Source organism: Lawsonella sp. (assembly GCF_011525565.1).
Classification (GTDB): domain Bacteria; phylum Actinomycetota; class Actinomycetes; order Mycobacteriales; family Mycobacteriaceae; genus Lawsonella; species Lawsonella clevelandensis_A.
This window is the reverse complement of the sequence record NZ_WVRS01000003.1, coordinates 1-57,671: the sequence shown is the minus strand read 5'-3', so window position 1 is coordinate 57,671 and position 57,671 is coordinate 1. Positions and strand designations below refer to the sequence as shown.

General features: G+C 52.9%; 47 protein-coding genes, 2 tRNA genes and 1 pseudogene (1 of these 50 running past the window's edge). 7 read left to right on the top strand and 43 right to left on the bottom strand.

All coding sequences use genetic code 11. The annotated features are described in order from the left end of the window. Window positions 1–211, bottom strand: the start of a protein-coding gene (locus tag QZV76_RS03120; RefSeq protein WP_290598335.1) for a glycine--tRNA ligase. Its footprint begins 1,175 nt before the window's first position; only the first 211 of its 1,386 coding nucleotides appear in the window; it begins with the start codon at window positions 209–211; its stop codon lies beyond the left edge, outside the window. A 246-nt stretch (window positions 212–457) separates the two neighbouring features. Between QZV76_RS03120 and QZV76_RS03115 the strand changes: the two genes are divergently transcribed. Next, on the top strand, window positions 458–826 hold the full coding sequence (locus QZV76_RS03115; RefSeq protein WP_290598334.1) for a metalloregulator ArsR/SmtB family transcription factor: 369 nt from the start codon (window positions 458–460) through the stop codon (window positions 824–826). A 3-nt stretch (window positions 827–829) separates the two neighbouring features. Here QZV76_RS03115 and QZV76_RS03110 read toward each other — a convergent pair whose 3' ends face one another. The 12 genes from QZV76_RS03110 to QZV76_RS03055 form a co-directional block, all read right to left on the bottom strand. Then, window positions 830–1,594: an isoprenyl transferase gene (locus QZV76_RS03110; protein WP_290598450.1), complete on the bottom strand. Its 765-nt coding sequence runs from the start codon at window positions 1,592–1,594 to the stop codon at window positions 830–832. Between the two features lie 155 nt (window positions 1,595–1,749). Beyond that, window positions 1,750–2,517 (bottom strand): DNA repair protein RecO, encoded by a 768-nt coding sequence (recO, locus tag QZV76_RS03105; RefSeq protein ID WP_290598333.1) that lies wholly within the window; start codon window positions 2,515–2,517, stop codon window positions 1,750–1,752. Window positions 2,518–2,519: 2 nt separating this feature from the next. After that, complete coding sequence (gene era / locus QZV76_RS03100) at window positions 2,520–3,461, bottom strand: GTPase Era (RefSeq protein ID WP_290598332.1); 942 nt, start codon at window positions 3,459–3,461, stop codon at window positions 2,520–2,522. Then, window positions 3,454–4,806, bottom strand: a complete 1,353-nt coding sequence (locus tag QZV76_RS03095; protein ID WP_290598331.1) for a hemolysin family protein — start codon at window positions 4,804–4,806, stop codon at window positions 3,454–3,456. Before QZV76_RS03095 ends, era begins: the two co-directional genes overlap by 8 nt. A 12-nt stretch (window positions 4,807–4,818) precedes the next feature. Then, a complete protein-coding gene (ybeY, locus tag QZV76_RS03090; protein ID WP_290598330.1) occupies window positions 4,819–5,298 on the bottom strand; it encodes an rRNA maturation RNase YbeY in 480 nt (159 codons plus the stop codon). Then, window positions 5,295–6,359, bottom strand: coding sequence for a PhoH family protein (locus tag QZV76_RS03085; protein ID WP_290598329.1), 1,065 nt, complete (start codon window positions 6,357–6,359; stop codon window positions 5,295–5,297). Before QZV76_RS03085 ends, ybeY begins: the two co-directional genes overlap by 4 nt. A 17-nt stretch (window positions 6,360–6,376) precedes the next feature. Continuing rightward, window positions 6,377–7,132, bottom strand: coding sequence for a 16S rRNA (uracil(1498)-N(3))-methyltransferase (locus tag QZV76_RS03080; protein WP_290598328.1), 756 nt, complete (start codon window positions 7,130–7,132; stop codon window positions 6,377–6,379). A gap of 31 nt (window positions 7,133–7,163) precedes the next feature. Then, the gene (gene dnaJ, locus QZV76_RS03075; RefSeq protein ID WP_290598327.1) at window positions 7,164–8,315 is read right to left on the bottom strand and encodes a molecular chaperone DnaJ; all 1,152 of its coding nucleotides are present in this window, start codon (window positions 8,313–8,315) and stop codon (window positions 7,164–7,166) included. A 48-nt stretch (window positions 8,316–8,363) separates the two neighbouring features. Further along, complete coding sequence (gene hrcA / locus QZV76_RS03070) at window positions 8,364–9,401, bottom strand: heat-inducible transcriptional repressor HrcA (protein WP_290598326.1); 1,038 nt, start codon at window positions 9,399–9,401, stop codon at window positions 8,364–8,366. A gap of 210 nt (window positions 9,402–9,611) precedes the next feature. Continuing rightward, a complete protein-coding gene (hemW, locus tag QZV76_RS03065) occupies window positions 9,612–10,889 on the bottom strand; it encodes a radical SAM family heme chaperone HemW (protein ID WP_290598325.1) in 1,278 nt (425 codons plus the stop codon). Then, window positions 10,886–11,173, bottom strand: coding sequence for a hypothetical protein (locus QZV76_RS03060; RefSeq protein ID WP_290598324.1), 288 nt, complete (start codon window positions 11,171–11,173; stop codon window positions 10,886–10,888). Before QZV76_RS03060 ends, hemW begins: the two co-directional genes overlap by 4 nt. 77 nt (window positions 11,174–11,250) lie before the next feature. Continuing rightward, window positions 11,251–13,338 carry a M3 family metallopeptidase gene (locus QZV76_RS03055; RefSeq protein ID WP_290598323.1) on the bottom strand — a complete coding sequence of 696 codons (2,088 nt, stop codon included), beginning with the start codon at window positions 13,336–13,338 and terminating at the stop codon, window positions 11,251–11,253. Between the two features lie 119 nt (window positions 13,339–13,457). Here QZV76_RS03055 and QZV76_RS03050 point away from each other — a divergent pair, with 119 nt between their 5' ends. Beyond that, window positions 13,458–15,023, top strand: coding sequence for a carboxylesterase family protein (locus tag QZV76_RS03050; protein WP_290598322.1), 1,566 nt, complete (start codon window positions 13,458–13,460; stop codon window positions 15,021–15,023). A 1-nt stretch (window position 15,024) separates the two neighbouring features. Here QZV76_RS03050 and lepA read toward each other — a convergent pair whose 3' ends face one another. After that, window positions 15,025–16,926, bottom strand: coding sequence for a translation elongation factor 4 (gene lepA, locus QZV76_RS03045; RefSeq protein ID WP_290598321.1), 1,902 nt, complete (start codon window positions 16,924–16,926; stop codon window positions 15,025–15,027). 107 nt (window positions 16,927–17,033) lie between these two features. Here lepA and QZV76_RS03040 point away from each other — a divergent pair, with 107 nt between their 5' ends. Further along, a complete protein-coding gene (locus tag QZV76_RS03040) occupies window positions 17,034–17,627 on the top strand; it encodes a type II toxin-antitoxin system PemK/MazF family toxin (protein WP_290598320.1) in 594 nt (197 codons plus the stop codon). Between the two features lie 220 nt (window positions 17,628–17,847). Next, window positions 17,848–18,108, top strand: coding sequence for a 30S ribosomal protein S20 (gene rpsT / locus QZV76_RS03035; RefSeq protein WP_290598319.1), 261 nt, complete (start codon window positions 17,848–17,850; stop codon window positions 18,106–18,108). A 246-nt stretch (window positions 18,109–18,354) separates the two neighbouring features. On the opposite strand, the gene holA is transcribed toward rpsT, so the two are convergent. From holA to QZV76_RS02910, 25 genes and pseudogenes are all read right to left on the bottom strand, one after another. Beyond that, window positions 18,355–19,311 (bottom strand): DNA polymerase III subunit delta, encoded by a 957-nt coding sequence (gene holA / locus QZV76_RS03030; protein ID WP_290598318.1) that lies wholly within the window; start codon window positions 19,309–19,311, stop codon window positions 18,355–18,357. Window positions 19,312–19,315: 4 nt separating this feature from the next. Then, window positions 19,316–21,190 (bottom strand): ComEC/Rec2 family competence protein, encoded by a 1,875-nt coding sequence (locus tag QZV76_RS03025; protein WP_290598317.1) that lies wholly within the window; start codon window positions 21,188–21,190, stop codon window positions 19,316–19,318. 184 nt (window positions 21,191–21,374) lie between these two features. Then, window positions 21,375–22,118: a ComEA family DNA-binding protein gene (locus QZV76_RS03020; RefSeq protein WP_290598316.1), complete on the bottom strand. Its 744-nt coding sequence runs from the start codon at window positions 22,116–22,118 to the stop codon at window positions 21,375–21,377. Window positions 22,119–22,250: 132 nt separating this feature from the next. Next, on the bottom strand, window positions 22,251–22,973 hold the full coding sequence (locus QZV76_RS03015; RefSeq protein WP_290598315.1) for a histidine phosphatase family protein: 723 nt from the start codon (window positions 22,971–22,973) through the stop codon (window positions 22,251–22,253). A gap of 10 nt (window positions 22,974–22,983) precedes the next feature. Then, a complete protein-coding gene (rsfS, locus tag QZV76_RS03010) occupies window positions 22,984–23,379 on the bottom strand; it encodes a ribosome silencing factor (RefSeq protein ID WP_290598314.1) in 396 nt (131 codons plus the stop codon). An 18-nt stretch (window positions 23,380–23,397) separates the two neighbouring features. Next, window positions 23,398–24,087: a nicotinate-nucleotide adenylyltransferase gene (gene nadD, locus QZV76_RS03005; protein WP_290598313.1), complete on the bottom strand. Its 690-nt coding sequence runs from the start codon at window positions 24,085–24,087 to the stop codon at window positions 23,398–23,400. A gap of 14 nt (window positions 24,088–24,101) precedes the next feature. Then, entirely contained in the window at window positions 24,102–25,352 is a 1,251-nt protein-coding gene (locus QZV76_RS03000; protein ID WP_290598312.1) for a glutamate-5-semialdehyde dehydrogenase, read from the bottom strand. A 69-nt stretch (window positions 25,353–25,421) separates the two neighbouring features. Next, on the bottom strand, window positions 25,422–26,702 hold the full coding sequence (locus tag QZV76_RS02995; protein ID WP_290598311.1) for a YibE/F family protein: 1,281 nt from the start codon (window positions 26,700–26,702) through the stop codon (window positions 25,422–25,424). 55 nt (window positions 26,703–26,757) lie between these two features. Continuing rightward, window positions 26,758–28,185 carry a metallophosphoesterase family protein gene (locus QZV76_RS02990; RefSeq protein WP_290598310.1) on the bottom strand — a complete coding sequence of 476 codons (1,428 nt, stop codon included), beginning with the start codon at window positions 28,183–28,185 and terminating at the stop codon, window positions 26,758–26,760. Between the two features lie 147 nt (window positions 28,186–28,332). Next, window positions 28,333–29,763, bottom strand: a complete 1,431-nt coding sequence (locus tag QZV76_RS02985; RefSeq protein ID WP_290598309.1) for a metallophosphoesterase — start codon at window positions 29,761–29,763, stop codon at window positions 28,333–28,335. A gap of 211 nt (window positions 29,764–29,974) precedes the next feature. Then, on the bottom strand, window positions 29,975–31,390 hold the full coding sequence (locus QZV76_RS02980; protein ID WP_290598308.1) for a metallophosphoesterase: 1,416 nt from the start codon (window positions 31,388–31,390) through the stop codon (window positions 29,975–29,977). Between the two features lie 129 nt (window positions 31,391–31,519). Continuing rightward, window positions 31,520–32,664: pseudogene (proB, locus tag QZV76_RS02975) on the bottom strand (glutamate 5-kinase). A 3-nt stretch (window positions 32,665–32,667) separates the two neighbouring features. Continuing rightward, window positions 32,668–34,143, bottom strand: a complete 1,476-nt coding sequence (obgE, locus tag QZV76_RS02970) for a GTPase ObgE (protein ID WP_290598307.1) — start codon at window positions 34,141–34,143, stop codon at window positions 32,668–32,670. A gap of 104 nt (window positions 34,144–34,247) precedes the next feature. Continuing rightward, complete coding sequence (gene rpmA / locus QZV76_RS02965; RefSeq protein WP_290598306.1) at window positions 34,248–34,505, bottom strand: 50S ribosomal protein L27; 258 nt, start codon at window positions 34,503–34,505, stop codon at window positions 34,248–34,250. Between the two features lie 27 nt (window positions 34,506–34,532). Beyond that, a complete protein-coding gene (gene rplU, locus QZV76_RS02960) occupies window positions 34,533–34,829 on the bottom strand; it encodes a 50S ribosomal protein L21 (protein WP_290598305.1) in 297 nt (98 codons plus the stop codon). A 190-nt stretch (window positions 34,830–35,019) separates the two neighbouring features. Continuing rightward, entirely contained in the window at window positions 35,020–38,187 is a 3,168-nt protein-coding gene (locus QZV76_RS02955) for a translation initiation factor IF-2 N-terminal domain-containing protein (RefSeq protein ID WP_290598304.1), read from the bottom strand. 337 nt (window positions 38,188–38,524) lie between these two features. After that, window positions 38,525–38,944 carry a nucleoside-diphosphate kinase gene (ndk, locus tag QZV76_RS02950; RefSeq protein WP_290598303.1) on the bottom strand — a complete coding sequence of 140 codons (420 nt, stop codon included), beginning with the start codon at window positions 38,942–38,944 and terminating at the stop codon, window positions 38,525–38,527. Between the two features lie 148 nt (window positions 38,945–39,092). After that, window positions 39,093–40,616, bottom strand: coding sequence for a folylpolyglutamate synthase/dihydrofolate synthase family protein (locus tag QZV76_RS02945; protein WP_290598449.1), 1,524 nt, complete (start codon window positions 40,614–40,616; stop codon window positions 39,093–39,095). A gap of 684 nt (window positions 40,617–41,300) precedes the next feature. After that, window positions 41,301–44,030 carry a valine--tRNA ligase gene (locus QZV76_RS02940; protein WP_290598302.1) on the bottom strand — a complete coding sequence of 910 codons (2,730 nt, stop codon included), beginning with the start codon at window positions 44,028–44,030 and terminating at the stop codon, window positions 41,301–41,303. A 194-nt stretch (window positions 44,031–44,224) separates the two neighbouring features. Continuing rightward, window positions 44,225–45,211, bottom strand: a complete 987-nt coding sequence (locus QZV76_RS02935; protein WP_290598301.1) for a malate dehydrogenase — start codon at window positions 45,209–45,211, stop codon at window positions 44,225–44,227. A 326-nt stretch (window positions 45,212–45,537) separates the two neighbouring features. After that, the gene (gene clpX / locus QZV76_RS02930; RefSeq protein ID WP_290598300.1) at window positions 45,538–46,812 is read right to left on the bottom strand and encodes an ATP-dependent Clp protease ATP-binding subunit ClpX; all 1,275 of its coding nucleotides are present in this window, start codon (window positions 46,810–46,812) and stop codon (window positions 45,538–45,540) included. A gap of 106 nt (window positions 46,813–46,918) precedes the next feature. Continuing rightward, entirely contained in the window at window positions 46,919–47,548 is a 630-nt protein-coding gene (locus QZV76_RS02925; protein WP_290598299.1) for an ATP-dependent Clp protease proteolytic subunit, read from the bottom strand. A gap of 17 nt (window positions 47,549–47,565) precedes the next feature. After that, the gene (locus QZV76_RS02920) at window positions 47,566–48,138 is read right to left on the bottom strand and encodes an ATP-dependent Clp protease proteolytic subunit (protein ID WP_290598298.1); all 573 of its coding nucleotides are present in this window, start codon (window positions 48,136–48,138) and stop codon (window positions 47,566–47,568) included. A gap of 112 nt (window positions 48,139–48,250) precedes the next feature. After that, the gene (gene tig, locus QZV76_RS02915) at window positions 48,251–49,612 is read right to left on the bottom strand and encodes a trigger factor (protein WP_290598297.1); all 1,362 of its coding nucleotides are present in this window, start codon (window positions 49,610–49,612) and stop codon (window positions 48,251–48,253) included. 47 nt (window positions 49,613–49,659) lie between these two features. Further along, a tRNA-Pro gene (locus tag QZV76_RS02910) sits at window positions 49,660–49,736 on the bottom strand. Between the two features lie 141 nt (window positions 49,737–49,877). Between QZV76_RS02910 and QZV76_RS02905 the strand changes: the two genes are divergently transcribed. Then, window positions 49,878–49,949 (top strand) — tRNA-Gly (locus tag QZV76_RS02905). A gap of 116 nt (window positions 49,950–50,065) precedes the next feature. Here QZV76_RS02905 and QZV76_RS02900 read toward each other — a convergent pair. Further along, window positions 50,066–50,569, bottom strand: coding sequence for a hypothetical protein (locus QZV76_RS02900; protein WP_290598296.1), 504 nt, complete (start codon window positions 50,567–50,569; stop codon window positions 50,066–50,068). A gap of 207 nt (window positions 50,570–50,776) precedes the next feature. Here QZV76_RS02900 and QZV76_RS02895 point away from each other — a divergent pair, with 207 nt between their 5' ends. Next, window positions 50,777–52,309 (top strand): aminopeptidase P family protein, encoded by a 1,533-nt coding sequence (locus QZV76_RS02895; protein WP_290598295.1) that lies wholly within the window; start codon window positions 50,777–50,779, stop codon window positions 52,307–52,309. Window positions 52,310–52,440: 131 nt separating this feature from the next. On the opposite strand, the gene QZV76_RS02890 is transcribed toward QZV76_RS02895, so the two are convergent. Both QZV76_RS02890 and QZV76_RS02885 read right to left on the bottom strand, forming a co-directional pair. Then, a complete protein-coding gene (locus tag QZV76_RS02890) occupies window positions 52,441–52,923 on the bottom strand; it encodes a ribose-5-phosphate isomerase (RefSeq protein ID WP_290598294.1) in 483 nt (160 codons plus the stop codon). A gap of 112 nt (window positions 52,924–53,035) precedes the next feature. After that, on the bottom strand, window positions 53,036–53,656 hold the full coding sequence (locus tag QZV76_RS02885; protein ID WP_290598293.1) for a DsbA family protein: 621 nt from the start codon (window positions 53,654–53,656) through the stop codon (window positions 53,036–53,038). A gap of 263 nt (window positions 53,657–53,919) precedes the next feature. Here QZV76_RS02885 and pepN point away from each other — a divergent pair, with 263 nt between their 5' ends. Continuing rightward, a complete protein-coding gene (pepN, locus tag QZV76_RS02880) occupies window positions 53,920–56,718 on the top strand; it encodes an aminopeptidase N (RefSeq protein ID WP_290598292.1) in 2,799 nt (932 codons plus the stop codon). A 39-nt stretch (window positions 56,719–56,757) separates the two neighbouring features. Here pepN and QZV76_RS02875 read toward each other — a convergent pair. Further along, the coding region (locus QZV76_RS02875) for a site-specific DNA-methyltransferase (RefSeq protein WP_290598291.1) at window positions 56,758–57,671 on the bottom strand (914 nt) is incomplete at its 5' end.

The window sequence follows — 57,671 nt, the reverse complement described above, 5'->3', positions numbered from 1 at the left end:
GGATGATGGAAGAGTCAAGACCGACAACATTGTCACGGCTTCGCACCATATTGTTCCACCACTGGCGTTTAATGTTGTCCTTCAGTTCCACACCAAGCGGACCGTAATCCCATGCGGAACGTGTACCACCGTAGATTTCGCCGCACGGGTATACAACTCCCCGGCGTTTGCATAGGTTAGCGACGGACTCTACAAGGTTATTTTTGGCCACGACTATGTACTCCTTTATGCATGCCAGCGGGAAGTCCCTGCTGACCACATACTAGCAGGCAAAGCCGTATAAACCCATTTAAACTTCCATTTAAACCACTGTTTAAAGCACAGTGCTGTAGGCAGTATGAGTTCTGCCATTTGTCACACTCAGTATGATGAGGGAAGGACGCCAGTTGACGTCCTGCTGTACAATTACTGCATTATTCATGCAGTACCCTTGCGGTAATTCAAGACGGGACACGACATGACAGAAGTATCGGAAGAGCATTGCGCCGACTCCGACGGGGTTGACAAGGATCTCGCAGAACTTCCCCCACAGAAGGTAATGGAAGCCGCCGGCACTCTTTTACAGTCGCTTACTGCCCCGGCCCGCATCGCCATTATTGTGCAATTACAACACCGTCCCTGCTGCGTACATGAATTAGTATCCGCACTGGATATGCCACAGCCGGCAGTTTCTCAACATTTGCGAGTCCTCAAAAATACTGGTGTGGTGAAATCCACACAGCGGGGTCGTGAGCATATCTACTCGTTAGTGGACGAGCACCTATCCGGCATTGTTAATGATGCCCTTTCCCACGCGGAAGAAATCGTCAACAAGCGTTTCCTCTAACCACTACTTGCCTGTGTTGCCGCCGAAACGGCGGTCACGTCGCGCGTACTCTTCAAGGGCTGCCCATAAATAGGTGCGGTCAAAATCAGGGAAAAGTACATCCTGGTAGACCATCTCCGCATAGGCACTCTCCCAGAGCAGGAAGTTACTTGTCCGTTTCTCACCAGAGGGCCGCAGGAAAAGATCCACATCCGGCATCTCTGGAACATACATCAACCGTGAAAGAGTGTCCTCGTTAATATCACGCGGATCTACTACCCCCTCTTTTACTGCCATCGCTAACCGATTAGCAGCATCGGTAATTTCTGCTCTTCCCCCATAATTGACACACATCACAAGGTTCATAGTGGTGTTATCGCGAGTAAGCTCCTCCGCAATCTCGAGTTCTTTAATAACGGAGGGCCACAAACGGGGACGCCGTCCAGCCCAGTGAATGCGCACTCCCATATCGTTGAGCTCATCTCGTTGCCACCGTAAAACGTTACGCGAGAAACTCATAAGGAAACGCACTTCCTCATAGCTACGGCTCCAATTCTCCGTGGAGAATGCATAAGCTGATAGCCACGGAATACCCGCATCAAGGCAGGCTCTGCATACTTCTGGCAGCACAGCTTCCCCACGACGATGCCCCTCTGTACGGCTCATACCGCGTTGCTGCGCCCAACGGCCATTCCCATCCATCACCAGCGCAATGTGGTGGGGAAGAAACTCGGCGGGAATAGCTGGCGGAGCAGATGTGAAATCATGCCCAGCGAAGCAGGGATCCATCTGCTCCCCACGCGTGTAGATACGAGTCTCTTCATCTGGTAGGAGATCTTCCGTCACCGGAACATCATCGACGAAGGTGTGTGCCCCCTCAACCTCCTGCAAACTACGATGCGATGGGCGGGAAAAGAATCCGGTGAGTTTGTCGTACCATACGCTCATCGCCAATGTCCCCTTTCTGCCTCTGCAGCCAGATCAAAGGCAGTAATTTTGCGTTCCGTATGCCATTGTAAATGCGAAACTATCAGCTGGTGAGCTTCCTCCTGTACTCTCCTCCCCAGTTTTTTGTCCCCGGCAATACTATCGGCACGATCCCATCGCGCATCCCGAAGAGAACGCAAATACTCCAGTACTCCCGCCATAGGGGTGGCACTTCCCGGCGGACGATGTTTCACGCACACCACCCCGCCGGCAGCTGGATGAAACGCTTGATGTGGTCCTTCTGCTCCACACACTGCGCATTTATCCAATTCGGGAGCCCACCCGGCTTCTGCCATGGCTCGCAATAAATACGTATCCACCATTTGTTGGGGGGATCGGCGGCCGTAGCTTAATGCCCCCATCACCCCCACTGTCAGGTCAAAAAGCTGCGGATTAGGCTGCTCCTCCTCGCCGAGAAGACGCTCTACTGCTTCTAGGACGGAGGCGGCAGCGGTATAACGCTCATAGTCTGCAACAATGCGCGCATTAAAGGTTTCCACTGTGACAGCTTCGGTAATGGTGTTGAGGTTGCGTCCCGGATAAATCTGCACGTCAATAAGTGTGAAAGGCTCTAGGCGCGCCCCGAAGCGGGAGCGTGTGCGGCGGACCCCCTTGGCAACGCACCGCAATAACCCATGTGCTCTAGTAAAGAGCACAATAATGCGATCTGCTTCACCCAGGTTATAGTGGCGAAGCACTAATCCTTGGTCTCGGAAAGAGGCCATCTCTAGAAGCCTAGCTTGCCTAGCTGTTTCGGATCAGTCTGCCAATCTTTCAGAACTTTTACATGCAGGTCAAGATAGACGCGCGTCCCTAATACTCGGCTAATACCCTGCCGCGCCCGCTGGCCTACCTTCCGCAAACGGGATCCTTTTTTCCCAATAACAATGCCTTTTTGACTATCTCGCTCTACGTATATGGTGGCGTTTACTACTGTGCGGCCCTCGTCATCGGGGTCTGGGTATATTTCCTCAATGGTGCAGGCAATAGAGTGCGGCAATTCATCGCGCACATCCTCTAATACGGCTTCGCGAATGAGCTCGGAGAGGAATTTTTCCGTATCGTCATCTGTGAGTTCGTCTTCCGGATAGAACTGGGGACCCTCCGGCAGTAAGGACGTAAAAACATCAATAACAGTATCTACTTGTTCCCCCGACGCTGCGGAGACGGGAATAACCTCGGCATCTGGCCCTAATAATTCCGCGACAGCAACAAGCTGCGCCGCTATCTGGTCGCGGCTTACCTTGTCCACTTTGGTCACTACACCAATGACTGGTGTGCGGGGAACATTCTTACGAACTTGGTTCAAAATCCAACGATCACCAGGGCCAATTGGTTCATCTGCGGGAATACACAAGCCGATAATGTCCACGTCGGCAAACGTATCCTTCACCAATTCATTCAACCGTTCCCCCAAGAGTGTGCGGGGACGATGCAGGCCTGGAGTATCGACAATAATTAACTGGGCGTTATCGGTGGTGATAATGCCGCGGATAGTGTGGCGAGTAGTTTGTGGCCGGTTGGAGGTGATGGCAATCTTCTGCCCCACCATGGCATTCATAAGAGTTGATTTGCCCGTATTGGGTCGCCCAACGAAGCAGACAAAACCAGACCGGTGCTGAGGATCGTACTCATGTTGACGATTGTGCTCATTGTGCAGCTCACTCATCTTTATTCGACTCCTCTTCCTCGCTATTATCCGCATCGTCGGAATGTATCTTTTCCACGAGCACGGTAGTGACGCGGCGACGGCCGCGGTGATCATGCCCAGCTTCCGCTATTAAATCTAGAGCATCGGTATGAATATGGGCGCCGGGGAGGGGAACGCGTCCCAATTCGTAGGCAAGCAAACCGCCAACTGTATCAACTTCATCAAGAAGCTCTTCATCAAATTCAACTCCCACAGCCTCCGCTAAATCGTCAATGGATAGACGAGCAGAGACGCGCCACTGATTCTCACCGAGTTCTTCTATGGGTGCTACTTCTGACGCATCATATTCGTCAGAGATTTCACCGACAATCTCTTCCAAAATATCTTCGATGGTGATGAGTCCTGCCACACCACCGTATTCGTCAATGAGGATGGCAATATGGTTCCGTTTTGCCCGCATCTCATCAAGAACATCATCCAGGCTCTTAGAGTCTGGAATGAACCAGGCGGGACGCATAAGTTCCGCAACCTGCACGGACTCTGCCCCATCTGTTGCCGAGTAGGTATGGGCAACAAGGTCTTTAAGGTAGACGACACCCACTACATCATCAACGGTGTCGGCAATAACTGGGATACGGGAAAACCCTGATTTCACAGCGAGTTTAATGGCCTGTTTAGCAGTTTTTGTAGATTCGATCCACACCATGTCTGTACGTGGAACCATGGCGGACCGTGCATTACTGTCGCCAAGCTCAACGACAGATTCGATCATTTCTCTTTCGTCATCTTCTACCACACCACGCTGCTGGGCGAGGGTGACGAATTCTTTCAACTCAATATCTGTGGAGAAAGGCCCCTCTTTGAACCCTTTACCGGGCGTAATAGCATTGCCGAGCCATACTAATGCGCGGCTCACTGGCCGGAAAAGCCATGCTATGGAGATAAGCAGCACTGCCGTGTAGCGCAGAACATCATAAGGTTTTTGAAGACCGAGCGTACGTGCCGATACACCCGCCACAACGTAGCTACAGACCACGCTCACAATGCCGGCATACACTAATGCCCACGCAGGTCCCGTACCACCACCATGAGCTTTTCCTACAGTGTCCAGGAATAACGTGGCAAAGAGGATAGTGGCAACAAGCTCAAACGTTGTACGGAGAAAAACAACAACAGCGGTGTAGGCTTCCCGGCGCTCCACCACATGCAACATTTTGTGTGACCCCAGTTCGTTCTCGTGCGCAATTTCAACTGCACGAGCATGGGATACTGTATTGAGGGCCGTATCTTGGGCTGCGCATAGTGCCGCACAGACCATCAGGAGAAGTCCAAAGACCAGACTCAAAATAGCGAGCAAGCTCATAATGTTGTCGGTCTATACCTTTCGAACGCCCATATCGCGTTGGTCGTACCACTCCGCTAAGAGAGCATTTTGAAGAGAGAACATTTCCTGTTCTTCTGCAGCGGTAGCGTGATCGTATCCCAAAAGGTGCAGAACACCGTGCACCGTCAACAGTGCCATCTCGTGGCCGGACCCATGCCCTGCCCGCTTCGCCTGATCTGCCGCGAACTGCGGGCAGATAACAATATCACCCAGCATGGCTGGACCAGGTTGGATACTGTCGGGACGTCCACCCGGGGTGAGCTCATCCATGGGGAAACTCATGACATCTGTGGGGCCGGGAAGATCAAGCCACTGCACATGAAGCTGCTCAATGGTGGCAAGATCGACAAGGGTAATGGCTAATTCAGCAGCTGGGTGAACATCCATGCGCTGCATGACGTATGCAGCGACGTCGATAAGAATGGTCTCATCGACGTCCATACCGGATTCATTAGCTACTTCAATGCTCATGCTTTATCCTTGTGATCCTTACTTCTCTCCCGCGTATTCCTCTCACGCGAACCGCCATTCTTATGGTCAGCATACTGTTGCTCTTTACGCTTCGCCTGCTCCTCGTCGTAGCGCCCGTAAGCCTCAACAATAGCGGTCACAAGACTATGGCGAACAACATCCTCACTTGTGAGATCAATAAACGCAATATCGGGGTTGGCCCCCTCCAACACTCGGCGCGCTATTCGCAGACCAGATGTTTTACCACCCGGTAAATCCACCTGTGTCGAATCACCAGTAATAACCATGGTCGATCCCGCACCCAACCGAGTAAGGAACATTTTCATCTGCTCAGCAGTAGTGTTTTGTGCCTCATCCAAAATGACGAAAGCATTATTGAGAGTACGGCCACGCATATAGGCCAGCGGAGCAACCTCAATAACCCCCGTATCCATCATCTTGCGAGCCTGTTCGGGCTCCATCATGTCACGCAAGGCGTCATAGAGGGGACGTAGGTAAGGATCGATCTTGTCATTTAACGTTCCCGGTAAGAAACCAAGATTTTCACCGGCTTCTACCGCCGGGCGTGTCAGAATAATTCGATTAACGTCTTTAGAACGCAGCGCATTAACTGCCATCGCCATCGCTAGGTACGTCTTACCAGTACCAGCGGGTCCAATACCGAAGACAATTGTGTGCTTCGCAATAGACTCCACATAATGCTTCTGGCCGGCAGTTTGAGCGCGAATAGTACGGCCTCGCACATTCACGACACGGGTGGAGAACACTTCAGAGGGTTCTTCCTCGCTGGGCCCCGACAGCATACTTACTGTTCGCTGCACCATTGGAACATCTACATTAACTCCCTGATTCACAGTATCGAGAAGAGACGTTATCACTGCCTGTGAAAGGGGAAGATCGCCCGGATCATCAGGATCACCAGCGAGAGTAAGTTCTGTGCCACGAACGTGAATATCAGATGTTAACAGTTTTTCGAGTTCACGGAGGTTGGCATCATGGGCACCGAGCAGAAGCGGCATAGTGTCACCTTCAAGAGTGAAGGTGCGAGTGATGATGGGCATGTCTTTAGCTTACCTTGCTACCACCGCTCTGTGAGGACCCCCATCGCTCCTAACGCAACTGCCCCGGCTGCGGCACTCCGTAAAACAGTTGGCCCCATAATGACGGCCTGCCCGCCCGCTGTTTCCAGGGCAGTTAATTCATCTTTAGTAATGCCGCCCTCTGGGCCGACAATAAGCACAATACTTTTTGCACGATTAAATGGCAGAGTCTCCAACGTCATGCGTGCCGACTCATGCAAAATAGCGACCACACCACTAGCACGTTGTGTCTCCGACACTAACGCCACAATGTCATCAAGTGTCGCAACCGGCTTGATCTCCGGATCCCACGCACGACGAGACTGTTTAGCTGCCTCAATAGCAGTTTTCCGCCACTTATTGCGGCCTTTTTCTTTCTTTGCACCACTCCATTGCGCAACACAACGCGATGCCTGCCACGGAATAATGCAATCTGCCCCTGCTTCTGTGCAGAGATCAACGGCCAAATCCGCTGCATCCCCTTTGGGGATACCTTGCACAATCGTCACAGGAGGTTTCTGGCGGGGCACAGTTTTCACGCCATCAACTGTGGCGCGCAACGTATTCTTCCCGTCAATATCCGTCACCCGGCAAATAGCGAGAGTCCCCTGCCCATCACCGAGCATGAGCTTTTCCCCTACCCGTAAACGTTTCACCGTCACCGCATGGCGTCCCTCGGAACCATTCACTGTAATAACAGCTCCGGGGTCCACTTTCATATCGTCTGGGGCAATCCGAAATACGGGAAGAGTCATAGAAAATATCCTAACCTGCCCTCAGCTAGTGCTAAAAAGCCTGCTTTAGACGAGTAAACAGGTTGTCATCATCTTTTTCGGAAAGAACCCGTGCCCCATCTTTTTGCAGACTACGCAACGTCTCCAATGCGGCATGTTCTTCCTCATTGAGCTCTTTCGGAACCGTGACATTAACAAGTACCACGAGTTCGCCACGCCGGCCCGTCCGCACATGTGGCATTCCTTTACCGCGTTCACGAAGAATATCGCCTGGCTGTGTACCAGCAGGAACACGCACAGTATAGATTTCCCCATCTGGCATATTAAGGTCTACTTCGCATCCCAGTGCGGCATCCACCATCGAAACAGAAATATTGCAGTGGAGGGCATCCCCATCACGGGTGAAGACGGGGTCTGGCTTTTGCCTAATTTCCACGTAAAGATCGCCAGCGGGGCCACCACCTGGGCCAACATCGCCCTGGGAGACAAGACGAATACGCATACCGCTACCCACTCCGGCAGGAACTTTAACCGTTACCTTGCGGTTACGCCGTACACGTCCTTCACCTCCGCACGTATGGCACGGGTCGGTAATAATCTGTCCGGTACCACCGCAGTGTGGGCACGTATGGGTTGTGACAACCTGGCCGAGGAAGGACTGCTGTACTTCCTGAATCTGCCCTGTACCGCCACAATATGGGCAGGTGGTTGGCTTTGCTCCAGAGGCAGACCCGGAACCTTGACAATCCGGGCATAGCACATAGGTTGTTACTTCTAGATCCTGCAGACCACCTCGGAAGCATTCCTCAAGGGTGAGTTCTAGGTGGGTAAGGGAGTCGCCACCTGGTTGTACGCGGGAGCGTGGTTCGGCACTGCCGCCACGCATTCCTCCTCCCATGCCCCCCATACCGGCCATGTTGAAGACAGCATCAAAAATGTCACCTACACCGCCGAAGCCTCCGAAGCCTGCGTCACCTCCGCCGGGTTGGCCGAGCGGATCTCCACCCATGTCAACAATGCGGCGTTTTTCGGGGTCGGAAAGAACCTCGTAAGCGGTGGTAACGTCTTTGAACTTCTCGGCAGCTTCCTCTGACGGGTTAACATCTGGGTGTAGTTCACGAGCAAGCTTGCGGTAAGCACTCTTGATTTCGCGGTTAGTGGCATCCTGATTAACGCCGAGGACGCCATAGTAATCCAAAGCCAAGGGAAACGATCCTTAGTGTGAGTAGTGGGACAAGGGCAGATAAGGTTTTTAGTGTCCGGCGAGAATCTCACCGATATAGCGGGCGACAGCCGAAACCGCCGCAATGTTGTTAAGGTAATCCATTCGGGTAGGTCCAATCACGCCAAGACCACCGTAGATGGAATCATCCGCACCATAGGTCGTCGAGACAACAGAGGTGCCATGAATATGTTCAAGGTGCGTTTCCTCCCCAATGCGAACAGTAACTGCGCGCGGATCAGACAGTGGATCCTTAGCAGCACTATTGAGAAGTTTAAGAATGATAACTTGTTCTTCCAACGCATCGAGAAGTTCTTGCAATGATCCATGAAAACTTGCAGCATGACGGGTGAGGTGAGACGTCCCTCCAAGGAGGAGACGCTCTTCCGGATGCTCAATAAGCGTATCAAGGATAATGTGTCCAGCACGTTCTAGCTCTTCCGCATAGGGGTGGCGTGGATCGTCAAGAAGTGTTTCTACCGCGGAAGACGCCTGGCTTAACGTACGCCCCTTCAAAGCAGTGAACTCCTGCTGTAATGTTTCAACAGCTTCTTCAGTAAGATCTCGGTCAAATTCAACAATTCTCTGATCGACACGGCCACGGTCCGTAATGATGACGACAAGAACACGCCTACTGGCCATCTGCATAATTTCCACGTGATACACGCTCGAACGGTGCAAGGTGGGATATTGGATAACCGCAACCTGCTGAGTCAATTGGCTGAGGAGCCGAATACCGCGGTTGAGAACATCGTCAACACTGATGGACTCATCAAGGAAACGGCGAATAGCAGTACGTTCAGCACGGGAAAGAGGCTTAATGTGTTCTATATTGTCAACGAATTCACGGTAGCCCTTCTCGGTGGGGACACGACCCGAGGACGTATGCGGCTGGGTGATATATCCTTCCGCCTCAAGAACAGCCATATCGTTGCGGATAGTGGCGCTTGATACTCCTAGCTGATATTTTTCGACAATAGCTTTTGACCCTACGGGCTCATGAGAGGCCACAAAGTCAGTGACAATAGCCCGGAGGACTTTAAGGCGGCGTTCATCTGCGCGTGCCATAGGACCTCCTCATCTTCTTATTGTCAGACTTATTAGGATTATCGGAATGTTGGGAACACTATCATTACTGCATTCCTACATTGCTACAGTCATTGCTGTAGTCATTGCTACAGTGCTGTATGGCTGCGGATAGATAATACCGTCTATGCCAATTCTGGCACTCTCAACCGCTAAGTGCCAGTTTTAGAGGGCGGAGGAGATCCCTACCCCTCACTCTTCTGCTAAAAGAAGATCCCCAATAAGCCCATCCGCTAAAAGCCTCCCCCGCGTCGTCAGCACCAACCTATCCCCTATCCACACTGCCAAACCGTCCATTACTGCAGTATCCGCCACCCGTATCTGTGCCGGATTCAGATACTCTCGCCCCAGACCATCCCTCACTCGCAGCCGCAGCATAATAGTTTCTTCACGAATCTCTGCAGGCGTCAATTTCTCACACCAGTCTGCCGGGTAAATTCCCTGTGCGAGAAGCTCTCCATAACTACGCGGATTCTTACGGATACTCCACCGCACTCCCCCCATGTAGCCATACGCTCCCGGGCCGGCAGCCCACCAATTTCCACCCTCCCAATACCCCAGATTGTGGCGACATCTCGCATCACGCTGACGGGCCCAATTGGATACTTCATACCAGTGAAAACCCGCCTCCTGTAACGCCGCATCAATCTGGTAGTACCGATCTGCCTGCATATCGTCATCAATGGGGTCAATTTCCCCATGCGCTACTTTTCGAAAAAGCGCAGTACCAGGCTCTATAGTGAGAGCATACGCGGACACGTGGTCAACTCCCGTCGCCAGCACGGTATCTACGCTACGAGCAACATCGTCCGTAGTTTCACCAGGGGTGCCATAAATAAGATCTAGGTTAAGATGCTCAAAACCAGCAGCTTGCGCTTCCTCAATAGCTGCAACTGCCCGGGCGGGATCATGCTGACGGTCAAGGAGCGCCAGCACTCGCGGTTCACTAGATTGCATGCCAAGGGAAAGCCGATTAACACCCCCCGCTCGCCAGCAGTCGAAAAGCTCAGGGGATGTACTCTCCGGGTTAGCTTCACTAGTAATTTCTGCCCCGGGTGCTATACCGAAGCACTCTCGGACAACATCCAGAATTTTAGGTAACTGCCGCCCCAGTAGACTCGGAGTTCCACCACCGAAGAATACGGTGTTTGCAGCTGGTGGCGTGATGTTGTGGTCAGTAAGAATCTGCGCACCAAGACGCAGTTCTTTCGTTAACTGTTCCGCCCAATGAGCAATGGGGTCACCAGCTGGTCCAGGCGGAAAAGTACGCAACGCATAGGTGTTGAAATCACAGTATCCACAGCGTGATGTGCAAAAAGGAACATGCAGATAGATGCCGAATGGTCGGCTAACAATACTATCGAGATCGGCCCGCTCCCACGGCACTGCTACAAACGGCTCTGTCTTAAATGGTCGTGTCGTATGTGCGGAGGACGGCGGTACAGGTGTGGAAGATGACGGGGCATTCATGATGTCTCTGTCTTTCTTCCCGCATTGCTTTTGTATTTGCTGTTATCGGGCAGCGACGTAGTAGAGGCAACATCCTTATTCCCCGCATTCTCCGCAGGATGCGATGTGTGCGCATGCCGTTTATACAGCTTATACACTGCATCAATAAGCGGTAGTAGGAGGAAACGGGCAATAACAAAGCAAATGGGAACAAGGACAAGAAGAGCAAGGAGCATCTGCCATCCCACAGGGAGATTAACAAACCATGATGCTGCATTGTTCATCCCATTGGAGAAACTGCTCACTCCTTGGCCTCCTTGTCTTTCTCTACCAATCGTGTGTGCTGCGTTCCTAGTATGTGCCCATTGCTTTTCTATTGTGTTTAGACCAGTCCACGCCGGCGCAATAATGGGGTGACGTCCTTATCGCGGCTCCGGAAATCCCGGTAGGCAGTCATGTAATCGATGGATCCGCCTCGCGACAAAATCATTTTGCGGAAACGCTGACCAGCCTCCGGAACAAGATCGCCCTGTTCATTGAACCAGTCCACCGTATCCGCATCCAGCACCTCTGACCACAGATAGCTGTAGTATCCCGCTGAATACCCATTGCTGAAAATATGCTGGTAGTAGCGCGTGCGGTAACGGGGGGCAATGCCTTCCACATGCAGCCCGGCGCGCTGTAGTGCTGCAGTTTCAAACGCGGCAACGTCTATATCCTCCCCGAGGGCACGTATTCCATCACGGGTGAGGGTGTGCCATGCCATGTCGATAATGCAGGCAGCCAGATATTCTACGGTGGCGAAGCCTTGCCCAAACTTTTGTGCCGCACGTACTTTCTCCACTAATTCTGGGGGAATTGTGTCCCCCGCTGCGTTAGTGGCGTAGACGGGAAGAGTGTCGTTGTGGAGGGCCCACATTTCGTTGAATTGGGAGGGGAATTCTACGAAATCTCGTGGCACATTGGTGCCGGAGAAGAGTGGGTAGATGACTTTGCTCAGCATGCCGTGGAGGGCGTGGCCGAATTCGTGGAAGAGGGTTTCTACTTCGTCGAGGGTGAGGAGGGTGTCTTCGCCTGCGGGTGCTGGTGTGAGGTTAAGGACGTTAATGACGATGGGTTTTTGGCCGAGGAGAGCATTCTGGTCAATGATGCTATTCATCCAGGCGCCGCCGCGTTTGGTGGGGCGGGTGAAGTAGTCGGTAAGGAGCAGCGCCAGTCCTTCGCCGGTGGTGGCGTCCGTTACTTCCCACACGTCTGTGTCGGGGGTATAGCCATGTAGATCATCGCGTTTCGTAATACGCAGTCCGTAGAGTATTTCGGCAGTTCGGAATACGCCCTGCTCAACCACATTGCGGAGGCGGAAGTAGGGTTTCAGTTCAGCACTGTCAAGAGAGTAGTGGGCGGCGCGAACTTTTTCGGCATAGTAGGGCCAATCGGCGGCGCTGAGCGTCGTACAGCCGTCTGCCTGCGCAACGGGGAGGAGCTCAGCACGTTCCCGTTCCGCATTACGCACAGCTGCGGGAGCGAGGTCGGTGAGAAGTTGCAAAGCCGCCTCTGGGGTGCGTGCTGTTTCATCCGAGATAACAAGCTCTGCGTGGGTGCGGTAGCCGAAAAGTTCCGCTTTTTCAGCCCGTAGTAACGCCATACGCTGCGCGATTGTTTCATTCTTCTGACCACCCCGCTGCAGTGATGCATCGTAGATGCGGGCTCGTACATCTGGGCGCGCTAGCTGTTCAAGGATTGGCTGTACAGTGGGCAGCCCTAGCGGGATGAGCCAGCCGTCCTTCCCTGCTGCCCGGGCAGTATCTGCGAAGAATGCTTTTTGGGACTCTTCTACCCCTTCCAGTTCTGCCTCATCGGTGATATGGACGGCGCGTGCCTGCGTGTCTTTAAGGAGAGTGTCCCCGAAGTCGGAGGATAGGCGGGAGAGTTCTGCGTTGATTTCTCTCACACGTGCCTGTGCGGCGGCGTCTAAGCCTGCTCCATGGCGGAGGAATAGTTCATGGTAGCGACGTACGAGAGCGCTTGTTTCTGCTTCTACATCCGCTAAAGGTATCTGTGTTTTCTCCGCTAGTGGAGCGAGGTCTCCGAGACTTTCCGAGAGGGAGTGAAAGACTGTATCAATGCGGGAGAAAAGGTCCGCATTCATGTACATGTCGTCTGTATGCTGCGCCAGTAGAGGGGATATCTCTCCTTCTATCCGTAGTCTCTCATCGGTAGCGTCTGCGCCTGCCACCGTATAGAAGTAGCCCACAACGCGGGAGAGATCCTGCCCGCTTTGTTCTAACGCAACCACAGTGTTCATTGCGGTGGGGGTGGTGGGATCATGCGCGATAGTGTCAATTTCGGCTTTATGGCGACGTAATGCTTCCTGCAATGCTGGCATAACATGCTCATCTCGTATTGCAGAGAAATCAGGCAATCCGTAAGGCAATGTTGAGGGAACGAGGAGAGGATTAACAGTAGCCACAGCACACCTTTCTACTGTGCACACCATAGAGTGCACGCCATACGGATAGACTGGCACGTCTATCCACAAGTTATTGGATGGTGGATTCTATCTTAGCGATTACAGAGTAACCTCGGTTTATGGCTGAAAACGACACCACTACCGATGCTTCCGCACCCAGTGAAGCATCTCCACTCCTTATCTCTACCCAATCAGGACTGGTACAAGGCCTTAACCGCGACCATGATGCGGTCTTTTATGGAATTCCCTACGCCGCCCCAGTTTCTGGAATTGCTCGTTTTGAAGCACCACAACCTCCCCACACGTGGGAAGGGGTCCGGGACTGTACAAAACCTGGCCCTACTGCACAAGATTTCCTCAGTAAGCACACTCCCACTATTCCGGAACCAGTACGTCGCGGCGCAGAAAAACTTAACCTCACTATCTATGCGCCCAAAGACACTCTTCCCCAGCCTGATCGCCTTACGCTGAAACATCCGCTTCCTGTTTTCGTGTGGATACACGGAGGAAGTTTCATTAAGGGCGAAAATGCCTGCAATTGGTGGGATGGTGGAAAATTCACTGCTGCTGGCGTCATCGTCGTCACCATTAACTATCGTCTTGACGCGGAAGGGTGGCTACCTCTTCCAGACGTTCCCCCTAACCGCGGCATGCTTGACCAAATCGCTGCCCTTACCTGGATTCAGCGCAATATTGCCGCTTTCGGCGGGGATCCGCAGCGAGTTACTATTGGCGGCCAATCAGCTGGTGGAACCAGCGTGTTCTGTCTTGCCTCTAATCCTGCTGCAGAGGGACTTTTCCAGCAAGTATTTGCATGCTCACCAGCTTTTATCCGTATTCCTGAAAATAATATGGCAAAAGCTGCCCACCGTATTTCGCGAGCTGCCCGGCGCGCTTTCCCCTTTGCCAAGTTCACTGCGGAAGCATTGTCCCAGTGGCCGATGGAAAAAATGGAGAAGCTCTCTCGCCGTATGCGCCGCACTAACCCATTGGGTCTCCCCTTCTACCCCGTTCAGGATAAGCTCACACAGCCTAAACCATTAACAATTTCTGCTGGTGAACAACCATTCCAAAAGTATCCCATGCTGATGGGTGCCACGTCTGAGGAATTTAACTCTGTTACTTTTGATGGTCTAAAGAAATTACTTACCCGCCTAGCCGTAGAGATTACTCTCTCTATTAGTGCAGTGACCCCACACCAGAAGAATGATGTTATTGCTGCTCACCATGATGACATCACGGAGGGACGAATAGGCGCAGTGATGACGGATACAATGATCCGCGCCACTATTGCCACCGCCGCCGAGAACCGTGTTCTTGACCAGCCTGCGGAAGAGTCCCACACCTGGGTGTATGACTATCGCTGGCCGGGCCGTAGGGGCGCCGCCCACTGCGCAGATATTCCCATGTGGTTTGGCACGTTAGGGGCCGACACTGCAGATCGTCAGGTAGGACCCGTCACCACCACGAACCCTGCTGATCCAACGGCGGCAGTACTGGAGGATGCTGCCGGGCAAACGACTGCAGACCTTATGCAAAGTGCGTTAACACACTTCATTAAGGAAGGTAACCCCGGGTGGCCCAGCTATAACGACCTCACCCGCATTTGCATGGTGTGGGATGAAAAACCCCACGCTGAAATGGACTGTTACAAGGACGCTCGGACAACCTGGGGTTTAAGTTAGTTTATTTCTTTTTCTTGTCGCTGTCGGAGTCGGCAGAAAGCGCGGCAATGAAGGCCTCCTGCGGGACATCTACCCGCCCGATGGTCTTCATGCGCTTTTTGCCTTCCTTCTGCTTTTCGAGCAGCTTACGCTTACGAGAAATGTCGCCGCCATAGCATTTCGCCAAAACGTCCTTACGGACGGCACGAATGTTTTCACGGGCAATGATGTGTGATCCAACAGCCGCCTGGATAGGCACTTCAAACTGCTGGCGGGGAATGAGGTTACGCAATTTCTTCGTCATCATATTGCCGTAGGTAGAGGCGTAGTCCTTATGGACGATGGCGGAGAATGCATCTACTGCCTCACCCTGCAGCAGAATATCTACCTTCACCAGGTCGGCTAATTGTTCCCCGTCCTCGTGGTAGTCCAGGGAGGCGTAGCCGCGTGTGCGGGACTTGAGAGAATCGAAGAAGTCGAAAATGATCTCTGCCAGCGGTAGGCGGTAGCGCAGTTCCACGCGGGTTTCCGAAAGGTAGTCCATTCCTTTCAACTCGCCGCGGTGAGATTGGCAGAGTTCCATAGTGGTGCCAACAAACTCACTGGGCACAATAATTGAGGATGCGACAACAGGTTCGTAAACTTCGCGTAGTTTCCCCTCCGGCCAGCTGGAGGGGTTAGTGACCTGGTGTTCAGTACCATCTTCCATAATGACCCGGTAGTGCACGTTGGGTGTGGTGGAGATAAGATCCAGGCCAAATTCGCGTTGCAGTCGATCGCGTGTGATCTCCATGTGGAGAAGCCCCAGGAATCCACAGCGGAAGCCGAAGCCCAATGCCACAGATGTTTCCGGCTCGTAGGTGAGGGCCGCATCGTTGAGCTGTAGTTTGTCGAGGGCGTCGCGCAGATCGGGATAGTCAGAGGCATCAATGGGATAGAGACCCGAGTACACCATTGGCCGCGGCTCCTCATAGCCGGCTAGTGGTTCCTCCGCACCATCTTTAAAGGTGGTGACGGTATCACCCACTTTTGATTGACGTACGTCTTTTACACCCGTGATAAGGTAGCCGACTTCGCCAGCGCCTAACCCCTCCGTAGGTTTGGGTTCTGGGGAGATGATGCCAACTTCTAGTAGTTCGTGGACGGCGCCGGTGGACATCATCCGAATTTTTGTGCGGGGACGGATTTCTCCATCCATGACGCGAATATAGGTGACGACACCGCGGTAAATGTCATAGACAGAGTCGAAGATGAGTGCCCGAGTGGGGTTACTGGAACTTCCGGTGGGTGCGGGGACTTTTTCCGCAATAACGTCCATAAGTTTTTCCACACCCACGCCAGATTTGGCGGATACCTGAATGACGTCGGAGGGATCACAGCCGATAATTTGGGCGATCTCGCGTGCGTAGCGTTCTGGATCGGCGGCGGGGAGGTCAATTTTGTTGAGGACGGGAATGATCTCCAGGTCCTTATCGATTGCCATGTAGAGGTTGGCGAGGGTTTGTGCCTCAATGCCTTGCGCCGCATCTACTAGCAGTACGGCACCTTCACAGGCTTCCAGAGCGCGGGAGACTTCATAGGTAAAGTCGACGTGGCCGGGGGTGTCGATGAGGTGCATAACAATTTCTTGACCCGCACATGCACCAGTTTTTGGCACCCAGGGAATGCGCACGTTTTGCGCTTTAATAGTGATGCCGCGTTCGCGTTCAATGTCCATACGATCCAGGTATTGATCACGCATTTCTCGCTGGTTGACGACGTCAGTAATCTGCAGCATGCGGTCGGCCAGAGTGGACTTGCCGTGGTCAATATGCGCAATGATGCAGAAGTTACGAATCCGGGAGGGATCGGTGAATGTCGTCTCCGCGAAGTGCTCCATAGAGGCTTTCAAACCTTTCGGACAATATCGGACAATAGAGGTCATCGACCTCGTTGATAAACAGGATCCCTTCTAGTCTCTCACGAAGGCGGACTTTCTGGAATTTTATGTGCTCTAGCAGGAGAAAATAGTGGCGCGGTACGCTGGAGGTTATGAGCACAGCTGGAAAAGGCGGTCGTCGCCTGGTAAAAAAGCTAATCCACACTGCTAAAAAAGTGGTTACTGATCCCACCACACGGCAGTTTGTGGGACAAGCCGCGCAAGCTGCGCAAGCCGCCCAGAAAGCCTTTTATAGTTTTAGCAACGACTATCACAACCGGCAGATTAGCCGTAGTGGGGGACGCCCCACCACCCGTCACGCGAAAAGTACCTCCACTGTCTCCCGAAAAATTGTCTATAGTCCAGATCTTGACGGCAAAGCTGATCCTGGTGAAATTGTGTGGACGTGGGTGGAGTTCGAAGACAACGCCCAAGAAGGCAAAGACCGCCCCGTATTAGTGGTAGGACGCGACAATACCGTTCTTTTGGGACTCATGCTCTCATCCAAGAGCTACCATCATGACGACAATAATTGGCAGTATCTTGGGACAGGGTCGTGGGATAGCCATCACCGAGATAGTTACGTGCGTCTTGATCGCGTTCTTGAAGTTCCCGAGAAGGGTATTCGCCGTGAAGGGGCAATTCTTGACAGAGATCGTTTTGAGAAAGTGGCGCAACGACTCCGCACTGAATACGGCTGGACGTAAAGTATCTGTGCACTGTATATAAGTAACTGCGCATAACTAAAACGTTTTGAGTGGTATCAGTATCTTTGCTATGCTGAACATTCGGTGATTGCGTTTAGCGCACCCGGTGAGCGTCCTGTACTTTTCTGTACGAATACTGCCGAGTGAGATGCCCCGGGGCAACGCGCCGCAGTCAAATAAGCATTGAATCCAGAACATAACAACTTACAGAGGTTTCCACGTGGCAAACATCAAGTCCCAGAAGAAGAGGATCCGCACTAACGAGCGCGCCCGTCTTCGTAATCAGGCCATCAAGTCTGCTCTGCGTACTGATATCCGCTCCTTCCGTGAGGCAGCTGAAGCTGGCGACAAGGACAAGGCCACTGAGGCTCTGCGCGCCGCCAGCCGCTCTCTCGATAAGGCAGTAAGCAAGGGCGTTATTCACAAGAACCAGGCAGCTAACAAGAAGTCTGCCATGGCTCATAAAACTAACAGTCTCTAAGGCTTTTAAAGACTTAACAAGTACTAACGCGGCCTAATAAAAACTAGCTATGGGCTAGTTAAGAGTTAGCCGGAAGTTAGCGCTGTAGTGAAAGTAACACTGCAGTAAAAGCGCCAGTTTGGTTTATCCAGCTGGCGCTTTTCTGTATATCTATACTGCACTGGCGTACGTGACGACCACTCGTGTGCATAACTAGTAGTCTGCATAACTACTAGTTTTTGACTGGCTACTAGCCTTGCCGAGATATTAACGTACAAGCTGGGATATTTCCCGGACGGCTTTCTCTAAGGCATACTCAGCATCGGCCGATTGGCCTTTCACAGCCCCATTAAGCTCTGTCGCAATGTGCATTGCGCGGGCTAACCGTGCCGGATCCCACTTTCGTAGTTGCTTCTGAATTTTCTTAATCTTCCAGGGGGGCATTCCTAAAGTTTTGGCGGAAGAAAATGGGTCGACTCTTCCCATATCAGAAATCCGGGCCATGCCAAGAAGTGAATCACCCAGTGCATCCGCAATAGGCACTGGGTGAAGGCCGCCTACTAGTGCCCAGCGCAGCGATGCCAAAGCAGCGGCGGTGTTACCGGCGATAGTCTCGTCAGCAACCTGGAAACCTGTTACTCCGGCGATACCGGCGTAGTAGCGTCGTACCGCGGCGGGATCAACTCGACCACCGGTATCTGCAACAAGCTGGCTCACCGCGGAGGCAAGCTCCCGCAGATCCCCACCGATAGCATCAAGTAACGCATGTACGGTGTCCCTACTTGGTCGCACTCCCAGGTTGCGGAATTCGTTGACGACGAAGTCTTCGCGTTCGCTAAATTTTGTTAGTTTGGGGCATTCGGTAACATCTGCTCCCGCATTCTTGAGAATCTTGACGAGGTTCTTCGCACGCCCTCCCCCACTGTGTATAACAATCAGTACAACACCCGGCGCAGGTTCCTTCACTGCCTGTTCAATAGTGCTGACGGCTTCTTTACCAGCTTCCCCGGCGGCTGCCAGAATAACGACACGATCCTCGGCAAACAGTGAGGGGCTGAGCAGTTCACTAATTTCTGAGGGTGTTACGTCCCCCGCGCGGAGTTTTGTGATGGGGAGTTCCTCCGGGTTGCTCTGCATAGTAGACCGAACGGCACGGATAATGCTGGAGGTTGCTCGGTCGATCAGGAATTCTTCGTCACCGAGGATAAGCTGCAGAGGATTCACTCTTCTATCTTGCCATGTTGGTCTGACAAATTTTATTGGTGGGTGTTACTGTCGCAACGGTTCCTAGGGGTATCTCCACAATGGGAGTCCCTTGCGGGGTAAAGGAGATAGTTGGAGACATCCCCTCCTGCCTATTGTATTTGCCTGCTGAGCGCGCATGGGATCGTGGCGCAAAAGGATGTTCTTGCGTACTAGCTACATGAACAAACAGGGGGTTTCCTGGGGCGTGCGCAATGTTCTCAAGATGAGGAAGACTGGCGGCTGTTAGTTTCTCCTTCACTACTATGACAGTTCGTGCACTGTGAGGGCTTTGTTGTGAGTGTGCAGAAGTATGCGGCGTCGCTAGAGCTGCATGCAGTACACCATTCTTTTCCACGTTAAGTGTGACAGCACCGTCTTGTACTCTGCACTGGGTAAGACGGTGATAGGTACAGCCAGCATGAATTCCTGTAGCAATAAGTGCGAGAGTAACCATACCTGCTATGAAAATTCTTCCCCTTCGTGAGGAGAAGGAGAGCACTATTGTGGCGATAAGAGCCACCGCTACGAATGCGGGTACCGCCGGAGAAATCTGAAAAATATCGTGTGACGCAAGATCAATCTGCGCCCATGGGGAACTCCCCAGCAAGACCCCAATTTTTTCTACCCACCAGAGAAGAGGAATAGACGGTATTACCACTAATCCGCCTAGTAGTGGACAGACCACGCACACAACTACTCCCACTAGCCCCATTGCGGTAATAAAAGGGACGACGGGGGCCACAAGAATGTTGGCGAGAATGCCGAAAGTGCTGGCAGTACCAAAAAAGTAGAGGCTTACCGGCATGGTGGACACTGATGCCACTACTGTTACCGCCAGTGTATCGGATATAACAGCGGGTACTTTTAGCGCATGTAAACAGTGAGAAAGTTGTGGTGCTCCCCAGATAAGTGCCGCAGTTGCCACTACGGACAAGGCGAAACCGGGACTTACCGCAAAACTGGGAGAGAGTATAAGAAGCGTCATAATCCCGGCGCCGAGGGCGGGGAAGGCGGAACTGCGCCCACCTTTCCAGAGCGCCAGCACACCCACTGCCCCACTGATTGTGGCCCGTAGGACTGCTGGTTCCGGGCCGACGAGTGCCGCAAAAAGTATGAGAAGCAGTGCACTCACTATACTTTTTCGGCGCGGGGAGGAATGTCGCAGAAATATGCCTGCTAATAGCAGTACATAGCTAACGTTGGCGCCGCTCACGGCGGTGAGATGGGTGAGGCCGCTAGCTCGATAATTGTCTTTATACTCGGGGCTAAGCCCGGATGTGTCACCAATACTCATGCCTCGCGCAAGCGCATGCAGACTGGGGGTAAGACCGGTAGCGTCAGCGTGTGTCAGGGCTTCTTCCCACTTTCGGGACTCGTATGCAGAAAAAGCCCATATTCCGTGGGGTGGTTGGGATTCCCGAAGGTAAATAGCCCGCCACTCCCCTTGCGTGAAATGATTTTCTGGCCGTTGATCAAGCTTCATAACTGCTGTTATGCGCTGTCCCAAAACAAGATTATCCCATTGCTGCCCCTTCGCGTACACTGTCATGTCCCCATAAGCTGTGCGTACAGTTAGGTAGGTACCGGTAAGACCATGCTGGGGTTTACTAGCAATGCGTCCTGTTACCGTATGGGCGGTAGCTGCAGATTTTCCAGATGTTAAGGACGTCAAAGTACTCTGATCGCTCATGATGAGCCGCGGCAGTAGCGAAATACCACTGCAGAGAACTGCTACTACACAGGCCAGAAGAAGACGATTTCGATGCTCTCTACGAATAAAAATGACCACACAAATGAGGGCACCAATAAGAACACCGCTAACGCTTCGGTACCCTCCGTAAGCCCCAATAATATCCACGGCCCATATACAGAGTGCAGGAAGTACTAACCGCACGTCATGGACCCGGTCCCCATGGTGATATATGCCATCTACTTGTTGCTGACGGGGCGGACATGACCGTGCTGGGTCTAACTGCACTGGGTCTAANTGCACTGGGTCTAACTGTGGTGAATATGACGATGGTGAAGATGACAACGCTTGGCTAAACGGTGGCATGTCCACGAATTTTTGCGAGTTTACCCTGCCCTATACCATCGACAGCAGTTAATTCCTCCACACTGGAAAATGCGCCATTAGCAGTGCGGTACTCAACAATGGACTGGGCGGTTGCAGGCCCCACCCCCGGCAATTCCTCTAACTGTGTGAGGGACGCCGTGTTGATGTTAACGAGCCCACCCGACGATACGCCCGGCGCGCCTCCGGTAACTTTCTTACCCCCAGAAGATAAACCCGTGTCCGTACCTGTATCCGTACCCGCATTGACTGTCGTTGTGAGTGTGATGGTGCTGGGTGTGAATGAGGACATTCCGTCAAAATGCGTATCCCCATTAGTATCGTCGGAGGTGAGAGCACGTTGTTCTATGGGGGATTGTCCGTTAGCGTGCAGTATCCAGTAGTTGGCGATGACGCTCACGGTGGAAATTCCGACAAGGATAGTCATGGCGACGATAAAACCGCGCAGTTGTAGCGATGTCATAGTGGTCCACCAGCGACTAGCCCGCTGCACAATAGATGGTTTACGACGATGCTCGTCCGCCACTGTGCTGGCCACAGTACCAGCCACTGTGCTGGCCACTGTACCGGCCACGGTATTCGCCCCTGTATTGGCAGTGGTAGGAGGTGGGGGCGTTTCCTGGTCTAGCTGCGGGTAGTCTTCGTCCCATCCACTGTGTGCCCATGAGTCAGCATTGGGTGGATAGATACTGATGGGAGAACGCTGCTGCATAACTCCCAGCGTAGAAAAAGCATGACGTGCATCAGCGATAATTTCTGCTATCTACTTGCGTTATCCCCATCTTCGGGAAGATGTGGACAAATACACCGCGGAGACACTACGCCATAGGAAAAACCGAAAAACCTAGAAAGCGTCGCTTCCTAAATGGGTTGTAGAGTTCCAGACATCCACCCGCCACTGGTAGCCGGGTTGGATGGGTGGTATGGCGGGAATCCGCGGACCCGCAGCAGCTGGGTGTGCATCAAGATCAGCCTCTACAAAATACTGTGGCCATTCCGTGAATTGCGACCAGGAAGTATTCCCCAATGCGGAAAAAGCTGCATAGTTTTGCAGGGGTGAGTCTATAAGGGCGGCAGCTAAGGCCAGGAATGTTCCACCATGGGCGACGAGAAGTACCGGACGTTCGTCTTCTCCCCAGGAAGTGAGATCGCGGTGGAGATCTCTCACCACATCCATGGCGCGCCGGGCAACCTCAAGACGATTCTCTCCACCCGGCGGGGCGTATGTGGGGTCAGAACGCCATTTAGGACGATCACCAGGCCAGTGATCTTCCACTTCTTGCTGATCGAGTCCCGTCCACTCCCCCATGTCGGTTTCTCGCAGGCGCGTATCAAGATGGACGGGAACATCGCACAGGTCGCTGACAGCTTGTGCGGTGTGTACTGCTCGTTGCGCGTCCGAACTGATAATGGCAAGAGGATTTTTACGGGCCAAGACGGGGGCAACACGATCAGCTTGCGCACGCCCGCGCTCAGAGAGAGCCACATCAAGATGGCCTTGCATGCGGCGAGCCCGGTTGAATTCTGTTTCTCCGTGCCGCAGCAGAATAAGGTGACGAAGGGGCATTATCCCGCAGTTATCCTTCGACCGGTTGGGACTCCGTATTGTCTTCGTTAACGGATGTCCAGGAGATTTCGGGGCAGTCTTTCCAGAGGGAATCGAGGCCGTAGAATTCGCGCTCATCGGCATGTTGTACATGCACGATAACGTCAACGTAGTCGAGGAGAACCCAGCGGCCTTCTTTTCCGCCTTCCCGGCGTACTGGTTTTATCTTTTTTGTGAGAAGTGCCTCTTCAACTCCGTCAACAATGGCGTTTACTTGCCGCTCATTGTCGGCAGATGCGATAACGAAACAGTCAGTAATGGCAAGACGTTCGGAAACGTCCACAATGCGGATATTATCGGCTTTTTTACTGTCTGCGGCTTGTGCCGCCCACGTAGCAATTTCGATTGCGCTAGCAGAGGCTGTCACACATTCTCCTTCGAACGATCAGTTATAAGCATCGGGGGGCATAGGGACGGGGGCTGTAGCGACGGCAGTACCATCGACGCGATAAGACTCATGCGGCCGGTAGAGGTTGCGTTTTGCAATGTACTGGACGACACCATCGGGTACGAGATACCACACGGGCATTCCTTCTTCAGTACGACGCCGACATTCTGTCGACGAGATGGCCAAAGCGGGAATTTCGAGGAGGGTAACGCGGCCTTCGGGAAGGCGTTGCTGCAGCTCCTCACTAATAGTGTAGCCGGGGCGTGTAACCCCAACGAAGTGCGCCATGCTGAAAAGCTGTTTCCAGTTCTGCCATGTCACAATCTTGGAGAGTGCGTCTGCCCCGGTGATGAAATAAAGCTCACTGTTGGGGTGCTGCGATTGTATATCGCGCAGGGTGTCAATGGTGTAGGTTGGTCCCTGCCTGTCTAGGTCGCATCTGCTGACGGAGAAGCGTGGGTTAGAGGCGGTAGCGATGACGGTCATCAGGTAGCGGTCTTCGCCGGAGCTCACTCTGCGGCCGTGTTTTTGCCAGGGTTCGCCGGTGGGGACGAAAACGACGTCATCGAGTTCGAACCGGGCCGCTACTTCGCTGGCTGCTACCAGGTGGCCATGGTGAATGGGGTCGAAGGTGCCGCCCATAATGCCCAAACGGTTAGTTTTTTGGTGCGGTGTGTTATCTATCATGGTGTCCGTTGTCCCTAGGGTCGAGTTTGCCCGGTGCCCCAAATAACCCATTTGGCGCTGGTGAGTTCGGGGAGCGCCATGGGGCCACGAGCATGCAGTTTTTGGGTGGAGATACCCATCTCTGCCCCCATACCGAATTGTTCGCCATCGGTAAAAGCTGTGGAGGTATTGACGTATACTGCGGCAGCGTTCACTCTGTCCGTAAACTCTTGCGCGGCAGCAACATTAGTGGTGATGATGGCTTCGGAGTGGCCTGATCCCCATGTGTTGATGTGGTTAATGGCCTCGTCTAAGCCATCAACTACTTTGAGGGCAATATCCATGCTGAGGTATTCCGTTCCCCAGTCTTTATCTGTGGCGGGCACAAGTCCGGGTAGATCGCCGTGGACGGTCACTCCGGCAGTGCCTAAGGCCTCCAGAATAGTGTGGAGTGCCTGGTCCCCTAGTCTTTTATCAACAAGCACAGTTTCTGTGGCGTTACAGACGGAGCAGCGGCGGGTTTTCCCATTGAGCATGCAGGCAATGCCCATATTCAGATCCGCATCGGCATGCAGGTAGATGTGGCAGTTACCCGTGCCAGTTTCGATGGTGGGCACGGTGGCGTTACGAATAACAGCATTGATGAGGTTCGCCCCGCCGCGTGGAATAACAACGTCCACTAATCCGCGTGCTTGAATAAGGTGTGTGACAGTATCGTGTGATTCTGAGCTGATGAGTTGCACACCGTCAGCGGGGGCACCGCAGGAAGCGAGCACGTCGCGGAGAATACTCACCAGTGCAGTATTGGAGTGCCTGGCGGACTTGGATCCACGCAGAATGACTGCGTTACCGGATTTCAGTGCTAGGCCGAAGGCGTCCACGGTGACGTTGGGTCGTGCTTCGTAGACAATGCCGATGACGCCCAGAGGGACACGTACTTGCCGCAGTTTGAGGCCATTTTCTAGAGTGCGGCCACGGATAACCTCACCGATAGGGTCGGGTAGGTCTGCTACTTGTGTTAATCCCCCGGCGATGCCGTCGATGCGGGCGGAGTCGAGGGCAAGTCGATCGATCATCGCGTCCGATGTTCCCCGGCTGCGTGCGTCGTCGATGTCCTTCTGATTCGCTGCAAGAATCTCATCCGCGCGTTCGTGCAGGGCAGCGGCAGCAGTACGCAGAATGGTGTTTTTCTGGCTGGTTGTCAGAAGACCGATTGTGCGGGAAGCGTCTTTAGAGCGGCGTGCTGCGGCAAGAATGTTCTCACGCAGGGCATCAGTTGAGGTCATGTGTCTAGCCTACCGTTACCTCATACAGAACTGGTGCAGAATACTGGCTTATGGCCGATACTGTCTAACTTATCTCCGATGCCGGCCAGGATTATTGACAGGAGCACTCTGCTCTACAACGTTACTTTCACGGGGCTGATGCGGAACTGCTAACCATGTTGCGATTGCGTTCGTGAGGGGGAATGACAGCGCTAAAGTAATTGCGCCCACCATTGATCGCAGCATTTCCACAGCGATAACCTCCCCGTTTAATACTTCCCACATACCTCGTGATGATTGCTGTATGAGGAGAAGGAGGGGAAGTACGGAGCCGGTATAGGCCAGTACCAGGGTATACAGCATAGAGGATATGTGGTCTCGTCCTACCCGCATTGCGCCGCTAAAAATACGACGTGCAGAAGCACGGGGATCTATTTCAGCGAGTTCATACACAGTAGCTGCTTGGCTAATTGTGACATCGTTCAGGACACCAATAGTGCCAATAATAAAACCAGCGATGACCAGTCCCACAACGGGAAGCTGCCCCATGTACATCTGCATAGTGACATTTTGTTCTTCGGACATACCCGTAATATGTGTCGTCTGCACCGCTAATTGGCTCATGGCGACCGCAATAAGGAGGGATATAAGCGTTCCAAGGAGCGCTGACGCAGTTTTCCAGCTGAACCCGTGAACGAAGAACATGACAAGGAAAAGCGCTAAAGCCGACCCCACTACTGCGGTAATGATGACGGGTCGCCCCGATAGGATAGCGGGGAGTATCCACAGCACGACGACATATAATGTCACAACTACGCCAATAACTGCGCGGAGGCCCTTCCACGCGCCTGCGAGTACGACGCAGAGCACTGTTACACCCAGCCAGAGAGCAAGTGGGACACGCCTGTCCATATCTTCAAAAACATAGCGTGTTTTACCGTCAGTATCTTCTTGGGCCATGCGGATAGCATCGCCCTTTTTCACCATGATGGAATTGCCCACTACCCGATTGTTGAGGATGACGAATTGGGAGGCGTTCTTGCCACTGCGAATATCGACGACCACGGCTGGACATTGGCCTTTTACGTTACCGCGTGCAGCGGTGGATAATGACCCTTCCGGAAAGTGTAGTTGGGCATCCATGGGATGCCCAAAGAGGGTACTGTTGCAGTCCATGTACCCTTCTTCAAGGACTTTTCCGTAGACCAAATTATCGTTCATACCCATGGACTGTTTGAGGGTGCTGTCAACAGCCATGGATGTGCCCGAAGGCCACAGGAGAACTACGCCTATCAGAGTAGCGATGCCGAAGAGCACTAGAATACTAGCGACAGTTTTTTCAGCAGCGGTCTTTAGGCGTAGTTTTCCCATGGTAAAGGTACCTGCCCATCAAGTGAAGAGATTAGGGTACCCATCATTCTATCTACTAAGCGAGAGCAGACATATCCTTCTTTACCGTGAAGCAGCGATCCTGCATGCGGCTTACAGTGTATTCACCATAGAACCCGAAGGACTTGTCGTAGCGATTGAAAGCAGTCTGCGCCAAGGCTTGCGCGGTGGGGGTCCGGTGGAAGGTTACCGTGTAGCCATCCTCGTAGAAATCCATGAGGGTGAAGCCGCCGGGGAAGGGTGTCGTGGCGCAGAACTGGGCGAACTGCGGACCACCCGGCAGATCAGGGGCATCGCGGTGAGCACGGTGTGTATGGCCAGCCGCCATAAAGAACACGCCCGGCGCCTTCTGGAAAAGACGCTGCAACCGCATAGAGTCCTTCTTGTTGTAGATGAAGGGGCGTTGCCCTGCGTTGGTGAGGGCGGCTTCTTCCGTCACCGGGAAGTGCGACAACACCAAAGTAGGACGATGCGGATCGGACAGCAGAATCTTTTCGATGCTGCGGTAGTTGGCTTCGGTTAGTTCGCCGGAGTCTTTACCGGGGTGTGAACCGTCAACTCCAACAATGCGCAGTTTCTTATCCAGAACGGACCAGGTGGTTTGTAGCTTGTGCTTCGGAAAGACAGCTTGGAAGGGGTCAAAAACGGAATGGTTCAGGTCGTAACCTTTCATTCCGTAGCCATCGTGATTACCGCGAACCAGGAAGTAATCCTTCTGGTAGCCACCGAACGTATCCATGAGTGCGCGCAGGCGTTTAGCTTCATCATGTTTACCGTGGTCACAGAGGTCACCATTGACGTAGATGCGAGAAAGGTTGCGGTGCTTCACTTCGTGAAGAAGTGAAGAGATCATTGCTTCAGACCAAGAACAATCGGTGACGCCCTTACCTTCCATACCCAGGTGAATATCGTTGGCAACGGCCACAGTTTGAATGTAGCGGCCAGTGGGTTGCGGAATAGTTGACACGATGCCGGTTACTTCTGGTTCATTGAAGATATTGGTGAACCACAGGCCGGCTTCTGCTTTCTTTCCCAGAGAGCGGCACTCGAAATGGTAGCGGGTGTCTGGTTTTAGTCCCTGGATGGTGACGTAGTGGAAGCCAGTTTTCGAGTAGGAGCGGTGCACGCATCGCAATGGTTCCCGGGTATCGGCTGGTGCTAGCCAGACTTCCCCATCGGAGGCGACGCGATCATTGGGGTGGAGATGTGTAGAGTGAGGATTTTTGAACGTAGTCCAGCTGAACACCAGACTGGTGGGAGTGGCGGTGATGACTTCAAGATCGGTAACGACAACGTCCCTACTGGTGTTAGCAGCGGGGGCAGCGGGTAGCGGGGTTGCTACCGGACTAGCAGCAGAGGCGCGCGGTCCAGTGAGGACGGCAGCAGCCCCAACACCCATTGCAGCGGTTCCGGCGAGGAAGGAGCGACGGGTGATATCACGATTATTCAGTGAGTTCTCGTTCATACCTGGATACGGTAAACGATGGCTTTAACATTGCTTTAACTGTTTGGTGGCATTGTCATTGAAGGTAAGTGAACTTTTCATAACTATTCACTTATATATAGAAAATTTAGTTTTTTGGCAAGAAAAACAAGAAGTAAGCCGATACTGCTAACGCAATGCTGACATATCCCGCTTCACGGTATAGCAACGATCACACATACGCGAGATCGTGTACTCCCCATAGCAGCCATACGCCTTGTCGTAACGATTGAAAGCCGTCTGTGCCAGCGCCTGCGCAGCTGGAGTGCGGTGGAACGTCACCGTATAACCACCCTCATAAATATCCATAAGGGTGAAGCCTCCCGGGAACGGTGTCGTAGCACAGAACTGGGCAAACTGCGGACCGCCCGGTAGGTCAGGAGCATCGCGGTGAGCGCGGTGCGTATGGCCAGCCGCCATAAAGAACACGCCCGGCGCCTTCTGGAAAAGACGCTGCAACCGCATAGAATCCTTCTTGTTATAGATGAAGCGCCGCTGCCCCACATTGGTAAGGGCGGCTTCTTCCGTCACCGGGAAGTGCGACAACACCAAAGTAGGACGATGCGGATCGGACAACAGAATCTTTTCGACACTGCGGAAGTTCTCATCTGTGAGTGATCCAGAGTGGCAGCTTGGCGTGGAGCCGTCAATTCCTACTACGCGAAGTTTCCCGTCATGAACGGACCAGCTAGTCTGCATCTTATGTTTGGGGAAGACAGCGTGAATGGGGTCAAAGTCTGACATGGTTTTCATGTCATATCCTTCATGGTTACCCCGCACAAGGAAGTAGTCTTTGTGGTATTTGCCGAATGTATTGAGCATTCCCCGTAGTTTCTTCGCTTCTTCTAGAGTGCCGTGGTCACATAGATCACCATTGATATAGATACGGGAGAGATTGCGGCGTTTAATCTCCTGCAGCATAGACATAATCATCACTTCGGACCAAGGAGCCTCCGTGATACCTGCGCCTTCCATACCCAGGTGAATATCGTTGGCAACGGCCACAGTTTGAATATAACGACCTGTGGGTTGCGGAATTGTTGACACAACACCGGTTACTTCTGGTTCTAGGAAAACTTGTGTAAACCAGAAACCCGGTGTTGCTTTCTTCCCCAAAGAACGGCATTCATAGCGGTAGCGAGTATTGGGTTTCAAGCCTTGGATGGTGACGTAGTGGAATCCGGTTTTCGAGTAGGAGCGGTGCACGCATCGCAATGGTTCTTTACTATCGGCGGGAGCTAGCCAGACTTCCCCATCGGAGGCGACACGATCATTGGGATAGAGATGATGAGTATGGGGAGTTTTAAAAGTACTCCAGGCGAATACCAGACTAGTTGTTGTCGCAGTGAGAACTTCAAGATCGCTAACAACAGTGGTGACATCTGGGGTGGCAGTCGGTGCCGCAGGTAACGGGGTTATTACTGGGCTAGCTGCGGAGGCACGCGGTCCAGTAAGAACGGTAGCTGCACCGAGACCTAACGCCGCGCTTCCCGCAAGAAAAGAGCGCCGTGTAAACATCTGGTGAGAAAGAGTATGGTCAGCCGGAGTATTTTCTCTCATACCAGGCAGGGTATCCACTTGCTTTAACGTTCATGAAACCGCATAGTAAGCACGATATTTATGCCAAGTAAACTTTACATAACTAATTAATAGACAAACTGATAGATACAAAGTCCGTCACCTTCTCATGACATGCACATAGCAAGCAGAGGGGAAGATGACGGACTTATCAAACGATCTAGTACTAGCCAGTATTAACTAACAGTACTAATTAACGCAGTGCGGACATATCGCGCTTTACGGTGAAGCAACGATCTTTCATACGCGAGATGGTGTACTCACCGTAGAAGCCTGCAGATTCCTTGTGGCGGTTGTAGGCAATCTGCTGAAGTGCCTGCCCGGTAGCTGCACGGTGGAAAGTTACTGTGTAGCCGCCTTCATAAATATCCATGAGGGTAAAGCCACCTGGGTAGGGGGTGCTAGCACAGAACTGGGCGAACTGCGGACCGCCCGGTAGATCGGCAGCGTCACGGTGGGCACGGTGTGTGTGGCCAGCCGCCATAAAGAACACGCCCGGCGCCTTCTGGAAGATACGCTGCAACCGCATAGAGTCCTTCTTATCGAGAATGAAGGGGCGTTGACCAGCGTTAGTGAGGGCGGCTTCTTCGGTGACGGGGTGGTGCGCCATGACGAACGTGGGGCGGTTGGGATCTTGCATAAGGATGCGTTCGATCTCCTGGAACTGCTTGTCCGTAATAACGCCGGCATTGTTCATGGTGCGGGAGGAGTCGATACCGAGAACACGGAGTTTACCGTAGTTCATTGTCCAGCAGGTCTGGAGCTTATGCTGTGGGAATACCTTCTGGATGGGATCAAAGGAGTGTGGTCCAGCGGGCATACCAAAGCCATCGTGGTTACCACGAACCATGTAGTAGTCTTTTTGGTATTCACCGAATGCAGACAGCAGACGCTTAAGTGTCTGTGCTTCTTCCAGCTTGCCGTGGTCACACAGGTCTCCGTTGATGAAGACGTGTGGAATTCCGCGGCGTTTTATTTCTGCGAGCATGCTGGACACCATGATTTCGGGCCATGGTGTGGAGTTGATGGACTTGCCAGACATGCCAATGTGGATGTCATTGGCGACGGCTACGGTCTGAATGTATTTGCCGGTTGGTCGTTCGATTGTTGAGACGACACCAGTTACTTCTGGTTCATCGAAAACCTGGGTGAACCAGAAGCCAGGATCAGCCTTTTTGCCGAAGGAGCGGCATTCAAAACGGTACTCAGTGTTGGGCTTTAAGCCACAAACAGTGACATAGTGGAAACCTGTTGTGGAGTAACCCTTATGGACGCAACGGAGAGGTTCCTTGGTATTGTTGCGCCCTAGCCATACCTCACAATCGGAGGCTACACGCTCGGCAATAACGTGATCCGTGTGAGGTTCTTTGAAAGTGGACCAGGAGAACGTGATGCTGGTGGGAGTTGCTGTCATAACTTCCAGGTCGGAGACAACTACTTTATCTCCAGACTTTGCTTTGGGAGCATTGGGCAAGACAGCGTCGTTGACTGTTGCTGCAGAAGCCTGCGGGCCGGACAGTGCGAGGGCAGAGGCTACCCCGATACCGAGGGCAGCTGAACCGGTCAAGAATGATCGGCGGGTAATCGGGGAATTGATAGTTTCGCTCATACCCATGAAATTATCGTATCTGTCTACAGTGTGTATAAGTGATAGTAAGCAAGTCACATACTTTTCACGCGTTTAAATAATTTCAGTAACCAGTACGTCGTTAAAAATTCACTTATGACTTATGTAGGCCTACATCACAACAAAATCATCCGCATGGATCACAGGAGCATGCAATTCCCGCGGCAGCTCTGCTGTACTCATTCGATAGAGAAACTCCATTTCAGCAGCAGCATAAGCAACAATCCCACGCCCAACAAGCTCACCTGCGCGAGTACGCACCTCCACAACGTCTCCGCCGTGAAAATCCCCCTCCCCCGTCACGACACCAGCCGCCAATAAGCTACGACGATGGCGCACGGCATCTGCCGCCCCCTCATCAATGGTCAACACACCCGCATTATCCGCAGAGTAGCGTACCCAAAACTTTTTAGCAGTCATCCGCTTCGGACGGGCTGCAAAAACAGTCCCCACGGAAGCATCACACAGTGCTTCCTCTGCAGCATCGGACGACGCCAGCAGAACCGGTACACCAGCGTCGGCGGCAAGAAGTGCAGACGACAGTTTAGACGCCATCCCCCCAGTACCTAATGCTCCCCCATCGCCTGCTTCCACTCCCTCAATAGCTGCTGGATGGGCTACTTCAGGAATAAAAACAGCATTTCCCTGGCGGGGATCAGAATCGTAGAGACCATCCACATCCGACAACAGTACAAGCGCATCGGCAGACACTAAATGTGCCACAAGAGCCGCTAGTCGGTCATTGTCACCAAAACGAATTTCATCCGTGGCAACCGTATCGTTCTCATTAATGATGGGAACAGCATGCAAGAGACGCAGACGATCTAGCGTATTCTGTGCATTCCGCGCCCGATCTCGCTTCCCTAAATCACTCGCAGTGAGTAATACCTGTGCCGCAGTTCTTTCATACCTACTAAAAGACTCCCCCACGCCTTCGCCAATTCAATCTGCCCAACTGCGGCAGCAGCCTGCTTAGTGGCAATATCGCGGGGTCGCTTGTGCAATTCGAGTGGCGTTATGCCGGCGGAAATAGCTCCAGAGGACACCACAAAAACATCTGATCCGGCAGCCATGCGCTGTTCTAACGCAGTCGTTAACGTGTCGAGTTTTTCCCGATCAAGTCCCCCGCCTGCATGTGAAATTGACGATGAGCCAATCTTCACAACAAGACGACGCGCTGTCCGCACAGCCTTCCGCGCCGCCGACTGCTCCGACAATCGCTTGGCAGAGTGTTCTTCTGAATATGAGCCAGACATTTGCTACCAGGTACTTTCGTCATTCATATCGGAGTCTTCATCCGCCAAACCATGGCGAATACGCTTAGCGTGACGACGCTCCTTCGCACTGACTCGATTATTCTGGTCCAGGCGTACATCTGTGCCGCGCCCAGTAGGTGTCATATCAACACCTGCCACCGTGCTGGGCTCCCAATCGAAGCACACATCACCGATGGTGACGCAACAGCCGGGAACAGCGCCCGCTTCCGCCAAAGCATCCTCTACACCAAGTTTGGCAAGACGATCCGCCAAGAAACCAACAGCCTCATCATTATCGAAAGCAGTTTGGGCAACCCAGCGCGACGGCTTAGCACCCTCCACAATGAAACCACCGGAGATTTCTGGATCGCGACGAACCTGGAAGGTATCGTCTTCCTGCATCTGCGGCCGAACATACACCCGTTTTTCCCTCTCCACCGGGTGGTCACGACGATAGTCCTCCACCATTGTGGCCAGTGCGTAGGAAAGCTCTTTAAGACCCTCGTGGGTAATTGTAGAGATTTCAAAAACTGGCCAGCCCCGTGCCGTGAAGTCATCTTTCACAAAATCTGCCAGTTCTCTAGCCTCGGGAATATCAATTTTATTAAGAACCACAATACGTGGACGGTCAGCAAGATCACCCAACCCGGTATCTCCCGCTAACGCCGGCTCATAGGCAGAGAGTTCTGCCTCGAGTGCGTCAACATCACTGATGGGATCCCGTCCTGGTTCAAGCGTGGCGCAGTCAACAATATGGGCCAATACCGCAGTGCGCTCAATATGCCGCAAGAAATCTAGTCCTAAACCACGACCCTCCGCAGCACCAGGAATAAGCCCAGGAACATCGGCAATGGTGTAGGTGGTATTTCCTGCTGTCACAACCCCTAGATTGGGTTGCAGAGTGGTGAAGGGGTAGTCAGCAATTTTGGGTTTAGCAGCAGACAACACACTAATAAGGGAGGACTTTCCTGCTGAGGGGAATCCAACAAGTCCTACATCAGCAACCGACTTCAACTCAAGAACAACATCACAGCTCTCCCCCTCTTCACCGAGAAGTGCGAAACCGGGAGCTTTTCGAGTTTTGGAAATAAGTGCAGCGTTCCCCAACCCCCCATTGCCACCTTTAGCAACAATGAATTCAGTTCCCGCACCAGTAAGGTCAGCCAGCAACTCCCCGTCGGGCGTCGTCACGACAGTACCATCGGGCACTTTAAGAATGAGATCCTCCCCCTGCGCCCCATTGCGGTTAGACCCCATACCAGGTTGACCTTTTTCAGCTTTTGCATGGGGGCTGAAGTGGAAGTCGAGCAGAGTATGAACTTGCGGATCGACAACAAGAACAACGTTGCCGCCGCGTCCTCCGTTGCCACCATCGGGTCCGCCGAGAGGCTTAAATTTTTCCCGGTGTACAGAGGCGCAACCGTGTCCACCGTTACCGGCAGTAACATGTAGCGTCACTCGGTCAATGAAGCGTGCCATCATACTCTCCGTAAGTGTGGGTGATTGTGTCTGCCTTAAGTATGCAGCAGGGGCGGGTCTGGGAATATTGCCCAGCCCGCCCCTGTTGGAAAGCGTCTTGAGATCTATGCCTCTTCAGGAACGACACTTACTGTCTGACGTCCGCGCTTAGTGCCGAATTCGACAGCACCACTAGCGAGAGCGAAGAGAGTGTCATCCTTGCCACGGCCAACGTTAACGCCGGGGTGGAAGTGAGTGCCGCGCTGGCGGACCAGGATCTCGCCTGCGTTGACGAGCTGACCACCGAAGCGCTTCACACCGAGGCGCTGGGCATTAGAGTCGCGACCGTTGCGCGAGCTAGATGCACCTTTCTTGTGTGCCATTTGTTTCTCCTTGCAGGAAGTTCGGTGTTACTTGATGCCGGTGATCTTCAGCACGGTAAGCGGCTGACGATGACCCTGGCGCTTCTGGTAACCGGTCTTGTTCTTGAATTTGCGAATGCGAATCTTCGGACCCTTGGTCTGCTCAACAATTTCAGCAGCCACGGTGATGTTATCAACATCCGAAGTTACGGTAGAGCCATCAACGACGAGGACCGGGGAAAGCGAGACCGCAGTGCCCGGCTCTCCCTCGATCTTCTCGACCTTGACGAGGTCACCTTCGGCAACCTTGTACTGCTTTCCGCCGGTCTTGACGATCGCGTACATCGGAGGGCGTCCCCTTAAAAGTGTTGTTTCTTCTCGAACAACCGAATGGTCATTCGACTGGACTAATGCATGCCAGCAGTGAGTTTTACCGTTCTACATCGTGTCTCATGAACTATCTCATTAACACAGTACGCGGAAATCACCCGTTGACTGGCGACCTGTCAAGATTACTCGTTTTGACAGGCTGAAATCAAACTGATGCAGAGGAGCGAGTAGCACGGCGGCGGGCACGTCGCGGCTTTTTCTCTGTGGTAGACGTATTTACCGCTACCGGAGCCGCTGCCAAGACACCAGACACTACCTCTTTACGCTCTGCTGGAACCGAGTTTTTGCGTGGCGTTACCGTACCAGCAGCCTGTGTGGCACGACGCGCCCCACGCCGCTTCCGGGGAGCAGAAGACGGTGCAGTACTCGCCGGTGCAGTGCCCTGAGCTGTACTCTGTGCACCTGCGTTCTGAGTATTGGCAGAAACATCCTTAGTAGTGTTCTTACCCTCACTCTTAGCGCTATTCTGCTTACTGTTCTGGTCGTTTCGGCTACCATGCCGACGTCCACGGCGGCGACGACGCGGTTTCGTATGCTGCTCCGCTGTATCTTTCTTGTCCGTGTCTTTCTTTCCTGATTCTTCCGAACGAGGAGAGTCTTCTACAGACGTTTCTTTAACGGTAGCGCTGGTATCGACAATAATTTCTGCGGTTTTTTCCTCAGAATCTGTGTGAGACGCGACCTGGTCCGCAGCAGTAGCGGCAGCCTTCTTCCGTCCCATGGCTTTCATCATGGGATGTTCACTGGGATCTGGGCCTTGACGGTCTTTTCCACCATGCGCATTCTTGCCATCAGTATCAGCGGAAGACGTGGACGGCTTATCCTTCGACTTACCGTTCTTACTGTGGTCGTTCTTCTCCTGCTTGTCAGAATTACGACCGCGGCGACGTCGCCCAGCGCGCAAGTCTTCGGCATTAGCACCATTGGTAATAGCCTCTACGGGATCTTCCTGCAGAATATAGCCAGTACCGGAGCAGTGCGGACAGGGCTTGGAGAATGCCTCAAGAAGGCCCGTTCCTAAGCGTTTTCGGGTCAGTTGAATAAGCCCCAAGCTGGTAACTTCAGACACCTGGTGGCGTGTCCGGTCGCGTCCCAACGCTTCGCGGAGACGACGCAGGACAAGATCCCGGTTGGATTCCAACACCATGTCAATAAAGTCAACAATAATAATGCCGCCGATATCACGGAGTCGCAGCTGGCGGACAATTTCCTCTGCTGCCTCTAGATTGTTTCGGGTGACGGTTTCTTCTAGGTCTCCACCAGAGCCAGTGAACTTACCGGTGTTGACGTCGATAACCGTCATAGCTTCAGTGCGGTCAATAACGAGAGTGCCGCCAGATGGCAGCCATACTTTACGATCCAGTGCCTTCGCGAGTTGTTCGTCAATACGGTATGCCTGGAATACGTCTACTCCCGTATTCTCCCACTGCTCCAGCCTATCCTGCAGCTGCGGCGCCACTTTCTGAACATATTCAGTGATGGTGCTCCAGGCGCGTTCGCCTTCCACAACAAGTTTTGTGAAATCATCATTAAAGAGGTCTCGCACAACCTTCACTAGCAGAGTCGGTTCCTCGTGCAGAGTGCGTGCTTTACCGTCTGCTTTCTGTTGTGCTTCTTCAGCTGCCTGCTGTACTTCCAGCCACTGGTTGTGCAGCATATCGATATCCCGCTTGAGATCCTCCTCGGAGGCTCCTTCTGCGGCAGTGCGGATAATGACGCCGGCGTCCCCGGGAACAATGTTCCTGAGGATACCTTTCAGGCGTTTGCGTTCCGTATCAGGCAATTTTCGGGAGATACCGGTACTGCCACCATCCGGCACATACACCAGATAACGTCCCGCCATGGAAATCTGAGTGGTTAAGCGAGCGCCTTTGTGGGCAATAGGGTCTTTGGAGACTTGCACCAGCACCATATCTCCGGGGGACAGTGCCAGTTCAATCTTGCGGGATTTTCCACCCAACCCAGCCGCAGCCCAGTTCACCTCACCGGCATAAAGGACAGCGTTACGGCCACGTCCAATATCAATGAAGGCGGCTTCCATGCTGGGGAGAACATTCTGCACGCGGCCCAGATAGATATTGCCCACCATGGATGCTTGTGAATCTGAGGTGACAAAGTGCTCCACCAGGATATTGTCCTCGAGGACTCCCACCTGTGTGGTGATGCCAGGATGGTCACTGCGCTCTTTTTCACGCACGACCATGGTGCGCTCTACAGATTCCCGGCGTGCTAGGAACTCTGCTTCACTGAGAACCGGAATGTGGTGGCGGGCGTTGTCCCGTCCCTCGCGACGACGCTGACGTTTTGCCTCTAGCCGAGTGGAGCCGGAAATGCCCTGTACTTCATCTGATGAACCATTCGCTGAACTATTGCGGCGACGACGGGTAGTGCCACGCTCGTGAACAACGGTATTCGGCGGATCATTCTGAGTATCATCGCTGGTAACATCGTTGCGGCGACGGCGGCGACGGCGACGATGAGTGGAGAGAGCTTCCTCATCATCGTCATTCTCGTCTACCGCAGAGACATCATTCTTCTTACTTCCCGAGCGCCCGTTCTTAGCGGACTTATCGGACGTCTTCTGGGAGCCATGAGCGTTGTCATCATCGTCGTTGGCAGTGTTGTCGGTACTGCCAGTGGTGTCTTCGGTGGTGTCAGTATCATCACCACGACCACGACCACGCCCACGACGGCCCCTGCGACGACGACGCCGGGATGATTGTCCGTCACTGTCACCATTCTGGGAATTCCCATTGTGATCGCGTGCGTCAGCACTATCAGCGTCAGTATCGGCAGCGGCCTCCACGTCCGTTTCCGCATCGTTTTCTGTGGCGGCGTGCCCCATATCCTGGGCAGTTACCACAATGGGTGCGGTTTCTTGCAGGCGGGCATTAACTGCGAAAGGATCTACAACAACGTCAGTGGCGAAGGGATTCTGCGGTAGTGTCGCCGTCATTGGTTCTGCTTGGTGCACGACCGCAAAAGGATTAATGAAGGGGCTGCTAGCACTGTGAGTATCGTCAGCAGCTGGTGTAGTAGATGGCACCGTAGTCTCGGACGCATCGTCGGCAACCGTTTCCGCTTTTTCTGCTTCCTCTGTCTTGCCTGTATTGGCCAGGAAAGAGGTAACAAAATTTGTTGCTTCCTCAGCAGTAAGGCTAGATTGAGCAGACTTAACAGTTATGTCTCGTTCAGCTAAGACGGCTATAAGCTCTTTAGATGCCATGCCTAAACGCTTTGCGAGGGCATGTATACGGATCTTCTGCGGCAAGTCCGTAAGTACAGCTTCTACCGTGATGCTTTCTGGCAGCACGCTATCTCCTTTGCCTCCGGGCGCATCGATGCCGAGCGGCCACACAGAGGGATGTATTGAAATGTCGGATGGTCTGTTGGTCTAGTCGGCTGCGGTTCAGCTGCGCAGAGCAGTGATGTGTCATATACAGACGCTGTGCCATATCTAGACGACGCCAGACACAGAAAGGAACGCGGCTCACTCAAAGAATGGCGCTGGCCCTTTACGCATGTGATCGGCGACTCCCCTATTCTCTCATACAATTGGCAAATACGTCGAAGCCGGCGCAGAAACGTTAAAACGCTTCCAACGCCGGCTTCACTATGAAGTATTGAGATCGACAGGTAACGAGTTTATTTTAGGCGAGTGGGAAATCCGGGAACCAGGTGGAAATTTCTTTCCTGGCGGATTCGGGAGAGTCCGAACCATGTACCAAATTCTCGCGGGTGATAAGGCAGTAATCCCCACGAATTGAACCAGCAGTGGCTTTTCCAACAGGATCGGTACCGCCGCACAGCTGACGCCACGCGGAAATGGCAGATGGCCCTTCTAGAACACCAGCAATAACAGGCCCAGAAGTAATGAAATCTAGCAGCGGTTGGTAGAAATCTTTACCTTTGTGCTCAGCGTAATGCTGTTCGGCTAGCTCCACCGAAACATGGCGGAGCTCAAGGGCCGCAATGGTAAGGCCCTTGTTCTCAATGCGGCGAATAATCTCGCCTACCAAGCCGCGCTCCACACCGTCCGGCTTGATCATAAAGAAAGTCTGTTCTGTCATATGAACATATTAGCGAAAATACTGTTATTCCCGAATAATTCGCAGTAGAACAGGTGCCGTCGGTCGCATTCTTTCGAGCACCCACCACACTATTCACTAGTAAGACATTGTGACGCTACCTATATGACATACTCTGTCAAAGTGGAATTTAGGCAGGATCCTTACGGAATAGCGAACGTGCTTCACCAGCCGTGACAACACTTCCCGTCACGATGACACCAGCTCCACTCATAACACCGTTTTCATCAATGTTTTCAGCTTCCACTGTGGCTAACGCGATCGCATCCGCCAAGGTGGGTGCAGAATCTACTTTCTCCGCATCAAATACTTGTCGCGCAATCTCTTCCAGTTCTTCCACGGAGAGAGCTCGCGGGCTGTTATTGGTAGTGACGATGACTTTATCCAGCACGGGTTCGAGGGTCTCTAGGATACCGCGCGCATCTTTATCACCCAGAATGGCAACAACGCCAACCAGTCGGTTAAAAGCAAAGTAATTTTCTAACGCTGCTGCCAGTGCTTTCGCACCATGCGGGTTATGACACGCATCCAGAAGAATCGTTGGCGTATTACGAACACGCTCTAGCCGCCCTGGCGACTGCACCGCCTGGAAACCATTGTGGACAGCCTGGTCATAGAGAGGCTTTTCCGTACCTGCTCCATAGAATGCTTCCACTGCGGCTAGTGCCACTGCCGCATTTTCTGCTTGATGTTCCCCGTACAGCGGCAGGAAAATATCCTCATACGTACCGGATAGCCCCTGTATAGAGATAACTTGTCCACCTACCGCAGGAGCGCACGACGATACCTCAAACTCGATTCCCTGCCGAGCCACAACAGCTTGCGCATCTACTGCTTGCTCCAACAAGACATGCAATGCTGCCGGATCTTGGTGGGAGATAACCGCTACTGTGCCATGCGGATTATGCGGAGTGTTCTCCCCTACCGTGGGCTTAATGATGCCGGCTTTTTCAGAGGCGATCTTTTCAATAGTGTCACCCAAGTAGTCCATGTGATCCATACCGATAGGGCATACAACAGCCACTTCAGCATGCGCTACGGAGGTCGCATCCCAGCGACCACCCATCCCCACTTCGGCCACCACAACATCTACTGGCGTATCCGCAAAACAGCTGTACGCCATTGCGGTAAGGACTTCGAACTTCGTCATTCGTGGGCCGCCCTGCGAGATGGACCACTCGTCTACCATCTCTACGAAGGGTTTAATGTCCTCCCACACTTCCACGTAACGACGTGGGCTAATGGGGGCACCATCCACACTGATACGTTCCGTTGCGAGCTGCAGGTGTGGGCTCGTCATACGCCCCACACGTTGACCCATAGCGCGGAGAAGAGCATCAATCATGCGGGAAGTAGACGTTTTACCGTTAGTGCCCGCCACCTGAATAACAGGTGCAGACTGTTCTGGATGCCCAAGGATATCCATAAGCTTTTCCATACGCGCAAGATCCGGTGCGATCTTCCGCTCACCCCAGCGTGTATCGAGTTCGGCTTCTACTGCTGCCAGTGCGGCATAGTCTTCCGCAGTCGGCTTTTCTACCTGGTAGCTATTGCGGTCCACATCTTCGTCATAGACAGAAAGATCCGGGATAGTGCTCCCTGTATCGATGTCAATGCGCCCCGTATAGTCACGGTAAAGGTCTTCCCCCGAGATATCCTCCCCATCGCTACCGTCACTACCCTCATCGTTATTGCTAGCATGTGCAACGTTATAGTTATCAAGAGCACGCGCAAGTGCATCCATTTGTTCATCATCGAACTGGGCTAGCAGATCACGTAGATTCTGCTGCACCTCAGGGGTAAGAACATCCTCATCATCTAACAGAGGGTTAAGACGGCGCATACCTAGTGGAGATTCTGGCGAAAGCTCACCATCATCATCGCCATCCTCGTCCCCCACAGTCTGCTCAATAATACGTTCTGCGACAGACGCTAACGCATCCAGATTGAGGCCAGACTCGTGAAAGACATAATCGGATAACGCATCTGCGGAATCGGCTTCTTCCGTGGCAGCAGCTATTGCCACGTCATCGGCGTCAGCATACTTGTCCTTCTTCTGACAGCTGCATTGCCCATTTTTACACTGTCCGTCTTTTTTACAGGAGCATTGCTTGTCGCCGCTCTTCTTATGGGCATGCCCACCCATAAGATTACGATCTGCCTGATCCTCCGACAGAGCTGCGGGATTTCCATCTCGCAATGAAGCATACGGATCGTCCGCATTATAGGCATCACTGTACGTGAGGTTTTTGGGCAGATCGCTCATCTCAACTCCTCTACTATGTGTACTACTGCGCGTAGTACATCGTCCGTAATAGTGCTACACGGTGTGAGCACATTACTTTTGCGCAGGAAGTGCCGCTAAACGCTCCGTTAGACGAGCTACCTCCGCTTCAGCGACCTCTCGCCGCGTCTTCATCTTCTCGACAACGGCGGCTGGTGCTTTCTCCACAAAATTCTGGTTACTCAGCTTCTTGCCGGTGGTCTCCAGTTCCTTCTGCGCGACCGCCAGATCCTTCTCCACGCGTTTACGTTCGGCTTCAACATCGACGGTATCGGAAGTGTCAAGTTCAACCACCACAGTGGCCCGGGAGAGACGCACCTCCAGGGAGGCCGTGGCATTAAAGTCCGCAGCCGGTTCTTCCAAACGCGCCAGGGAACGAATAGCGGCAATCTGATTAGCCAAATCGGCCTTATCGGCAACACCAATCAGCCGAGCAGGAACCCGCTGCGACGGCTTTACTCCCTGGTCAGAGCGGAAACGACGCACCTCAGTAACAAGTTTCTGCAGATCATCTATGCGTTGGAAAGCAGTCTCGTCCCGCTCAGCTTCATACGGGGTAGGCCAGTCTGCGACAACGAGGGACTCCTCCCCTGTTAGTGCCGTCCACAGCGTTTCTGTCACGAACGGCATAACGGGGTGCAGTAGACGGAGTAGCGTATCCAGCACGTAGCCGAGTACTAGGCGAGTAGCCGGCGCCGTAGGAAGATTATCCTCGGCAAAGCCCAACTGTGCTTTTGCCAGCTCAAGATACCAATCGCAGAACTCATCCCAGGTGAAGTGGTAGAGAGCTTCGCAGGCCTTAGAGAATTCGTATGCGTCCAGACCCGAATCCACATCAGCACGAATCTGCTCGAGCCTATCGAGAATCCAGCGATCCGCATCCGTAAGCTGCGCGCGGTCGGGTAACTCCCCGACGTATGCACCGTTCATCAATGCGAACCGTGTGGCGTTGAAAAGTTTGGTGGCAAAGTTACGGCTTGCCTGGCAGTTATCGTCACCCACGGGAATATCTGCACCGGGGTTAGCACCACGCGCCAGTGTGAAACGCAAGGCGTCAGCACCAAAACGTTCCACCCAATCTAGCGGGTCAATACCGTTACCGAGTGACTTCGACATCTTCCGGCCGTGCTCGTCACGCACTAGACCATGCAGGAAAACATCGGTGAAAGGAATGGGGCCGATATCGCCAGCGTCCTTGCCGCTAGCACCTTCCTTGCCGGCAAATGATGCAAACATCATCATGCGGGCAACCCAGAAGAAGAGAATGTCATAGCCGGTGACAAGAACATTCGTTGGGTAGAAGCGTTCCAGGTCAGCTGTGCGCTTGGGCCATCCCAGGGTGGAGAAAGGCCACAGCCCGGAGGAGAACCACGTATCGAGAACATCCGGATCCTGCTCCCACCCGGCGGGGGGTTCATCATCAGGGCCGCAGCACACTATTTCACCATTGGGGCCGTACCAGATGGGGATTCGGTGCCCCCACTTAAGCTGGCGGGAGATGCACCAATCGTGCATATTGTCTACCCACTCAAACCAGCGTGGCTCCTGCGAGGCGGGGTGAATGGTGGTGAGACCATTGCGGACCGCGTCACCAGCCATACGGGCAAGATCCTCAACTTTGACGAACCACTGTAGGGAAAGACGCGGTTCAATAGGTTCACCAGAGCGTTCAGAATGTCCCACGGAGTGGACGTAGGGGCGAACTTCTTTGACGATGCGCCCCTGTTCACGCAGTGCTTCGGTGAGGGCAGTGCGGGCATCTTCACGGCTGAGCCCATCAAAACGAGTACCAGTATTGGCGATATGGGCAGTAGCGTCCATGATGTCGATCATGGGGAGGTCATGCCGCTGACCCATAGCAAAGTCATTGGGGTCATGCGCGGGGGTAATCTTGACGGCGCCGGTACCGAATTCCATGTCAACATAATCGTCGGCAATAACGGTGATGGTGAGGTCATCACGCAGCGGATGGGGGAAGACTTTTCCTACAAGATGCTGGTACCGCTCATCCTCGGGATGTACCGCGATGGCTACGTCACCCAGCATCGTCTCTATACGAGTAGTGGCAACAACCAGGCTATTCCCCTCGACAGGTTTACCGTCAGCACCGATCTCACCGTAGGCGAAGTAGATAAGTTCGCCTTCATCATCGGAGTATTTAACCTCGATGTCGGAGACGGCAGTCTGCAACACTGGCGACCAGTTAACAAGACGCTCCGCCCGGTAAATATAGCCAGCGTCATACAGACGCTTAAAAATGGTTTGGACGGCGTAGGACAGTCCCTCATCAAGGGTGAAACGCTCACGTTCCCAATCGAGGCCGTCGCCGATAGCGCGCATTTGGGTGCCAATGAAACCACCATATTCGCGTTTCCACTCCCACACCTTCTCAATGAACTCATCACGGCTCAACGCATGGTAATCAATGCCTTGCTCAGCGAGCTGCCGCTCAACTTTGGACTGTGTAGCGATACCAGCATGGTCCATACCCGGAAGCCACAGCACTTCATAGCCCTGCATACGCTTGCGCCGGCACAGTGCATCCATAAGAGTGTGGTCGAGTGCATGGCCCATGTGAAGTTTGCCAGTGACATTAGGGGGTGGAAGCACAATGCTGTAGGCGGGTTTGGAACTGTTGGTGTCAGCATGGAAGTATCCAGCATCCACCCACCGTTGATACATGTCTGCTTCAACAGCGCTGGGATCCCACGACTTAGGGAGTGCGCCGGAGCGATCAACGGAAACAGTAGGGGCATTCTGTGCGGAGTTTTTTGCACTGGTCACGCTTGCAAGTTTAACGGTTTGAGAAGTCTCTTTCGAACCGGGGCACCAAATACGAAAGAAACGCACCCGGTTACGTTCCAGGTGCGTTTCTTTTCTCAGCATGCAGCGTATCTCATGTGCAGTATATGTATTCAGCGCTCATATATAGCGCTCGTACCCATGATGATGCGCAAGTGCTACAGGATTGCTATGAACTAGCCAAGCAGACCGAGCTTCTTGACGGCGTCGCGCTCAGATTCAAGATCCTCAGCAGTGGTCTTCATGCGTTCAGCCTGAGCAGCGGAGATCTCGAGATCCTTAACACGCTGCCAGCCAGAGCCATCAGAGGTGCACGGAACACCGTAGACGAGACCCTCGGGGATACCGTAGGAACCATCGGACGGCAGTGCGACAGTTACCCAGTCACCCTTGGGGGTGCCCTGGTACCAATCGCGCATGTGGGTGATGGCGCCGGTAGCTGCGGAAGCAGCGGAAGAAGCACCGCGAACCTTAATGATTTCGCCACCGCGCATAGCTACCTTCGGAATGAATTCGTCGGTGAGCCAGGACTTATCGAACTTATCGGCGGCAGCTTCGCCCTTCACCTTGAGGTAGGTGACGTCCGGGAACTGGGTGTTGGCGTGGTTGCCCCATACAGTCATGTTGGTGAGGTCAGATACTGCAACGCCCAGCTTCTTGGAAGCCATGGAGAGTGCGCGGTTGTGGTCGAGACGCATCATGGCGGTGAAGCGGTCATCCGGAATATCTGCGGCGTAGTGGTTGAGGATGAGGCAGTTGGTGTTGGCGGGGTTGCCGACAACGAGGGCACGGATATCGTCAGCGACGGTCCCGTTCATAGCTTCGCCCTGTGCCTTGAAAATTTCAGCGTTAGCAGCAAGCAGATCGGCACGATCCATGCCCTTGCCGCGGGGACGGGAACCTACGAGGAAAGCAGTGTTTGCACCTTCGAAGGCCTGTTTTGCATCGTCATAGATGTTGATGCCGGTTAGCAGCGGGAAGGCGGAGTCATCAAGCTCCATAGCAACGCCTTCAGCAGCCTTAAGAGCCGGAGTGATCTCCAAAAGATTAAGTTCTACGGGCTGGTTAGGTCCGAATACAGCGCCTTCTGCGATACGGAACAGTAGTGAGTAGGAGATATTGCCAGCAGCACCGGTGACGGTGACCTTCTTGGGCTGAGTCATCTTCGGAAACACGTCCTTTCATGATCCGAACTATGTTTTATCGTCAGTTAACAGGCTTAACCGGTAGGTTAAGTCTTGCGTCTCTAGTGTCTCACCATCGTGGATAGTTTGCTAAGCATTGTGAAGGCCAACACTGAATAAAATATCGAAAAACTCACGTTAACCCTCATAATTTTTCGTAATAGTGCAGGTCACAGAAATACTTGCGAAATTAATAACAGTGGCATGAACATTACGTGCGGCCTAGTGGCTAATTTTTGTGAGGAACAACACAGTACATGAGGGGCGACAAAAACTACCGACACACTATCAGCGCACTACGGCTGTTAGCCGACGTTCTTCTCAACCGCAGAAATATCAAGCCGCTCAATATGCGGTGCAGTCTTATCACGCACAGTCTCTGCCGTAATAGTTACTTTTTGTACGTCATCATCGGAAGGAATGTCGAACATTACCGGCATGAGGACTTCCTCCATAATGGCTCGCAGACCACGAGCCCCGGTAGAACGCTCAAGTGCCTGGTCCGCCAATGCATCTATTGCATCATCAGTAAACTCAAGCTCCACGCCATCCATCTCAAAAAGCTTTTGGTACTGCTTCACCAGCGCATTACGTGGAGTCGTAAGAATATTCTTTAAGGCCTCTTTATCAAGCGGTTCAACAGAACCAACTACGGGAAGGCGGCCAATAAATTCCGGAATCAAACCAAACTGAGAAAGATCTTCCGGTTTCACAAGTTTGAAGTAATCAGTCGCTTTAATTTCTTGCTCCGTGACAAGATCCGCGCCAAATCCGACGCCTTTCTTCCCCACACGATCAGCAACAACCTTCTCTAAACCAGCGAAAGCACCTGCCGCGATGAAAAGGATATTGGAGGTATCAATCTTGATGTAATCCTGGTGGGGATGTTTCCGCCCACCATTCGGTGGAACGGAGGCAATAGTCCCCTCCAAAATTTTCAGTAAGGCTTGCTGTACGCCCTCCCCTGACACATCACGGGTAATGGAGGCAGATTCTGCTTTGCGGGAGATCTTGTCAATCTCATCAATGTAGATAATGCCCTTCTCAGCACGCTTCACATCATTATCGGCAGCATGGAGAAGTTTTAGAAGGATATTCTCAACGTCCTCACCAACATAGCCAGCCTCCGTTAAAGAGGTGGCATCAGCGATGGCAAAAGGAACATTGAGCATACGCGCCAGCGTTTGCGCTAGATAAGTCTTACCGCACCCAGTTGGGCCAAGGAGCAAAATATTGGATTTTGCAATCTCCACATCCTCTTCACGAGGACGACGTCCACCCAATGCTCTAATACGCTTGTAGTGGTTATAGACTGCGACAGCTAACACGCGCTTAGCATCATCTTGCCCAACCACGTATTTATCGAGGAATTCACATATTTCCTTGGGCGTGGGCAAATCGTTACCAGTAGTGGTTTGGGTGGAGTCGTTGAGCTCCTCCTCCAGAATTTCGTTACACACCTCGATGCACTCATCACAGATGTATACACCACCGCCCGCAATGAGCTTCCTTACCTGGCTCTGTTTCTTTCCGCAGAAAGAACATCTCAGGACATCGCTTGAGTCACCAACATAGGCCATCGGGCTCAGCTGCTCCTTTTACGTAAAGTACGGTCAACATGCGAACACTACGAGCGGGTAACGCTTCTGGGGAGGACTCTTCCCGTTCTACCCTAACTGCTTCGACTTACTTTTTTGCGGAGGCTTTCCGGTAGTCAAAGACAGTATCGATAATGCCGTATTCTTTAGCTTCCTCGGCAGTGAGGATCTTATCGCGCTCAGTATCTTCACGAACCTGTTCAGGGGTAACGTTGCAGTGCCGTGCTAGGGTCTCTTCCATTTGACGGCGCACACGCTCAATTTCGCGAGCCTGGATCTCCAAGTCAGATACCTGGCCACGGACACCTTCTGTCGCCGGCTGGTGAATAAGCACGCGAGCATTCGGCAGAGCCGCACGCTTGCCCGGTGTACCAGCGGCAAGAAGGACTGCTGCGGCGGAGGCAGCCTGCCCCAGACACACTGTTTGAATGTCTGGACGTACGTACTGCATCGTGTCGTAGATGGCCATCAAAGAAGTAAAAGACCCACCTGGCGAATTGATATACATAGTGATGTCGCGGTCGGGATCGAGGCCCTCTAGAACGAGGAGCTGCGCCATGATGTCATTAGCAGCAGTATCATCTACCTGCGAGCCGAGGAACACGATGCGCTCCTCGAAAAGCTTGTTGTACGGGTTAGATTCTTTCGTGCCGTAACTGGAGTGCTCAATGAAAGAGGGAACAACGTAACGGGCTTCGAGGGATTGAAATCCGGTCATGTGTAGTATGTGCTCCTCTATTTCTCGGTACCGGGGACGTGCTTAATAACGTGATCAAAAAGGCCATAATCACAGGCTTCTTGAGCCGTAAACCACTTATCGCGATCAGAATCTTTTTCAATTTGCTCAACGGATTGGCCGGAATGCTGTGCAATGAGCTCCGCCATCTCCTTTTTCACTTTTGCAAAATTTTCTGCCTGGATAGTGATATCGGTGGCAGTACCACCCACGCCTGCAGAAGGCTGATGCATGAGAACACGAGTATGGGGAAGAGCATAACGCTTGCCGGCAGCTCCCGCAGTGAGAAGGAACTGTCCCATCGAAGCCGCCATACCCATGGCGTATGTGGCGACATCACAGGAGATGAATTGCATAGTGTCGTAAATCGCCATACCGGCAGTAACAGATCCACCAGGGCTATTGATATACATACTGATATCAGTGTGGGGGTCCTCGGCTGCTAACAGTAGCATCTGTGCACACAGACGATTGGCGACGTCATCATTAACTTCCGAGCCGAGGAAGATAATGCGCTCTTTTAGGAGCTTTTCGAAGACTGAGTCGGGAAGATTCAATCCTGTGTCGGCCATGGGTACCTGCTTTCTCTGTTTCCTGTGAAAAGGATTTACCGTCTATAGAGTAACGAAAACGGGCGCAGCCGGCTTGCGCGCTACGCCCGTGTTCGCTTTAAAGTGTGAATACTTACTCTGCGTCAGCAGATTCTTCCTCCGGCATATCCGGGAGTTCCTGGAAGAAGACCATGAGGTCATCGAGAGAGTTGCCCTCAGTATCCTTCGCAACAACATCACGAACAACTGTGAAGAGAGCCTTATTACGGCGTACATCGCTAAAGAGGCTAGCGAGCTGACCTTGCTGCTGTACAGCCTGAACAAACTGCTCGGGCTCCATGTTGTTCTGGCGAGCCTGTGCAACAACAGCCTCAGTGAGATCATTCTGGGAGATCTCGACACTGAGTTCTTCTGCTAGTGCGTCCAGGAGTAGCCAAGTACGGGTGGCTTCTTCCGCAGAATTCTTAGCCTCATCGTAGAAGGAATCAAGGTCAGATCCCTGAGACTCAAGAATGGACTTGAGGATGTTCTCGTCGCCACCGAACTGGGAAAGAACCTGCTGGATCTGTCCCTGTGCCTGTTCTTCAACAATGCCCTTTGGAATGTCGAAGTTGGCTTCTTCAATAAGTGCGGAGAGAACAGCGTCACGAAGATTGGCAGCCTGCTCAGATTTCGCGGCATCATTAGCACGCTTGGCGAGATCTTCTTTGAGCTCATCGAGAGTGTCGAACTCAGATGCCATCTGGGCGAAGTCATCATCAAGTTCAGGAAGTTCCTGCTCCTGTACTTTCTGCAGAACAACAGTAATGTCTGCTTCCTCGTTAGCATGGTCGCCAGCAACCAGCTTAGAGGTGAACGTCTTGCTCTCTCCGGCTTTCATACCGACGAGGGCATCTTCCAGACCTTCAATGAGATCGCCCTGGCCAATACGGTGGGAGAGGCCCTTGGTCTCGGCTTCCTTGAGCTCTTCGCCGTTAACCTTTGCAGAGAGATCGAGAGAAACGAAATCCCCTTCCTTAGCAGGACGGTCCACACCCTTGAGGGTTGCGAAACGCTCCTGCAGGTCCTTCAGACCCTGCTCCGCGATTTCGTCTGTTGCGCGACGTGGCTCAACGGAGATTTCCTTACCCTTGAAATCGGGGATCTTAATCTCTGGGCGGCAATCCATTTCGGCAGTGAACTCGATGAGATTCGGATCGTCGATCTTCGTCACATCAACGTCGGGGGTGGAAAGAGGTTGCACGTCATTCTCAGTGCAGGCCTTCTCGTAGCGGCTCGGCATCATGTCGTTAATGACCTGTTCGAGGACTGCGCCACGACCCACATGATTCTCAATCAACTTTGCCGGAGCGTGACCCTTACGGAAACCAGGAATGTTTACCTGCTCCGCGATAGTCTTATAAGCCTTGTCGAATTCTTCCTTGAGTTCATCAAAAGGAACCTCAATAACCAGCTTCACACGAGTGGGGCTGAGCTTCTCAACAGTGCTTTTCACGGAATTGTTCTCCTTGTTTGGGGGTCACGTTGATAGATTGAAGTTTTTGGTCGGGATGACAGGATTTGAACCTGCGACATCTTGCTCCCAAAGCAAGCGCGCTACCAAGCTGCGCTACATCCCGTAGCAACTCAACAATACATGGTGAGAACATCTCAACAACATCTCAGCATCATGAGCTCTTGCACTATCTTACGTGTAACCACTCGATTTTTGTAACTAGGGTTTTCTCGGGTAGTCTTAGCAGGCACAGAAAGTTATCTGTGGGGATGTCGTATAGTGGCTATTACCCCAGCCTTCCAAGCTGGAGACGCGGGTTCGATTCCCGTCATCCCCTCTCCTTGTTTACTGCATATAAAAAGCGCTGCGTCTTTCCACAGGAGCAGCGCTTTTATTACGTTTTGGCATTATCTGCCGCGTACTATCCACAGTTCAACGACAGTTTTGCCACCGCTATTTCTGGTACTGTGCGTGCAGTTCAAGAATGGATCCCACTTTAGGAATCTGTAGAACGAGGTAGCCGACGATGCCTGCATCACGATTGTCTTTGAGGTACACCGGCTGTTTAATGCCGTAAGAGATAAGGATCTGTTCTTTGGTATACTCCGGAACTGGTTGACCATTCTTTTCTGCGGTTACCTGTTCGTAGCTCTTCCCCTTATTCTTGACATATTTCATTCCACCCATCAATGGGCGAACTGGCGAACCACACATTGAATCAACAACAAGAAGAGTGTGTTCTCCTACCTTTGGAAGTGCTTTTTTAATAGCACAACCGTTATCTTCACCATCAACAAAGACAGTTGTAGATGTAACAACAGCTGACGTGTTAGGTGCCGGTGCGGGTGCTGCACTGGCTAGCCCAGCGCCCACGAAAAGAGTACTTGCGGCTGCCACGGTAGTAGCTACGGTGGCGGCGGCAGTATGGATAGATGTGGTGGTACGGCGACGCTGCATAAAATATCCTCCCTAGTGGGGTACTGCAGGAATAACATATGCCCTGCTTATGCGTTTTTCGTGGTCTTAGTATAGCGTACAAAAACTTAGGTTACGCTAATCTATATAATGTTCCGCATACGACCCCTCATGGTAGAACGGAATGGAAAGAAAGTAACTACCCCCATACTTTCCACCCCCTTTGGGACTTGTTGAGGAGGTTTAACAATGACCCAACAGAATCTCACACTAGATACACTGCGCTCCCCGCAGCCCCTAGACGAACGCGCCGCTAACCGCTCCCGCTCCCCCCAATCATCAACATTCGCAACCTTTATGGGAAGCAACTGGGCAGAAACATCACAAGCTACCGACAACACTGCTGTTTCTGCCGTAAAACAATTCCTTCCGGCTCGACACACCGCCGTCACCCGTCACTATCCAGGAACAGTTCTCCTAGTACCAGCCGGATCGTATAAAACTCGCTCCGCCGACGAAGACTACCTCTTCCGCCCACATTCCGCCTTTGTGTGGCTAACAGGGCTAGGACTCGAATACGAACCCGACTCCGCAGTGGTGTTTTACCCGGACGGCAACAGTCATAAAGCCGTCCTATACTTCCAACCGCCGGCATCCCGCTCCACAGACCAGTTCTATGCCGATTCCCGCTACGGCGAATTCTGGGTAGGCGCCCGCCCCACCATCACCCAGATGGAGGCCTACACCGGGCTGACAGTACGTCCTCTCACCTCACTGGAAAGTGACCTCCGCAAAGCTGTAGCACACACTCCCACAAGACTTCTCCGCAATGTAGATTCCACTATTGACGCTCTTGTCCAGGAACTTGTCGGCGATAAAACCTGGAATGACACGGCTGAAGAGGACAAAACATTTGAAGTTCTCCTAGGAACCGTCCGGATGTGGAAAGACTCCTGGGAAATTGACCAAATACAGCAGGCAGTAAACCTTACTGCCACCTGTTTTGAGAAAGTTATTGCATCGCTTCCCGAAGCAGTACACCACCCGCGCGGAGAACGCGTTGCAGAAGTAGCTTTTTCCGCAGCGGCACGCCTTGGCGACCACGGTACCGGTTTCGATACCATCGCTGCCGCCGGTTCACACGCCACCACCATGCACTACATGGAGAATGCCGGCCCCATCGCCCCCGACGACCTTCTTCTTATCGACGCCGGCGCAGAAATTGACTCCCTCTACTCCGGCGACATCACACGCACCTTCCCCGTCTCCGGAACCTTCTCTCCCACACAGCGGAAAGTGTATGAGGCAGTATTGGGAGCCAACGAGGCAGCCTTTAAACAAGCGCAGCAACCCGGATGCCACTACCGCCAAATCCACGATGCAGCTATTCGCTTCTTAGCCGAAACACTGTCTGAATGGGGGCTTCTCCCCTGCTCCGTTGAGGAAGCCATTAGCCCCAACGGGCAGCAGGTACGCCGCTGGATGCCGCACGGAACAGGCCACCATCTAGGCCTGGATACCCATGATTGCTCCGTCACCCCCCGCGACTTCTATATGGATGCACCACTGGAACCAGGCATGGTGTTCACCATCGAACCTGGTTTGTACTTCCGTACAGATGATGAGCTGATACCGGAAGAATTGCGCGGTATTGGTATCCGCATCGAGGACGACATTGTTGTTAACGACGATCACACAGTCCGTCGCCTCTCCGCGGATATCCCCCGCACTGCCGACGAGGTAGAAGCCTGGATGAAACGAGTATGGTCACGCAACGCCTAACCCATGCCCGCAGAGCAGTACAGGACGGTGTACTACAGTCCTGACACTTCTTCCTAAAAGGGTGGGTCTCCATGAATTTACGGAGACCCACCCTTTTTATATCTATGACTAGCTATGAGCAGCTACAGTTTTTACACCTCACGAGGTTCCGGCGCACCCTCATTGACGCCCGTTTCCTCATACTTTTCCAGGATATCGATACGCCGCTGGTGGCGTTCTTCCGCTGACCACGGCTGCGCAATGAATGCGTCCACCATTTCTAGAGCGTCTGCTTCTTTCGTAAAACGGCCACCCAGACTCATGAGCTGGGCGTTGTTGTGCTCGCGTGCCAGCTTCGCCAGTTCTACATTCCAGACGAGGGCACAGCGAATACCTTTGACCTTATTAGCGGCCATTTGCTCGCCATTTCCAGAGCCACCGAGCACGATACCGAGGGAGCCTTCATCATCGCGCACGTGTTCAGCGCATGAGACACAAAACGCGGGGTAGTCGTCAAGGGCGTCGTACTCGTGAGCGCCACAATCTATGACCTCATGCCCAGCTTTCTTGAGGTGGGCTGCAATAGCATTCTTCAAATCGAAACCGGCATGATCAGAGCCTAGATAAATTCGCATAGTTACAGCTTAACGGTGTAAAGGCAGTACACGCTATTCTTTACTCCCCGCAATACACCGACTACCCCCGCACTTACTCTATGCCTACTTCGTATCTGCTCTGCACCGCATACTAGAAGTCGAGTACTGGACCCTCTGTACGAGACCGCTTCAACTCGTAAAAGTAGGGGTACTGCGCCAGTGCCACCGCACCATCGAAAAGTTTTCCGGCTTCCTCTCCACACGGAACTCTACTCATCACAGGGCCGAAGAAGGCAACATCATCAACATGTATGCAGGGAGTGCCCACATCCTCACCCAGTGCATCCATGCCGGCATGGTGGGAGTCGCGAAGTTCTTTCTCGTACGGAGTTTTATCCCAGTGCTCCATAAGCGTGACGGGTAACCCGACCTCAGTAAGAGATTCCCTGACCGCATCCTTATCTTGCAGACGACCATCATTGTGGAAGCGTGTCCCCATAGCGGTATAAAGATTCGCCAGTGCTTCCTCCCCATGTTCTTGCGCAGCCGCAGTAAGAACACGAACTGGTCCCCACGATCTCTCCAGGTAGGCAGCATAGCCAGGGTCCAGAGCTCGTCCCTCATTGAGCACACCCAGGCTCATCACGTGGAAGGTCAGCGTAAAATCTCGCACTTTTTGAGCTTCCAGAATCCACCGGGAGGTTAGCCAACACCATGGACATGACGGATCGAACCAAAAATCTACACGAGTGCGAGCGTGAGTGTGAGTCATAATGCTCCTTCCGTACATTATTAGGTTTCTCACATTTATAGTAAGCGTTAAAACCTCACCAGTGCTGACTTTCTCAATGACAGCGCAGCTATCCTCACTTACACCCGCTTACATCCGTTTACTGCTGAATTTATAAAAACAAGCCACTAGAGTGTCCACTAGAACCATTCCAGAACCACTCCACAACTATTCCAGATAGCACCCCAGGTAACACTGAAGCTCCATCCACCCCATCCCTCCACCCTATACAGAGGAGATTTACTGTGACGTCCTTTAACCTCACCCGCGATACTGCTGCCGAACGCGCCAGCCACCTCACTGTCACGTCCTACCGCATCCGCCTCGACGTCACCCAACCCACCGTCAATCCCGCAGACAACTCCGCTATTAACTTCAGTACTGCGCACGACGTTGATAATATTTCTCCCACAACACATTTCCGCTCCCACACCACCATAGAAGTGGACTGCACCACACCCGGCTACTCCACCTTCCTCGACCTGCGTGATGTTCACCTCATCAGCGCCACCCTCAACGGTGAATCTCTCGACGTTGACGCCTACAACACCACCCTCTCTGCCAGCGGAGAAACTGGCGAAAATGGACTTCTCCTCCCCTCCCTTGCCGCACACAACACCATCGACATTGACGCATGGTGTCACTACTCCACTACTGGAGAAGGCCTACACCGCGCCGTAGACGCCGCCGACGGAACCGTCTACCTCTACAGCCAATGCGAACCCGCCGACTCCAAACGCGTCTTCGCCTGCTTCGACCAACCTGACCTCAAAGCCCCCATCGACCTCACCGTCACCGCCCCCGCAGGATGGGAAATTATCAGCAATAGCAGCATCGCCACCTCCACCCCCGCAGAATCCCCCATCTATGCAGACGTCGATGCCGTCACCCACCACTTCCAAGTAACTAATCCCCTCTGCCCCTACGTCTTTGCACTCTGCGCCGGCCCCTACCACCGTTGGAGCGACACCTACCACTGGCACGGCGATGATGGACGTGAAATCACCATCCCCCTCAACCTGTACTGCCGCGAAACCCTCGCCCCCTACTTCGACCCGGACAACATTTTTGCGCTAACCAAGGGCGGCTTCGACTACTACCACCGCACCTTCGGAATCCTCTACCCCTTCACCGGATCCTACGACCAAGTATTCGTCCCCGACTTCAACGCCGGCGCCATGGAAAACGTAGGATGTGTCACCTACCGCGAAGACTATGTTTTCCGCTCCCGCGCCACCGCCTGGAAATACGAACGCCGCGCCGACACCGTCCTCCACGAAATGGCCCACATGTGGTTCGGAAACCTCGTCACCATGCAGTGGTGGAATGATCTCTGGCTCAATGAATCCTTTGCCAGCTGGGCAAGCGTCATGGCACAGCTCGGATCCACCACCTACCAGACAGCCTGGACCACCTTCACTTCAACCGAGAAAAACTGGGCTTATCGGCAAGACGACCTCCCCTCCACACACCCCATCGCCGCCACCATGGAGAGCCTAGAAGAACTAGACGCCAACTTCGACGGCATTACCTACGCCAAAGGCTGCTCCGTCCTGAAACAATTCGTCGCCTACGCTGGTCTAGACCCCTTCCTCAAAGGCCTCCACGACTATCTACTGGCACACTCCTACGGCAACGCCACATTCCAAGACCTTCTGGACGCAGTAAGCGTCTACTGCGATAAAGATTTCCGCACCTGGGCAGAAGCCTGGCTCACCACAACCGGCCGTAATACGCTATCCCTCGACTTTGACATTGCCAGCGACCCCCGTGACAATTCTGCCCGCTACAGTTCCGTCACTCTCCACCAAACTGGTGCGGAGCCCGGCGCTGGCGAGCTACGTCCGCACCGTGTTGGTGTAGGCGTGTACGCTATGACGGCTACCGATAGCTCCAGCACTGATAATTCTGATACTTCCGCGAACCTTATTGGGACAGATTCGGCTGGAACTCTAGTACGTACGCATTATGCCGAAGTTGACCTTATTGATGAGTGGACTGATATTCCTGAACTGCACAATGTTCTGCAGGGAGCATTACTCCTCCCCAATGATGAAGACCTCACATACTGCCAGCTAGAGCTCGATCCGCAGAGTATAGAAACTGTCGTTGAGCATATTGAAGATATTGTGGATCCTCTTCCCCGTGCTCTGTGCTGGGGTGTGTTGGAAGAGATGACAATGCATGCCACCCTGCCAGGTTCTGCCCTTATTGAAGTTATCGCTCGCGCTATAGGATCGGAATCAGAACTTCCTGTGGCGGAACATCTTATGTCCCGTGCATTGCAGGTGTTGAGATTCTTCGCTGACCCGAAGTGGGCGGAGATGGAAGGGTGGCGGCTTTTCAGCGATGCGCTGCTCACTATTGCGCAACAACCCAGCTTTGGGGTGGATCAACAGCTTATTGCCTTCACTACGTTCTGCCAGTGCAAACTTAATGAGGATCAAACACGACTGCTGTGGGATATATGGGCTGCTCAGTCTCTTGAGCCGGCAAATATTAACGATCTTCAACTGGATACTGATCTTCGATGGACAGTACTTACTGCGCTTGCGGCTCATGGGCTTGTCACACAGTATGACATTGATACCGCACTAGCGAACGACAACACCAGTATGGGTGTTCGACGAGCATTAACAGCCGGAGCCACATTACCCACCCCGGAGAATAAGGCTGCTGTGTGGGAGAAAATTTTTGCAGTAGATGGCGATGTTGCTAGTAACTGGTCCGTAGTAGCACTACTTGATGGTTTTGCCTGGGCTGGGCAAGATGCGCTAGTTGCACCGTTTGCGAATCAGTATCCTACAGATGTTGTTCGGCTCTGGCAGAAGCGTGGAGGTGAAGTGGCGTCCACTGTGACGGAGCGGGCTTTTCCCCTCTGGGGTGATGCGCCTACAGTGCAGCGTCTCATTACGGATATGCTTGCCGCTGAAAATGATCTTCCAAGTGGTGCACAACGCTTTCTTCGCGAAGGACTGTTCGATCTTGCTCGTGCGCAAAAAGGACGTGCGCTGGAAGCGACAACTGCCCTCGATGAGGGGTAGCGGGGAGCGGGGAGTACCCCTGCTACCGTCTAATACCGTCTAATACCGGGGTTGCACTTCTAGCCAGTAGGGCGAAGCCCCGGCATCATCTAGTCGCATGCGAATATGCGTCGCAACAGTACTAGGGTTTCGTTCTGCTAGAACGAATTTGCGTCCTAACCTGTGCGCAACAACACCCGTTGTTCCAGAGCCGGCAAACATATCCCACACATAGTCACCGGGCTCGGTAGCGGCGTTAATGATGCGTTCTAGGAGTGGTTCAGGCTTCGGGGTGGCGAATTGAATTTCTTCCCCAAATTTCTTCCGCAAGGATAGTTTTGCTGAATCTGAGGAGCCAACTTCCGTGGCGTTCCAGATAGTTTTTAGTTTTTTCCGACGTCCCGGATGCAAACGATCAATTTGGAAAATATCGAGTCGTGTCCCTTTACGACCATGCACATAGCGGGCGAAGAGCTCATCTGACCGGCTTTCGACAGTAGCTGCCGACCATCGCCACACTGCTGGCTGTAAGTCTCCAAAAACGGGCATCACTTGACAAGATCCTATAAAGGGCTCTGCCCGAACAGTTCCCGTATCCGGATTCGCATAGAGTGGATAACTCATCGTTCGTGCTGTCGCTGGGTTAAATTTTTTATTTGTGTTTCGCAGCGGCAGTAGGCGGTATCTTCCTTTATCGTCCATAAGGGGGAAATCTGTGGGATCGACAGAATGAGTAGTCCCGGGTTCTAGCGTCAGCTTAGTGATGTCTTTGGCATACACCAGAAGATAGTCGTGGCAGGCTGCAAAAAAACGGTCTAGCTGGCGACCTTTGGGGTTAATTTCCACAACAATCTGTGACACGAAATTCTCTCGCCCGAAAATCTCGTCGAGAAGTACGCGCGCATACGGCATCTCTGAATCATCTAGATGAACCCATATACTTCCCGTGGGGGCAAGCATCTCATGCAAGGCAT

Coding starts and splice junctions, on each gene's coding strand:
- QZV76_RS03115 (WP_290598334.1), top strand. CDS start 458: ATGACAGAAGTATCGGAAGAGCATTGCGCCGACTCCGACGGGGTTGAC.
- QZV76_RS03110 (WP_290598450.1), bottom strand. CDS start 1,594: ATGGATCCCTGCTTCGCTGGGCATGATTTCACATCTGCTCCGCCAGCT.
- recO (WP_290598333.1), bottom strand. CDS start 2,517: ATGGCCTCTTTCCGAGACCAAGGATTAGTGCTTCGCCACTATAACCTG.
- era (WP_290598332.1), bottom strand. CDS start 3,461: ATGAGTGAGCTGCACAATGAGCACAATCGTCAACATGAGTACGATCCT.
- QZV76_RS03095 (WP_290598331.1), bottom strand. CDS start 4,806: ATGAGCTTGCTCGCTATTTTGAGTCTGGTCTTTGGACTTCTCCTGATG.
- ybeY (WP_290598330.1), bottom strand. CDS start 5,298: ATGAGCATTGAAGTAGCTAATGAATCCGGTATGGACGTCGATGAGACC.
- QZV76_RS03085 (WP_290598329.1), bottom strand. CDS start 6,359: ATGCCCATCATCACTCGCACCTTCACTCTTGAAGGTGACACTATGCCG.
- QZV76_RS03080 (WP_290598328.1), bottom strand. CDS start 7,132: ATGACTCTTCCCGTATTTCGGATTGCCCCAGACGATATGAAAGTGGAC.
- hrcA (WP_290598326.1), bottom strand. CDS start 9,401: ATGGCACGCGCAGATGAACGCCGCCTTAAAGTCCTCCGGGCTATTGTC.
- hemW (WP_290598325.1), bottom strand. CDS start 10,889: ATGAATGCCCCGTCATCTTCCACACCTGTACCGCCGTCCTCCGCACAT.
- QZV76_RS03050 (WP_290598322.1), top strand. CDS start 13,458: ATGGCTGAAAACGACACCACTACCGATGCTTCCGCACCCAGTGAAGCA.
- lepA (WP_290598321.1), bottom strand. CDS start 16,926: ATGACCTCTATTGTCCGATATTGTCCGAAAGGTTTGAAAGCCTCTATG.
- QZV76_RS03040 (WP_290598320.1), top strand. CDS start 17,034: ATGAGCACAGCTGGAAAAGGCGGTCGTCGCCTGGTAAAAAAGCTAATC.
- QZV76_RS03020 (WP_290598316.1), bottom strand. CDS start 22,118: ATGCAGCAGCGTTCTCCCATCAGTATCTATCCACCCAATGCTGACTCA.
- QZV76_RS03015 (WP_290598315.1), bottom strand. CDS start 22,973: ATGCCCCTTCGTCACCTTATTCTGCTGCGGCACGGAGAAACAGAATTC.
- nadD (WP_290598313.1), bottom strand. CDS start 24,087: ATGATAGATAACACACCGCACCAAAAAACTAACCGTTTGGGCATTATG.
- QZV76_RS03000 (WP_290598312.1), bottom strand. CDS start 25,352: ATGACCTCAACTGATGCCCTGCGTGAGAACATTCTTGCCGCAGCACGC.
- QZV76_RS02995 (WP_290598311.1), bottom strand. CDS start 26,702: ATGGGAAAACTACGCCTAAAGACCGCTGCTGAAAAAACTGTCGCTAGT.
- QZV76_RS02990 (WP_290598310.1), bottom strand. CDS start 28,185: ATGAACGAGAACTCACTGAATAATCGTGATATCACCCGTCGCTCCTTC.
- QZV76_RS02985 (WP_290598309.1), bottom strand. CDS start 29,763: ATGAGAGAAAATACTCCGGCTGACCATACTCTTTCTCACCAGATGTTT.
- QZV76_RS02980 (WP_290598308.1), bottom strand. CDS start 31,390: ATGAGCGAAACTATCAATTCCCCGATTACCCGCCGATCATTCTTGACC.
- obgE (WP_290598307.1), bottom strand. CDS start 34,143: ATGGCACGCTTCATTGACCGAGTGACGCTACATGTTACTGCCGGTAAC.
- rpmA (WP_290598306.1), bottom strand. CDS start 34,505: ATGGCACACAAGAAAGGTGCATCTAGCTCGCGCAACGGTCGCGACTCT.
- rplU (WP_290598305.1), bottom strand. CDS start 34,829: ATGTACGCGATCGTCAAGACCGGCGGAAAGCAGTACAAGGTTGCCGAA.
- ndk (WP_290598303.1), bottom strand. CDS start 38,944: ATGACAGAACAGACTTTCTTTATGATCAAGCCGGACGGTGTGGAGCGC.
- QZV76_RS02935 (WP_290598301.1), bottom strand. CDS start 45,211: ATGACTCAGCCCAAGAAGGTCACCGTCACCGGTGCTGCTGGCAATATC.
- clpX (WP_290598300.1), bottom strand. CDS start 46,812: ATGGCCTATGTTGGTGACTCAAGCGATGTCCTGAGATGTTCTTTCTGC.
- QZV76_RS02925 (WP_290598299.1), bottom strand. CDS start 47,548: ATGACCGGATTTCAATCCCTCGAAGCCCGTTACGTTGTTCCCTCTTTC.
- QZV76_RS02920 (WP_290598298.1), bottom strand. CDS start 48,138: ATGGCCGACACAGGATTGAATCTTCCCGACTCAGTCTTCGAAAAGCTC.
- QZV76_RS02900 (WP_290598296.1), bottom strand. CDS start 50,569: ATGCAGCGTCGCCGTACCACCACATCTATCCATACTGCCGCCGCCACC.
- QZV76_RS02895 (WP_290598295.1), top strand. CDS start 50,777: ATGACCCAACAGAATCTCACACTAGATACACTGCGCTCCCCGCAGCCC.
- QZV76_RS02890 (WP_290598294.1), bottom strand. CDS start 52,923: ATGCGAATTTATCTAGGCTCTGATCATGCCGGTTTCGATTTGAAGAAT.
- QZV76_RS02885 (WP_290598293.1), bottom strand. CDS start 53,656: ATGACTCACACTCACGCTCGCACTCGTGTAGATTTTTGGTTCGATCCG.